This window comes from Paenibacillus cymbidii (assembly GCF_004764705.1).
Taxonomy (GTDB): Bacteria; Bacillota; Bacilli; order Paenibacillales; family NBRC-103111; genus Paenibacillus_AN; species Paenibacillus_AN cymbidii.
The window spans coordinates 115343-163986 of sequence record NZ_SHLX01000020.1 but is presented as its reverse complement, the minus strand read 5'-3'; the positions used below and the strand labels follow the sequence as shown (position 1 = coordinate 163986).

At 51.3% G+C, this 48644-nt stretch carries 40 protein-coding genes and 1 pseudogene (1 of these 41 cut by a window edge); 32 read left to right on the top strand and 9 right to left on the bottom strand.

Features of this window, described 5'->3' with window-relative positions; genetic code table 11:
- The first annotated feature begins 86 nt into the window (after positions 1-86).
- From EXY20_RS25095 to EXY20_RS25080, 4 genes are all read left to right on the top strand, one after another.
- On the top strand, positions 87-1265 hold the full coding sequence (locus tag EXY20_RS25095; RefSeq protein ID WP_135554871.1) for an IS256 family transposase: 1179 nt from the start codon (positions 87-89) through the stop codon (positions 1263-1265).
- Between the two features lie 343 nt (positions 1266-1608).
- Positions 1609-2616 carry a phosphotransferase enzyme family protein gene (locus EXY20_RS25090; RefSeq protein ID WP_167859508.1) on the top strand — a complete coding sequence of 336 codons (1008 nt, stop codon included), beginning with the start codon at positions 1609-1611 and terminating at the stop codon, positions 2614-2616.
- A 135-nt stretch (positions 2617-2751) separates the two neighbouring features.
- The gene (locus EXY20_RS25085; RefSeq protein WP_135554869.1) at positions 2752-4209 is read left to right on the top strand and encodes an aminotransferase-like domain-containing protein; all 1458 of its coding nucleotides are present in this window, start codon (positions 2752-2754) and stop codon (positions 4207-4209) included.
- Between the two features lie 46 nt (positions 4210-4255).
- The gene (locus EXY20_RS25080) at positions 4256-5443 is read left to right on the top strand and encodes a pyridoxal phosphate-dependent aminotransferase (RefSeq protein ID WP_135554868.1); all 1188 of its coding nucleotides are present in this window, start codon (positions 4256-4258) and stop codon (positions 5441-5443) included.
- Between the two features lie 164 nt (positions 5444-5607).
- On the opposite strand, the gene EXY20_RS25075 is transcribed toward EXY20_RS25080, so the two are convergent.
- A complete protein-coding gene (locus EXY20_RS25075; RefSeq protein ID WP_135554867.1) occupies positions 5608-6084 on the bottom strand; it encodes an SRPBCC family protein in 477 nt (158 codons plus the stop codon).
- Positions 6085-6186: 102 nt separating this feature from the next.
- On the opposite strand from EXY20_RS25075, the gene EXY20_RS25070 reads away from it, so the two are divergent.
- From EXY20_RS25070 to EXY20_RS25035, 8 genes and pseudogenes are all read left to right on the top strand, one after another.
- A complete protein-coding gene (locus EXY20_RS25070) occupies positions 6187-6609 on the top strand; it encodes a winged helix-turn-helix transcriptional regulator (protein ID WP_167859507.1) in 423 nt (140 codons plus the stop codon).
- Positions 6610-7120: 511 nt separating this feature from the next.
- The gene (locus tag EXY20_RS25065) at positions 7121-9076 is read left to right on the top strand and encodes an endonuclease MutS2 (protein WP_207671335.1); all 1956 of its coding nucleotides are present in this window, start codon (positions 7121-7123) and stop codon (positions 9074-9076) included.
- A gap of 87 nt (positions 9077-9163) precedes the next feature.
- Positions 9164-10081, top strand: a complete 918-nt coding sequence (locus EXY20_RS25060; RefSeq protein WP_235886186.1) for an HAD family hydrolase — start codon at positions 9164-9166, stop codon at positions 10079-10081.
- A gap of 139 nt (positions 10082-10220) precedes the next feature.
- Positions 10221-10424 (top strand): annotated as a pseudogene (locus EXY20_RS25055) (DUF1801 domain-containing protein); the annotation flags it as partial.
- Positions 10423-10947, top strand: coding sequence for an SRPBCC family protein (locus EXY20_RS25050; protein WP_135554863.1), 525 nt, complete (start codon positions 10423-10425; stop codon positions 10945-10947). The pseudogene EXY20_RS25055 and the gene EXY20_RS25050, both read left to right, overlap by 2 nt.
- 267 nt (positions 10948-11214) lie before the next feature.
- The gene (locus EXY20_RS25045; protein WP_135554862.1) at positions 11215-12096 is read left to right on the top strand and encodes a helix-turn-helix transcriptional regulator; all 882 of its coding nucleotides are present in this window, start codon (positions 11215-11217) and stop codon (positions 12094-12096) included.
- Between the two features lie 153 nt (positions 12097-12249).
- Complete coding sequence (locus tag EXY20_RS25040) at positions 12250-13500, top strand: hypothetical protein (RefSeq protein WP_135554861.1); 1251 nt, start codon at positions 12250-12252, stop codon at positions 13498-13500.
- 239 nt (positions 13501-13739) lie between these two features.
- A complete protein-coding gene (locus EXY20_RS25035) occupies positions 13740-15431 on the top strand; it encodes a dockerin type I domain-containing protein (RefSeq protein WP_135554860.1) in 1692 nt (563 codons plus the stop codon).
- Positions 15432-15529: 98 nt separating this feature from the next.
- On the opposite strand, the gene EXY20_RS25030 is transcribed toward EXY20_RS25035, so the two are convergent.
- Both EXY20_RS25030 and EXY20_RS25025 read right to left on the bottom strand, forming a co-directional pair.
- Positions 15530-18574 (bottom strand): peptidase domain-containing ABC transporter, encoded by a 3045-nt coding sequence (locus EXY20_RS25030; RefSeq protein WP_167859506.1) that lies wholly within the window; start codon positions 18572-18574, stop codon positions 15530-15532.
- 5 nt (positions 18575-18579) lie between these two features.
- Positions 18580-19353, bottom strand: a complete 774-nt coding sequence (locus tag EXY20_RS25025) for a peptidylprolyl isomerase (protein ID WP_135554858.1) — start codon at positions 19351-19353, stop codon at positions 18580-18582.
- 149 nt (positions 19354-19502) lie between these two features.
- On the opposite strand from EXY20_RS25025, the gene EXY20_RS39165 reads away from it, so the two are divergent.
- Positions 19503-19661: a hypothetical protein gene (locus tag EXY20_RS39165; RefSeq protein WP_167859505.1), complete on the top strand. Its 159-nt coding sequence runs from the start codon at positions 19503-19505 to the stop codon at positions 19659-19661.
- Positions 19662-19713: 52 nt separating this feature from the next.
- Here the strand turns inward: EXY20_RS39165 and EXY20_RS25020 are convergent, their stop codons facing one another.
- Genes EXY20_RS25020 through epsC form a run of 3 tightly spaced genes read right to left on the bottom strand, consistent with a single transcriptional unit; the run spans position 19714 to position 23487 of the window.
- The gene (locus tag EXY20_RS25020; protein WP_167859504.1) at positions 19714-20418 is read right to left on the bottom strand and encodes a response regulator transcription factor; all 705 of its coding nucleotides are present in this window, start codon (positions 20416-20418) and stop codon (positions 19714-19716) included.
- Positions 20393-22534: a sensor histidine kinase gene (locus EXY20_RS25015; protein WP_167859503.1), complete on the bottom strand. Its 2142-nt coding sequence runs from the start codon at positions 22532-22534 to the stop codon at positions 20393-20395. Before EXY20_RS25015 ends, EXY20_RS25020 begins: the two co-directional genes overlap by 26 nt.
- An 8-nt stretch (positions 22535-22542) precedes the next feature.
- Complete coding sequence (gene epsC / locus EXY20_RS25010) at positions 22543-23487, bottom strand: serine O-acetyltransferase EpsC (RefSeq protein WP_135554855.1); 945 nt, start codon at positions 23485-23487, stop codon at positions 22543-22545.
- Between the two features lie 355 nt (positions 23488-23842).
- Between epsC and EXY20_RS25005 the strand changes: the two genes are divergently transcribed.
- On the top strand, positions 23843-24091 hold the full coding sequence (locus EXY20_RS25005; RefSeq protein WP_135554854.1) for a hypothetical protein: 249 nt from the start codon (positions 23843-23845) through the stop codon (positions 24089-24091).
- Positions 24092-24136: 45 nt separating this feature from the next.
- Here the strand turns inward: EXY20_RS25005 and EXY20_RS25000 are convergent, their stop codons facing one another.
- Entirely contained in the window at positions 24137-24892 is a 756-nt protein-coding gene (locus EXY20_RS25000) for an RnfABCDGE type electron transport complex subunit D (RefSeq protein WP_167859502.1), read from the bottom strand.
- A 265-nt stretch (positions 24893-25157) separates the two neighbouring features.
- Here EXY20_RS25000 and EXY20_RS24995 point away from each other — a divergent pair, with 265 nt between their 5' ends.
- From EXY20_RS24995 to EXY20_RS24985, 3 genes are read left to right on the top strand one after another with little or no spacing between them, the layout of a single operon-like run.
- Positions 25158-25850, top strand: coding sequence for a response regulator transcription factor (locus tag EXY20_RS24995; protein ID WP_135554852.1), 693 nt, complete (start codon positions 25158-25160; stop codon positions 25848-25850).
- Entirely contained in the window at positions 25843-27150 is a 1308-nt protein-coding gene (locus EXY20_RS24990) for a sensor histidine kinase (protein ID WP_167859501.1), read from the top strand. The genes EXY20_RS24995 and EXY20_RS24990 overlap by 8 nt, the downstream gene beginning before the upstream one ends.
- A 37-nt stretch (positions 27151-27187) precedes the next feature.
- Positions 27188-27664, top strand: coding sequence for a DUF2231 domain-containing protein (locus EXY20_RS24985; protein WP_135554850.1), 477 nt, complete (start codon positions 27188-27190; stop codon positions 27662-27664).
- 91 nt (positions 27665-27755) lie between these two features.
- On the opposite strand, the gene EXY20_RS24980 is transcribed toward EXY20_RS24985, so the two are convergent.
- Positions 27756-28241 (bottom strand): ferritin-like domain-containing protein, encoded by a 486-nt coding sequence (locus tag EXY20_RS24980; RefSeq protein ID WP_135554849.1) that lies wholly within the window; start codon positions 28239-28241, stop codon positions 27756-27758.
- Between the two features lie 122 nt (positions 28242-28363).
- Positions 28364-29470 (bottom strand): glycosyltransferase family 4 protein, encoded by a 1107-nt coding sequence (locus EXY20_RS24975; RefSeq protein ID WP_135554848.1) that lies wholly within the window; start codon positions 29468-29470, stop codon positions 28364-28366.
- A gap of 301 nt (positions 29471-29771) precedes the next feature.
- Between EXY20_RS24975 and EXY20_RS24970 the strand changes: the two genes are divergently transcribed.
- The 15 genes from EXY20_RS24970 to EXY20_RS24900 all read left to right on the top strand — a co-directional run.
- Positions 29772-30113 carry a hypothetical protein gene (locus tag EXY20_RS24970; RefSeq protein WP_135554847.1) on the top strand — a complete coding sequence of 114 codons (342 nt, stop codon included), beginning with the start codon at positions 29772-29774 and terminating at the stop codon, positions 30111-30113.
- Positions 30114-30609: 496 nt separating this feature from the next.
- Positions 30610-32226, top strand: a complete 1617-nt coding sequence (locus EXY20_RS24965) for a P-loop domain-containing protein (RefSeq protein ID WP_135554846.1) — start codon at positions 30610-30612, stop codon at positions 32224-32226.
- A gap of 251 nt (positions 32227-32477) precedes the next feature.
- The gene (locus EXY20_RS24960; RefSeq protein WP_167859500.1) at positions 32478-33146 is read left to right on the top strand and encodes a 3'-5' exonuclease; all 669 of its coding nucleotides are present in this window, start codon (positions 32478-32480) and stop codon (positions 33144-33146) included.
- Positions 33147-33484: 338 nt separating this feature from the next.
- Complete coding sequence (locus EXY20_RS24955; RefSeq protein WP_167859499.1) at positions 33485-34024, top strand: phosphotransferase; 540 nt, start codon at positions 33485-33487, stop codon at positions 34022-34024.
- A gap of 217 nt (positions 34025-34241) precedes the next feature.
- Positions 34242-34850 carry a DUF2239 family protein gene (locus EXY20_RS24950; protein ID WP_135554843.1) on the top strand — a complete coding sequence of 203 codons (609 nt, stop codon included), beginning with the start codon at positions 34242-34244 and terminating at the stop codon, positions 34848-34850.
- Between the two features lie 154 nt (positions 34851-35004).
- Positions 35005-35895 (top strand): alpha/beta fold hydrolase, encoded by an 891-nt coding sequence (locus EXY20_RS24945; protein ID WP_135554842.1) that lies wholly within the window; start codon positions 35005-35007, stop codon positions 35893-35895.
- 328 nt (positions 35896-36223) lie between these two features.
- On the top strand, positions 36224-37993 hold the full coding sequence (locus tag EXY20_RS24940; protein WP_135554841.1) for an ABC transporter ATP-binding protein: 1770 nt from the start codon (positions 36224-36226) through the stop codon (positions 37991-37993).
- A 61-nt stretch (positions 37994-38054) separates the two neighbouring features.
- Entirely contained in the window at positions 38055-39728 is a 1674-nt protein-coding gene (locus tag EXY20_RS24935; RefSeq protein ID WP_167859497.1) for an ABC transporter ATP-binding protein, read from the top strand.
- 151 nt (positions 39729-39879) lie between these two features.
- A complete protein-coding gene (locus tag EXY20_RS24930; RefSeq protein ID WP_135554839.1) occupies positions 39880-40422 on the top strand; it encodes an AAA family ATPase in 543 nt (180 codons plus the stop codon).
- A gap of 155 nt (positions 40423-40577) precedes the next feature.
- On the top strand, positions 40578-41132 hold the full coding sequence (locus tag EXY20_RS24925) for a YdcF family protein (RefSeq protein WP_135554838.1): 555 nt from the start codon (positions 40578-40580) through the stop codon (positions 41130-41132).
- A 157-nt stretch (positions 41133-41289) separates the two neighbouring features.
- On the top strand, positions 41290-41664 hold the full coding sequence (locus EXY20_RS24920) for a VOC family protein (RefSeq protein WP_135554837.1): 375 nt from the start codon (positions 41290-41292) through the stop codon (positions 41662-41664).
- A gap of 791 nt (positions 41665-42455) precedes the next feature.
- Entirely contained in the window at positions 42456-43025 is a 570-nt protein-coding gene (locus tag EXY20_RS24915) for a L,D-transpeptidase family protein (protein ID WP_235886185.1), read from the top strand.
- Positions 43026-43249: 224 nt separating this feature from the next.
- A complete protein-coding gene (locus EXY20_RS24910) occupies positions 43250-44488 on the top strand; it encodes a DUF455 family protein (protein ID WP_135554835.1) in 1239 nt (412 codons plus the stop codon).
- 102 nt (positions 44489-44590) lie between these two features.
- Positions 44591-46879: a helix-turn-helix domain-containing protein gene (locus EXY20_RS24905; protein ID WP_235886188.1), complete on the top strand. Its 2289-nt coding sequence runs from the start codon at positions 44591-44593 to the stop codon at positions 46877-46879.
- 182 nt (positions 46880-47061) lie between these two features.
- A protein-coding gene (locus tag EXY20_RS24900) for an extracellular solute-binding protein (RefSeq protein ID WP_135554833.1) crosses the window boundary here: on the top strand, positions 47062-48644 show its 5' portion. 58 nt of this gene lie beyond the right edge of the window; only the first 1583 of its 1641 coding nucleotides appear in the window; its start codon is at positions 47062-47064; the stop codon falls past the right edge of the window.

Below are 48644 nucleotides of genomic sequence, written 5' to 3'. Positions count from 1 at the left end.
TAACCAAGATTTGGAGCCTAGCCAGGCAACAAAAAAGTAGGGTATTCTCGGGATGGTCAAAGTCACCAAGAAAGGAACCCTACTCGATGACTACTATAGCGGAAAAAGCATTCCATGATCTACTTGAAAATTCTGTTACCCAGTTGCTTCAAGAAAAGCTGGAACTCTTGTTACGGGAAGAGATCAAAAATCACCTTACCGTGGAACAGCCCACCCAGCGCAACAGCCGAAATGGGCACTATACGCGTACGTTCCAAACTCGATACGGCACGATCAACGCGCTTCGAGTGCCGCGGGATCGGAAAGGCACCTTCCAGACCCGTCTATTTGAGCCGTATCAGCGTCGCGAAGGTTGGCTGGAAGAAGCCATCATCCACATGTATAAAGGCGGCATGAGCACGCGTGAGGTAGCCAAATTCATCGAGAGCCTGTATGGTGCCCAATACTCGCCAACCACGATCAGTAATATTACGCAAACCGTGATGGAAGACATTAAGCAGTGGCAGCAACGCCCGCTTGAGAAGCGCTATTCGGTCATCTACCTGGACGGCCTTTACGTCAAGCTCAAACGCAACACGGTCGACAGTGAAGCGGTTTACCTGGCCATGGGCATCGATGAACAGGGGACGCGCCAAATCCTCGGGTTCTACGTTGGCGGTCAAGAGAGCGCGAACGTCTGGCGAGACGTGCTGATCGACCTCAAGAACCGCGGGGCCACCGAGGTATTGCTCGGCGTATTCGATGGCCTGTCGGGGTTAGAGGAAGCCTTTCGCGAAGTCTATCCCAAGGCGGACGTGCAGCATTGTGTCGTCCATAAAATCCGTTCGACCTTCCCCAAGATTCGGGTGGCAGACAAGACCGAATTTCTGGCGGACTTAAAGCTCGTCTACACGGCGATGGACGCTGACGTGGCACGTGCGGTATTCGACGGGTTTAAAGACAGATGGCGCAAGCAGTATCCGAAGGAGGTCCTATCCTGGGAAGAGCAGCTCCCGACACTCCTGACCTTCTACAAGTATCCGCCGCTCATTCGGGCGGCCATCTACACCAATAATCCGATTGAGCGAATGAACAAGGAAATCCGCAAGCGACTAAAGCCCATGAACAGCCTCACGAACATCGAAGCTGCGGAGAAGATCATTTACCTGCAAGCCATTGACTACAACGAGGCATGGTGTGGTCGAGCGATTCGCGGCTTCGCAGATGTGGACACGAAAGCCGCGCTCGAACAAATGTTCACCGCGCGCTACGGAGCAAAAAAATAACCTCCCGCGCCTTCGCTTGGGCTACGGCCGCCCACAACCTTTTACACCAAACAAATGACCTCCATCGTCCCGATGGAAGAACCTACTACACAAACTACTTGACGGCACCGCAATAGCCAGTGAAAACACTGGTTATTTGCCCGTGATCGCCTTCAAATAGGCATTTCCAGCGAAATAGCCAGTGATTTCGCTGGTTATTTTAAAGAGGGTGCTCGTTTTGGCGAAATAGGCAAGAAAATAGGGCCTATTTTGCAGGGAGTTAGTTGGCGGATGGTGGAATGGAGGCTAGCCTGCAGTTCATCATCAGGAGATATCACATTGAATAGTAAAGAGGTTTTTTATGATGAATAGCGGCTTTCGGATGGATAACGAGGTAAATCGACGCCAATCATTGAAGCAAGTGAAACAAGCAGCTCTTATGGCTTTGCAGGAGTACGAAACTGACTGGAACGCGATTCAATTCATTCAAATATCCGAACACGCCACCTTCCGTGTAGCGACCAACGAGGGAAAACAATACTTGCTGCGCATTCATCCGGAAAACAAACCGCGTGAGGAAACTATCTCGGCATTTGAGTGGATGGTTTTCCTCAAGAGCAAGGGTGTTATTATTCCGGAAGTCGTATCGAATCGGGAAGGTACTTTCATTACTGATACGCCGGTGAGCGGCGGACAACGGCACTATTCGACAATGTTGAATTGGATCGAGGGAGAACGATTGGAAAAAGGGGCACTAACGGAAGCGTCAATCCATAAAATGGGGGGGATGATGGCGAACCTCCATGAGGCGAGCTTTTCTTTTAGCCCATCAACCAGTTTTACTCGCCCCTCTTGGGGCTTGGAGAGCTTTAAACGGGATTGGACGCATTTGGGGCTGCATTACAGTAATTTTATTTCCGATGAAGGTTTTGAGCTGTACTCGGCGGCCGCCACTAAAGTGGCAGCCTTTCTGCACAAACTCGCAAGTCATAAGGGTAATTATGGGATGATTCATGCAGATTTACACATTGGCAATGTCGTTTTTCGTGATAACGAACCGTATCCTATCGATTTTGGGAGGTGTGGCTTTGGCTACTATCTCTATGATATTGCTCAGTCGATCATGGGACTTTATCCTTCCCAAAGGACATCATTCATCGAAGGGTATCAGGGGAATAGGCAAATGGATGACGATTTTATTCCCATGCTGGAGTGTTTCTTCATCATGGCTATCATAGAAGCATATAGTTTCCATTCGGAGGATCATCTTGAAACAGAGGGCTTGATTGAAGAACAACCATATGCGCAAGCGATAATGAAAGCCTATGTTGAGGGCAGATCATTCTTGTTTCAGCCACTTGAGGTCTCTTAAACGGGATCTTCTTCAACTGATGGAGTGGCTGGAGCGATGTTCCAAGCTGAACCACGCAGGGATGAAACATCCCGGGCAGTGGTTCTTTTGTTGTTCGTTCGTCTGTGCCAGAATGGGTATGGGGGGTGAGAAGAGATGTTTCGCGATTTCAAGCTTGCGTATGACCGTCCGGTAGCGATTCAAGTGAGAGACTACGTGAAGCGGCTGATTATTAAAGGCGCGCTGCAGGCGAACCAGAAGCTTCCGTCCACACGTGAGCTCAGCCTGCTGCTTAACGTAAGCCGCAACATCGTTATTGCTGCCTACGAAGGGCTGGAAGACGATGGGTTTACTTATATGGTACGGGGAAAGGGCAGCTATGTCGCTACGATTTCCGGTGGCGCCAGTAAGATGGTTCAATTCTGGCAACCGGACTGGTGCGCGCGCATGAACGGTCACGCGAAGTTGGCTGTCGAGCTTGACCATATGAAAAACGGCTTCCGCGCGGAACGGACGACAATTTCGTTCACCAGCATTGCACCCGATGAGAAACTGTTCGATATCGACAACGTCCGGCGGGCGTTCCTGGACCGGATGGCGTTGGAAGGCAACGTGCTGCTTAATTACGGTTACGCGAAAGGCTATAGGCCGTTGATCGATTATTTGCTGCGTTATATGGAACATAAAGGCGTCAATACGAAAGGCAAAGATATGCTAATTACGAACGGTTTTACCGAAGGGCTCGATATTGTGCTATCGTCGCTCCGCCGTCCGAACGGCTCGGTGCTGTGCGAGAATCCGACGCATAACACGGCTCTCAAATTACTGAAGTTGCACGGGTTCGAGATCAAAGGCATTCCGATGGAAGGCGATGGCATCGACCTGCATGAACTGGAAAGCGCATTATCGGAGCGGACTTACGATTGTGCCTATTTCGTGCCGTCTTACCACAATCCAACTGGCATCGTAACGTCTCCGGAGAAGCGGCTCACGCTGATGAAATGGATGGCCGAACGTCAAATTCCGATCATCGAGGACGGCTTCAACGAGGAGTTGCGCTATTCAGGCTCTCATGTCGCGCCGCTCATAGCTACGGCCGGGGACGGAAACGGCGTTGTCTACCTGGGCAGTTTTTCCAAAGTTTTATTTCCCGGTTTGCGGGTCGGTTGGGTGTTGGCGGATCGGGTGTTGATCGACTACTTGGAAAGTATCAAACGGGCGCGTACGATCCACACATCGACGTTGGATCAGTCGCTTTTGTATCAATATTTGCATAACGGCAATTTCGAGAAATATATGAAGAAAGCCCGAGCGGAATATAAGCGGAAGTATGAATGGACGAAACAATGTTGTGAGGCGCATGTGCCGTATGTGCGGATGACGGGAGACGGAGGCTTGCATTTGTTCGTCGCTTTTGAAGAGGGCTTCGATACACGCGAATTGCTGACCGCTTGTTCTCGTCAAGGCGTTTTCTTTACCCCAGGGGATATGTTCTTCACCGGAGAAGGCGAGGGTCGGCATACGATGCGAATCGGCTTCTCGAGGGTTACCGGCGAGGAGATTGAAAAAGGCATCCGGATTATCGGCGAAACTGCCAGACAGTTGATGCATTGAGAGGGACACAAAGATCTATTTTGCAGAAGAAAGAGAGAGTGCAGGTATGGAATCGGATTATTTATGTAAACGGGTGAGGGAAATTCCGCCCTCGGGCATTCGTGCCTTTTTCGACATTGCTGCAAGCAATCGCGACGTTATTTCGCTTGGGGTGGGAGAGCCGGATTTTGTCACGCCGAAGCTTGTACGGGAGGCATGCATTCAGGCACTTCGCGAGGGTCAAACTCGCTATACATCCAATGCCGGTCTGACCGAACTGCGGGAGGAAATCGCGCGTTATCAATCGGAGCGTTTCGGACTGAGCTATGAGCCGTCCCAGGACATTCTGGTGACCATCGGCAGCAGTGAAGCGGTCGATCTGGCTCTGCGCGCCTTCGTAGACCCGGGAGACGAAGTTCTCCTTACAGCTCCGAGCTATACCGCATATGCACCCATCGTGCATCTTCACGGCGGATACGTATCGGAAGTGGAAACGACGGCAGAGAATGATTTCAAGTTAATGGCAGAAACGCTGAGGAATAAACTGTCTCCCCGCTCCAAAGTGTTGTTAGTCAACTACCCATGCAACCCGACCGGGGCGATCATGTCCGAGAAAGACTGGCAGCCGATTGTTGATCTGGTCGTTGCCCACGATCTGATTGTCATTTCTGACGAAGTCTACGCCGAACTTACCTACGGCCCTCGGCATGTGAGCCCGGCTTCTCTGCCGGGAATGAAGGAACGGACGATTGTCATCAATAGCTTCTCCAAAGCTTTTGCCATGACAGGTTGGCGCATCGGCTATGCCTGCGGCAGTCGGGAAATGATTTCCGGAATGTTAAAAATTCATCAATATACGGCGATGTGTGCACCTGTTCTTGGCCAAATTGCCGCCATCGAGTCGCTCCGTCACGGCATAGAGGCGATGGAGGAGATGAAGGCGATGTACCGTCGGCGCAGAAATCTCGTTGTGCAAGGATTGCGGGAAATCGGACTGTCGTGCCGTGATCCGGAAGGGGCTTTCTACGCTTTCCCTTCCATAGCGGATACAGGGCTGAGTGCCGAACAATTCACGCATCAGCTGCTGCAGGAGGGCGGCGTCGCCGTCGTACCCGGTCATATATTCGGCTCCGGAGGCGAAGGGCATGTCCGCTGTTCTTACGCGGTATCGGAGAGCCTTCTGACAGAGGCGTTAGAGAGAATGGGCCGGTTTGTAGCCACACTGCGGAGAACCGGCTGCTTACTGCCGGAATAGCGGCCGGCGTGACTGTGGGTTTAGCGTGATGATGAACCAACAATTTTTCGAAAATGAAACCGCCTAAGGGATGATTGGCGGTTTCGTTACGTTAAGGGGACACCGCATTCAAAAAGAGCCGTAGCGCCGCGGCGGGTGCTCTTTATTCTCATTAGCCCGGGTTTCTAAGAGTGGTTGCTTATGCCGTGTTTATTGGCAATTTGCTCGCTTTGGTTGGGCTGGCCTTTGCCCTTGGTGATCAAGTCGCGAAGACTGCCGCTTATGTAGATGCCCCAGGAGTCCGTACAGACGGCGTAGCACTCATACGCGGGAACGAGGCCTACGTGCGTAAATCGAACTTCTGTTTTGCCGTCTTTCTTGTCGATTTCAAAAACAATGTCGGTATCTGTCCACTCCCTCTTGTCCTCTACGAAGTTAAAGTAGTTGTCTGTAACGTGCCAAACAACCTTCTTATCGGGAACAAGCTCGGTGATTTGGATCGTGCAGCGGTGAATATCTTGGTAGTGGTACTTAAATTCACCGAGTTCGTCGGTAGCGCCATCAATTTCCTCCGACCACCATCCGCGGACGTTATTGATGGCGGCAAAAACTTCTTCGGGGCTTTGGTCTACTTGAAAAAAAGTGCTGTAACTTTGATTCATTCAAGTTATCTCCCTCGTTAATTGTTAATTACACACCGAGTATAAATTATGTACTTGCAAAACGCAAGTACAAACTTGCAAAATGCAAGCACGAAATGTATAATGATTCCCATGAAAAAGCGATCTTCCACCGTTTGTCCCATCGTTTATGCGCTCGACTTATGGGGTGATCCCTGGAGTCTGGTCATCCTTCGTGACGTCCTTATCCATAACAAGCGGTATTACCGCGAGTTTCTTGCTGCGCGCGAGCGCATCGCAACTAACATTTTGAGCGCACGGCTCCAATCGCTTGTTGAAGCAGGCTTGCTCGTCAAGACAGAAGGAGATTCAAACCGCGCACAAACCATGTACCGGCCCACTCAAAAGGCGCTTGACCTGTTTCCGGTCGTTTTTGCCATTATGCACTGGGGCTTGAAGTACAACCCCAATACCGATATGACGATTCCGATCATGCAAGAACTGAAAACAAACGAAAAAGGGCTGGAGCTGCGCCTTTTGCAGAATTTTGGCGATATTACATCCTAAAAAATCGTGTCGCAATTCCTGCGTTCCAAGCCATGAAAATAGACGCACAAACCAAACTGTTTGTTATAGGGGAAACCGACCCTTGACAACGGGCCCGGGACCGGGTAATATGACAACTATCCTCGATTAGGGAGAGATTTTAATGTCTGCAGGGGTTCTTAACTGAGCAATTTCATAGAGGCGTGACGGGAAGGAAGCGGTACGAAGACTCTGTCGATCCGGCGGGGCCTTGTTTTCGTACGTACCCTCGAACCGAACCCTCAATCAGTTAAGAACACGCGGAAACGATCATTACGCCGCCGGCGTACTCCTTCGGCCCAGCCCGCGCTGTTGTTGCAGCGCGGTTTTTTATTGCGGTCCGGATCCGACAGGAGTGCCCTCGCCGACTGGCAAAGCTGCGTCGTGTTTTTGACGTTGGCTTTGCCTTTTTTACGTTTTCGGCGAGGCGTCCGGATGTCCTGAGAGAGAAAAATCATTTTCCTAAACGAAGAGGAGTGAACTCGAAATGAACCTGAACGAAAATATGATGATTCGATTGGAATACACGCAAGTGATCGAACGATTGACGCAATACGCCGTCACCTATCTTGGCCGAACGATGGCGATGAAGCTAACGCCGTTGACGGAACTCGGGGCGGTGAAGTCGCTGCTCGCGGAGACGCTGGAGGCGGCCGAGCTGCTGAGGCGCGGTTCGAGCGTCCCGCTGCCTTCTCTGGACGGCATGGAGCCCGTGTTCCAACTGATCGGCACGGGTTACGTTTTTACGGAGGCGGATTTCGGCGCGATCCTGACATTCCTGACCGGCTGCGGCCATCTGCGTCGGTATATGGACGGTAAGCGCCCCCAGGCTCCCCGGGTGGCAACCTATGCGAACTCCCTCTACGACCTCGCGGAGGTGCGCCGGGAGATCGACCGCTGCATTCGGCACGGCCGGGTGGACGACGCCGCGAGCGGGGAGCTTGCGAAAATTCGCAGGCACATTCTGATCGTCGAAGACCGGATGAAGAAAAAGCTGGATGCGTTGATGACGAAGCACAAAAGCCATCTGCAGGAGGCGATCGTTACGAAGCGCGGCAACCGCTATGTGCTGCCGGTCAAGAAGGAGCATCGCCGGCTCTTGCAGGGCGCAGTGCTCGACGAGTCTGCGAGCGGGCAGACGGTGTATATCGAGCCGGCGGAGCTGGCCGCGCTGCATTACGAGCTCGGCGACCTGCGGACGGAGGAGGTGCGTGAGGAGACGAAGGTGCTCGCGCTTTTGACGGGGCTCGTCGAGGAGCACGAAGCGGAGTTGCGGCTGAACGCGGAAGCCGTCGGCGCGTACGATTTCCTGTTCGCGAAGGCGAAGTACGCACTTGCGATCGACGGCGCCCCCGTTGACGTGAACGACACGGGCGTCATCGACGTCCGTGGCGCGAAACATCCGCTGCTCGGCGGCGGCATGGTGCCGCTCGATTTCGCGATCGGGCGGACGTACCGTTCACTGATCATCACAGGACCGAATACCGGCGGCAAGACGGTCGCGCTCAAGACGGTCGGGCTGCTAACGCTGATGGTCCAATCGGGTTTGCTCGTCCCCGTCGAGCCGGGCAGCGTCTTTGCGGTGTTCAGGCGATTCGCGGCCGACATCGGGGACGGCCAGTCGCTGGAGCAGTCGCTGAGCACGTTTTCGTCGCATGTGAAGCTGCTTGTCGAGACGCTGCGAACGGCGAACGGCGCGACGCTCGTCCTGATCGACGAGATGGCGTCCGGCACCGATCCCGGGGAAGGGGTCGGCCTGTCGATCGCGGTGCTTGAGGAGCTGTATCGCAAGGGGGCGACGGTCGTGGCGACGACGCATTTCAACGAAATCAAGCGGTTTGCGGCGGCCGCGCCGGGCTTCGAAAACGCGCGCATGGAATTCGACGCCGAGACGCTTGAGCCGCTGTACCGGCTGCGCATCGGAGAAGCCGGGCACAGCTACGCGTTCGCGATCGCGAGCAAGCTTGGCATGCCGGCGCATGTGCTCGTGCGCTCGCGGGAGCTGACCGAAGGCGTGCGGCGCCGGGGCGAGGGCGGCGAGGACGCCTTCGCAGAGGCGGTCGACCTGCCGGCGTTCGTGCCCGGGCAAGCGCAGCCGCTAAAACAAGCGCAAGGGCAGGCTGCATCGGCCGAAGCGGCCGGAGCGGCGCCCGTCGAAGCCGAACTCGAGGTCGGCGACTGCGTGTATATTCCGTCGCTCGACAAATTCGGCATCGTGTACGCCGCGGCGGACAAGGTCGGAGAGGTCGGCGTCATGGTGCAGAAGGAGAAGCTGAAGTTCAACCGCAAGCGGCTCAAGCTGCACATCTCGAAAAGCGAGCTTTACCCCGACGATTACGATTTCGATATCGTGTTCGACACGAAGGAGAACCGCAAGAAGAAGAAGCTGATGAGCAAGCGGCATGTCGAAGGGCTGACGATCGTCCGCTCCGAGGAGGATCTCTCGTAATGCGGAACGGAGAGACGGGGGTTCGGCCCATATGTGGTCACGTTAAGCGACAGCTGTTGAATATATGCCAATGCCGAGCTGTTATTTGTGTCTCGGGAGCGTCTCCGTTGCTTCATCGTGCGGTTGGGGGAGAAACTGGCTTATTTCGCCATTCTCTTGTTGTTCCCGCGTTACCCTGACAACATGTTTGGGGTGCGGCCCAACAGTTTGGCTGAAAAAAGCAAAACGTCTGGAACCATATTGCCGCGGCAACTGTTTTTTGATTATCATTGGATCAGGGAGCAGAACGTCGAGAATCGAAAAGCAGCCTATTTAGTAGAAGCAATTTGGCGGAATCCATCGCTGACAAGGGAGAACGAAGCAATGAAAAAGTACATACTCTTCGATCATGATGGTGTTCTGGTTGATACGGAATTTTGGTATTACAAAGCGGGAGAACGCGCTCTGGCTGACATAGGATTCACCTTGGATAAGGATCAATACCTTCGCGACATGACCCAGTCATTAGGCACTTGGTCCCAAGCCAGGGCGGCAGGTATTGACGAACAGACCCTCAGTAAGCAGCGCGAGGTCCGCAACGTCTATTACCAGGAATATTTAAGGACGGAAGCCATAGAGATTGAAGGCGTAGTTGAAACGCTGGCCGAACTGTCAAAGTACGTCCGCATGGCCATCGTGACGACTGCCAAACGTGCGGATTTTCAACTCATTCACGAAAAGCGCCGGATTAGACAATTCATGGAATTCGTCCTTGTTCGCGAAGACTACGAGCGCGCCAAGCCGCACCCGGAACCCTACTTGACCGGCCTAAAGCGCTTTGGATCCACCAAAGAAGAGACCTTGGTCGTAGAGGATTCAAACAGAGGGCTGAACTCGGCCGTGGCGGCGGGTATCGGCTGTGTCATTGTCCATAACGACTTCACACAATCACACGACTTCTCACAAGCCAGCTATCGAATCAATACTCTGATTGAATTAAAAGACATTATCCTGAATGCAACCTGAGAGAGCATTCGCACCGTTCAATTGCGTGAAGTCCGGCAACGTAATCTTCGCTTCCGCAACTTTTAAATATTCCTTGACTGGAATATTCTCTAAATGGTATATTTTAAATGAAAACTAATCATTAGGAGGAAAAGACAAAGTGAATCAGGAAGTTGCGGCTTACATCGATAATTTGCCGAAATGGCAGGGGGATATAAGTTCAACCCTGCGGGACATGATTCATGAGACGATTCCGGAAGCCGAAGAACGCATTCAGTACAAAAAACCGCATTTTCTTAAAAATGGACACTATGCTGCGGTTATTTCGCCTTCAAAAGACGCCATTGCGTTTATGATTTTGAATGCAATTACGAGGAGGAAATCTAGTGAGCAATGCCAAAGGACTTCTATTGAAGCGCGAATTTAACGCTTCACGGGAATTGGTATTTCAGGTATGGACCGATCCCAAGCATTTCGGCAATTGGTGGGGACCGAAGGGTTTCGCGCTTGAAGTGGCCAGAATGGACGTTCGCCCGGGCGGTATGTTCCTCGGCTGCCAGAAGTCTCCGGACGGGCAGCATGTCATGTGGGGCAAGTTCGTCTACCAGGAAGTGCAAGAGCCGGAGAAGTTGGTTTGGGTCCAGTCATTTTCCGATGAAGAGGGGAACACGGTTCGTGCCCCGTTCAATTCGAACTGGCCGCTGGAAATTTTGAATATATTAACGCTCGAAGAAAAGGAGGGAAGAACAATATTGACATTGCAGGGCGGGCCGATCAATGCAGCTGCCGAGGAGCAAGAAGCGTTTGACGGAATGGCGCCAATGGTTGCACAAGGATTCGAAGGCACGTTCGAGACACTGGCCAATTATTTGGCGAATCAACAATAAGCGGATACAAATCCTTGAAACAGAAATTCTCCAAAGGACTACTCGACGAAACCAGAGACAGTGTAGGACTTTATTTCCGGTCCAACTGCTTCTGGTTTTATTTTTGGGCAGCGCGCTGGATGACGGCAGCTGGAGGAGAATGACTTCAATAATTTGCCTGTATGCCCAGCTCGCCTGCCTGCTTGAAGGCCGCTTCAAGCGGATCGAGACGAACCGCTGTCCAGGCAGCATGTCTGCCATGATCCGGTTGCATAGGAGGGGAAGTCGGTGGAACAAGAAAACATGCCGACGGAAGAGGAACGGCTTATGCCGTCGATTTGCGGGGATTTTATCATACGGGGCGGATGGCAGCTCGGGCCGCGGCGACTGTCCGATTATGAGATCGTTTACTTTCCCGTGGGGTCGGAGACGATTTATTCCGTGGCGGAACGCATCTATCCGCTCGACAGGCCTTGCTTTGTACTGACGAGGCCCGGGGAAACGCACCGCTACTTATTCGACAGCAAAAAGCCGATTCGTCATATGTTCAGCCACTTCCGTTTGTCGAATCGGGCCGCGGAAGCATATGCGAGTATAGCGGATTTTCTTCCGGCCGACGGCCTGGCTCATGTTCCGAATTGGCTGCAGCATGCAATCTGGGTAGCGAGCACCAAACGGCCCCGATATCGCGAACTGATGATCGCCATGCTGCTGGCTGTCCTGGAGGAGCTTGTCGCCGCATCAAACCGTCACAGTCTTGCGACAGACCGGCGGATGCCGCCGCAGATCTCCCAGGCGCTGACCTATATCGAGGCGCATTATCGGCAGCCGATTTCGATTATGGACCTGGCGGAAAATGTCGGCTGGTCGCATGAGTATTTAACACGGATGTTCGTGCAGCACCAGTATTTGACGCCGAAGCAGTATATTTTGCAGCGCAGAATCGACCATGCTTGCGAACTGCTTAGGGCGGGACATGCAGCAGTGAAGGAAATTGCCTACGAATCGGGCTTTCAGAGCGAATCTTATTTCAGCAGGGTATTCACCCGGCTGGCCGGGATGAGTGCAACCGCGTACCGGGAGCGCCATTTCGAAGAACGTTACTTGGCGCTTCACCTGATGCCAACCGGGGGTGTGCAAGCGCCGTATACGCTCAACCGGTTATACTGATCCTTCGCACGAGCGGATCGGGGCGACGGAGGAGTAATGTCAAATTCGTGCAAGGATTTTTGGATTTCACCCATCGACACCCGGTTCCGTCTCTGTCACACTTGAGGAGATATGACATTTCATGAAGCGGCATAAAGGAAAGGGGATATCAAAATGCTCACATATACGGGGATCGAAAATCCGCTTGCGGTGGGAGCGTATTCGATTGAGCGCAATTCCGTTGTTTTGCAGCGGTATCGTTACTTGCATGAGTCGCTGTTCCGCATGGCGGCCGGGCAGCTGCCGAATCGGGAAAACTGGGATTTGCGGCTGGGTATTTGCCGCCATATTTATGAGGATGCGGAAGCGGCCCAGGCATTGCGGAAACGCATTCCGGAGCTGCGCACCTCCTCCAATCTGCTGGGACGCGAGCCGGATCCGCGGCTGACGTTGATGATGGAGGAGCTGGTTCACGCCGAAAGCGATTTGGAATGGGCCGTTGCCGTTTATGAGGTGATCAGACCGGCGATGCTGGAAGCTTATCGCGAGCATCAGCGCTTCACGCAGCAAATTGTCGACCAGCCGACGATCCGCTTGTTGAAGCATGCCATTGCGGATTTGGAAGAGCAGGTGGCTTGGGGAGCCGAGCTTATAGCGGATCTTCGCTCGTACCAGGACACGGGTGCGGAGGCAGCGTTTGCCCATCATATTCGCGGGCTGCTTGAAAGCGCGGGCGGCGTGTCGGGCGGCGGCGAACGATCGCCGGAAATGCCGCGCCGTCTCCGCTCGCACGTTGCTTACGCGATTCCGCTGCGCTCCAGGCGCGATTCGCGGAGAATGGGCGGGACGACATGGGCACGCACCGGCATGGACAATCTGGCCGACGATGCGGTGCTGCGCCGGCTGGTCATGATGATGCGCGTGCGTCAGGAGGAAATGACGGCATGCGACCTGATCGCAGGCGTAATCTATTCGCAGCAGCATATGCCTTGGGATTTCTATTACGACTTGGCTCGACATATATGGGATGAGGCGCGCCACGCCATGTTCGGCCAGGCGGCGCTTGAAGCGGATGGCTACGACTGGATCGGGCGGCCGCAATATACCTCGGATTACGATGTCAACGCGGAGAAAATTCCGGCAGCCCAATATGCCTGGCTCAGCATCGGCATAGAAGAAGGCGCGATGATCACGCAAGCCAAAAAGAAGGAGTACGAGTTTTGCCGCAATGAGGCGAAGCATCCGCTGATGGAGCAGTTCCAGGACTACGACTGGGCGGACGAAATCGTTCATGCCAATCTGGGACGGAAATGGTCGCCGGAGCTAATGGGAGAAGAGCTGGTCTTCGTTCGCGAAGTCGCCAAAAAGGAGTTGGAGCACTTCTGGGCGGAAGTAAGCAAAGCGCAGCGTGAGCGAACGCAATAACACCGAAAAAATCAGTCCGGATTGACGACAGCCGCAAGCTCAGTCCGGCGATCGTTAAGACGGTCGAGATCAGCCACGCCGAATATACGCGGCTTGAGACTCCCCGAGCCGGCAAAGAAGGTTAATTTTTTTGCAAAATCGATGACCAAAGGTCACTGGGCATACGGACCAGCATCTTTTATAGTTTAAGAGATATGGAATGTTGCAGATTTTCAGTTGACAAGGAGTTGGCGAATATTTTGTTGAAGAAAATCAAGTGGACCAAATGGGCGGCGATCGTTTTATCAGGCGTGTTAATGGTATCCGGTCTGGTTGGATTGCCGGGGAGAGGGGCGGCAAATTCCGCTTCGTCCCATTCGGGCAAGTGGGAGAGTTTGGGAGATCCCTTTAACGGCTATGACCCCTATACCCCCTCTGTCGTCTTCGATAGCTCAGGTACTCCTTATGTCGGTTTCCTCAACCCGGAGGCGACAGTCAAAAAATTTAATGGCATCAGTTGGGTAACCGTTGGAAATGCCAATTTTCCGGGGAAAACAATTTCGGTAATCAAACTGGCCATGGGCACGGACGATTCGTTGTACGCCCTTACCGGCGACCCCGACAGCGTGAATAAACTGACGCTCTGGAAGTATGCGGGAACCGGCTGGAGCGTGCTCGGGCCGGCCGATTTCACGCCTTCCATCCAGAACTCGAGCTCATTCGGTTATTTGAAGGATCACGTTGCGTTTGCGCTGGCGAGCGACAATACGCCTTACGTGGCATTTCCCAATTCCGGGCAAAGATACAAGCTGACCGTAATGCGATTCAATTCGAGCGACACCCTGTGGGAAACGGTTGGCGGCGATGCCATATTGGAAGACAACAAGCAAACGGTAACGAATACTTCCATGGCCATTGGTGCCAACGACAACGTGTACGTAACGATAAAATACGGGAATGATATGAGCCGTTTGCGCTCCATTTTCCGTTTCGACGGGAAGAGCTGGTCCAACCTGGGGGACGACGTGCTGAACGGCATGCAATTCAATACCCGGTCCGCGGCGCCGATTGCGATTTCCGCCGGTGATCAGCTTCCCTATATTTTCGTCTCGCCTCTCACAACCGAATCTCCGTACAGCATGTATGAGTCCAAAATGCTCGTCTACCGCGATTCGCAATGGGAACAAGTCGGCTCTGCGATCGACGGTACGGATTCGACGCTGTTCAATTTCGCCCTTGCCCCGGACACGACGGCGTATGCGACAACGATGGATTCGGAAACGAACGTGACATCGGTTGTAAAATTGGCACCGGCGGAAGGTTCCGAATGGGAGACGATTCTGACGGAAACCGATTCTTTTTTGCGAATTGTAGCGTTAGCCGTATCGCCCGAAGGCAACCCGTATATCGTCGTGACGAGTTCAAGAGGTGTCGAGGTAAAATATTATGCCATCGTTGACGCCGCGCCATCCGCCGATAATGTGAGCATTTCGGGCAAAATGATGGCCGGTCAAACGTTGAAGGGCACCTATTCCTATTCCGATGCCGAGGGCGCCAAGGAAGGCGCGTCCCTGTTCAGTTGGGAAGTGGCTGATGACGCCAACGGCACGAACGGAACGGCGATTGTAGGTGCAAATTTGGATCAGTATGAGTTGCAATCGTCGCAGAAGGGCAAATACGTTCGATTCGTCGTAACGCCTGTGGCGATGGCAGGCACAGCAACCGGAGCGCCTGCAGCCAGCGATTGGAAGGCAGTATCCAGCTTGAACCTGGGCGACGCCAACGGCGACGGGATCATTACGCCAGCGGATGCTCTTCTTGCGATTAAATATACGCAAAGCAAAATCCAATTGACCCCCGAGCAAATCTATGCGCTGGACGTGGATAATAGCGGCACGGTAGACGAACAAGATGCGCAGCTCATTTTGCGTTTATTCGTGGGCGTCAACTAACTGCCGCCTGTCGACGAGACTCCGGAGACGGATTTCGCAAGGAAAATTAGCGGTAAACTTGTTGACAGCAGCGTCTCCGATCTTCTGAAATTGTGCCGCTAAACCGTCTGCTGCTGCAGCAGATAATGGTAAACTCCCTGCCGCAATACGAGCTGCTCGTGCGTGCCGCGCTCGATTACCGCTCCTTGATCGAGCACGACGATCAAGTCGGCGTGGCGGATCGTGCTGAGCCGGTGGGCGATGATCAGCGTCGTCCTGCCTTGCAGCATTTCGCCCATGTTTGTCTGAATAATTCGCTCGGACTCCGAATCGAGAGCGCTCGTCGCTTCGTCGAACAGTAGAATACGCGGGTTGCCCACAAGCGCGCGGGCGATGACGATGCGCTGGCGTTGGCCCCCGGACAGCCGGATGCCGCCTTCGCCGATCATCGTATCGTAGCCGAGCGGCAGCGCCTCGATAAATTCGTGGGCGCCAGCCAGACGGGCTGCCCGTTTCACGTCATCCATGCCGACATGGTCGCCGGTCAATGCGATATTGTCGCGCACGGTTCCGCGGAACAGCATCGTTTCCTGCTGGACAACGCCGATCTGCGTACGAATGGAAGCGGCATGCACGTCGCGAAGCGCGTATCCGTCGACGTAAATGGCGCCGCTTGTCGGCTCAAGAAGCTTGAGCAGCAAGCCCGCGATGGTCGATTTGCCCGAGCCGCTGCGTCCGACTAGCGCTACCGTTTGTCCCGGCATAAGCTCCAGATCAAGATGCTGCAAAATCATGTTCCCGCCGCGATAATATTGAAACGATACGTTGTTGAAGCGTATATGCCCTTGTATGGCGGGGAGCAACCGCATCTTGTCCGGCTGCGGATGCTCCGGCGTCGATTCGTACACATCGTTCAGCCGTTCCATCGAAATGCGCGCCTCCGACAGCTCGCCGAAGCGAAGCGAAATCATTTCCAGCGCAAACATGAATGAAGTGAACAGCACGGTGAACGCAACAAGTTCGCCCATACTGAGCTGATGTTCCAATACCAGTCGCGAACCCCAAAAGAGCAGCGCAACCTGGCAGACGGATCGCAAGCCTGAAGAGGCGGCTTTGGCGACGGCCTCCAGCCGGTTGCCCGCGAGACGCAGCGCGAGCAATCGGCTCAGCTTGCTCATCAGCTTGCCGCGGACACTGCTTTCCATTGCTATTCCTTTAACCGTGGCGATGGCTTGCACCGCTTCCACGATTTGCGTCTGGGAATCGCTCTCGGCAATCAGCTGCTGGCGGAGATTGCGCCGCATTCGCGGCAACAAGTACGCGTATAGACCGATGTATAGAGGCAAAGGAGCAAAGGCAACTGTCGCCAACCCGGTGTGGTAATACGCCATTAATGCCCCGTAAACGAGCATCGTTAACAGATCGAGCATCATTTCGATCGCATGATCGGTCAATAACCGGCGCAGTTTCTCGTTCTCGTAAACGCGCGTCAAAATGTCGCCGGACGTTCGCTTCATAAAATACGAGTAGGGAAGGCGAAGCAGGTGGCGATAAAAGCTGTCCAGCATCGTGCGGTCGACCGCATGGGCAAGCCGGCCGATCAACGTTTGACGCAAAGCGATGCTTGCGGTATTGAAGCAGATCAGCGCAAGCATGGCCGCGACGATCGTGTGGAGCAAAGGCCAATTGGCCGCTTGCAGGACACGGTCGAAAATTTGCTGCGTCATGACCGGAAACAGCAAATAGATCATTTCCGTTAACACGGATAAGCCGAATACGGAGAGGAGCAGTTTTTTGGATGTGCGCAAATAACCGATATACCGTTTCCACAGCACTTCTTCGTCATCGAGCGGCTGCAGCTCTCCGGATGGATGAAGGGAGATTACGTAACCCGTCCAATGCTTGGCAAAAGAGTCCAGCGGTATCGTGTCTACGTACCCGAAGGCAGGGTCGGCGACAACAAGCCCGGTTTTACCCACTTCATACACGACAATGTAGTGATTGCCGTTCCAATGCGCAATGAAAGGCGCGGTCAGTTCATGCAGCAGGCTGCTCGATGTCTGCAAGCCTTGGGCTGCGAATCCAAGCGATTCGAGCGTTTCGATCAATCCGAGCAGCGAAGTTCCTTCCGCGCCGACGTTGCAGCGTTCGCGCATCCGGTTCACGCTGGCATTCATGCCGTAATAGCGGGCGATCATTGTCAAGCAGGTCGGACCACAATCCATCTCGCTCTGCTGGAGCAGCGCCGGAAATCGGCGCCGCCTTTTCCACAAATTTGTCTTCGGCCCGGACCATTCCCTTGTACCATCTGTTGCGAGGGCAGCTGCCGGTTCCGACTCCTCCGGAGCCGATATCATCGCCATCGGCTCGTTCGAGTAATAGTTGGCAATGCTGCGGATAGAGTCGAGAATGACCGGATAGCGCCGGATCAGCTCGTCGAAATCCGACTTCGCGAGCCGATACGCCGTCACCGTATCGGCGGCGCGAATCGTTGCACGACGCGGTTCCCCCGTCAGCAGCGCCAGTTCGCCGAAAAAATCGCCCGCATACAGCCGGTTGACGATTTCGGACGCGGACCCTTTCTCCACTAGCGCCGAGCCGGATTTGACGATATAAAAGGCGTCGCCGGCTTCGTTCTCGCGAACGAGCTCGGAGCCCGGTTCGTAGGTGCGAATTTCCAGCCGGTCGAGCAGCGATCGAAGCGCCGCATGATCGAGATGGGCGAGCACCGTGTTGCTCTTGAGAAACGTGCGGATAATATCCGATGCGATGAATTGGTTGAAATAGGTGGCGATATCCGGATTGCCTGCCACCATCTCCTGAAATTGGCGGCGTCCGAGACGGAGCACCTCGAGTGTAGTGGAGGCACGGATCGTAACGGGCGGCGCTTCTTCTGCGTCCAGCAAGCTGCTTTCGCCGAAATGGTCCCCGGGCTGCAGCAGTCCCAGATTCGTTTCTTTGCCGGCGGCGTTCAATCCGATTTTCCTCGCTTTGCCGGCTACGATAATGTAGAAGGCATCCGACAACCGGTCGCGCTGGACAACGGTTTGACCCATCGCGAACGTCTCCGGTTGAAATTGAGCGGCCAATAACTGTTTTTCTTCCGCACTGAATACCTGGAACAGCGGAAATTGCTGGAACAACGACAGGCGGTCTGCGTTCACAAGCTTCATCCTCCGCTAAGTAAGCTCCAAAACTTATCGTGAATATCCAACGAACGCCGGTAGGCTTCCAATTCCTGTTGAAAAAGCTGCTTGCGAATGGCGTCTCGCACTTCATCTTCCAGCTTCGCCGGATAAAGTCCTTCGACCCTTATCAGACTGAACGCGCGCTTACGATCGAACGGACCCAACAACGTCCCGACGGGTGCGTTGAATACGGCCGCAGCTGTTTCCGGTTCAAGATCGGCCCGGCCGAACAAACCGGCGTAACCTCCGGAACGGGCCGTCGCCGCCTCCTTGGAAAACTCGCGGGCAAGCGCATGAAAATCGGCGCCTTCTTCCACCCGGAATAGCAGCTCCTGGGCCGCGCCATGATCGTCCACGACGATGATCGATATTTCGGCGCGATCGAACTCGTAGGCAACATCCAGAAAATGCCGGTTAACCTGATCGTCGGTTATGATGTACCGGCCCACAATATCCCTTAGCACTTGCGGCTTTATGACATCAACAAGGTCATCTACGTTCATGCCGCGATCGGCCAGCCACCCGTTCGTTTGTGATGCCGACAACAATCCGTTCGCGCGACGGAACCGGGTGACAGCGGCCTGCAAGAGGGAAGCGTCGGCGGCAAGACCAAGCGATTCGGCCCAGCAGACCAGAGTCAAATCTTCCTTGCACCGTTCGATAGCCGCCCATGCCGGGTCGATGCTCAGCCGCTGCAGCAGTTGTTTGAGCGTTAATGTTCGCTCCTTTATTCGCAGCACAATGGTGGGAGTCACGGTTCCATTCCTCGCGTTTTTAATTTGCTCACGGTAAATATTGTAGCAGCGGCGCGGGTTTTGCGCGATGGATTTATTTTTGCGTACTTAAACGAAACTTAATCTTCTTGTGCTAAGCTGTTCGCATTCCAAGCAGGGAGGGTTCCGAGATGGCCGATAAGGAAGAGAAGAAGCAACAAGCGGACAAGTCAGTCGAAATTGCCGACTTGTCGCAGGAAGTGAGCGCGGAGCAATTGAAGGAAGTCAAGGGCGGAGACTTGCATGTGGGCACCAAGCCGATTATCAAAAAAGTGACGATTCGGCCGTAATATCGCCGCGTTAACGAAGAAGCCCCGAGCGGTTAAGCTCGGGGCTTCTTCGTTATCGGTTTCCGCCGAACTTGTACCCGAAGCCGCGAACCGTCACGATATAACGGGGCTTCGTTGGCTCGATCTCGATTTTCTTGCGTAGCTGATGGATATGGACCATTACGGTTCGTTCGTCGCTGTCGCCGTTCAAGCTCCATATGCGTTCGTACAGTTGGGAAACGCTGAATACTTGCTTCGGATGATCGAGCAGGAGAAGCAGCAGCTGCAGCTCTTTGGCCGGCAAGGCGACCGGCTTTCGGTCCACCAGCACCTCAAGCCGCTTCTTCCGAACCGTCAGCCACCCGTCCTCCCAGCTGTCAGCGCTGCCATCGCCGTGTTCCAGTCCGCCCGATGCGCGATGGCGGCGAAGCGCCGCTTGAACTCGCGCGACCAGCACTTCCGGCTCGAACGGCTTCGTTATGTAATCGTCTCCGCCGATTTGCAGACCGGCTACGATGTCCTGCGGCGTCTTTTTGCTGGTGAGGAAGAGGATCGGGATCGTCGTACGGCTGCGGAGGTGCCTTACAAGCTCCATGCCGTCCATGCCGGGCAGCATAATGTCGGAAATTAGCAGGTCGTAAGCTCCTTTCTGAAACAAGGCAATTCCTTGCTCCGCATGCCAGGCAATATCGACGCGATACCCTTCTTTCCGCAAGTAAATGGCTACCAGTTCGCCGATGTCGGCATCGTCTTCAATGAGCAGTATGGACGTGTTCATGTTCATCTCCTTTGGCAAGCTCTCCGACAGCGGCGGGGAGCAAGACGGTAAATTCGCTTCCTTCTCCCAATCGGCTGCTTACGCTTAGCTCGCCATGATGGCGCGCCACGATTTCGCTGCAGATCGCGAGCCCCAACCCGCTGCCCGACCGGGACTGATCGGTACCTTGTATACGGTAGCGGCGTTTAAAAATGTGAGGCAGTTCGGCTTCCGGAATTCCGATGCCGGAGTCGGCTACATAAATCGCCGCTTGCCCGCGATTCGCCTGCGGTTCGGGCCGGAATTGCATTCCGATGCGTATGCTGCCGCCAACCGGAGAATATTTGACCGCATTGGCAACCAGGTTGTCCATGACGCGCTCGAACCGAAGCCTGTCGATGACAACGAGCAGCTCCTTCCCGGGAGGAAGCGGGATCGCAGGTTCCACCCAGTGAAGCGCAATTCCGGATGCCGCTGCTTCAGTTGCATACCGAAAGCTCAATTGGCGAACGAACGGGACAAGCGGCGTTGCGACGAACTGAAATTGTACCTCGCCTGTCTTCAATTGGCTAAGCTCGACGACGTTGTCGATCAGCTTCTCCAGCATCAGACTGCGTTCGTAGATGCGGCTGGCATAGAGCGGCGCCTCCTCTTCCGCAATGACCGCCGTATGGATTGCTTTGGAGAAGCCTTTGATCGCTGTAATCGGGGTTGACAAGTCGTGGTACACTTCCGCCAACAGCGCACTGCGGACGTTTTCGATCCGGATGAGCTCGCGATTGCCCTGTTCCAGCCGGTCGTTTAGTTGCTGCAGGGAGGAGGTGCGTTCTTTAATCGTCTCTTCTTGCGAAGCGATCACCTGTTGCAATTGCGACGTCAACGATTCCGACTCGGTCATTGCCTTGGTGAACGCCGACGATAAATTCATCAGCTGTGTCAGCAGAAAAAACAACAGTCCGAACGAAACAAGCCCGCCGAAAGGCAGGAAGCCGGTATAATACAGGACTTCGTGAATAACGGCGAGGAAGAAGCCGCTAAAGCCGATCATATTGATTCGCGACCCCATTCTTCGACGCAGCGCCGCGCGGACATATATGTACATGACATATACAAAAACAGGAAGCAGCAGCACGATAATGTACGGCACCATCAGCTTCGTATATACGATGGCGGGCGTTGCCAGCACAAGAATGGCAAATGCGGACAGAGCAACGGCGAAGATCGGAAACAATCGTCTTATCGCATCCCGCGGATACTGTTTATTCACGAAGGCGGCCAAGCTGATAATCGTGACGATTTCCGATAAGTACTCCAGCTTCACCCCCCATTCCCAGGACAGCTCCGGAAAGAGGACGTATACGTACGATTCGCCCAATAACGAGGATCGGATGCAGATGGCCAAACAAATCAGCCCGAACCACAGGGCCGCGCGTTCTTGTTTACGGAACAAATAGAGGAAAACGGAGAACACCGTCATAAGCAGCAAGCAGCCGGTGATGAACGTCCACACCATGACGCGGTTTCGATGCTGCGCGGAGATGTCCCCGGCATCCCCGAGCTCGATCTGCTCCCATATTCCTCCGGTACGCTGGACATCGTTCGACACCTGGATCACGATTTCGTTATCGCCGGAACTCGGCAGGAAGAAGACCACCTGCGGGTAGCTTCTTGGCACCATCCGGGTCCGATCGTTGCCTACGGTTCCGTTGCCTTTCATCGGTTCGCCATTAATCCAGATCTTATAGGCGGAAGCGATGTTGTTGATATACAAGCCTAGCGGCCCAGCGGCCGCTGCGCCGGATAACGGAAACGCCAGGCGATAGGTGGCAAAGCCTTCATTGGATAAAGGTTGACCGTTTATTCGGTATGACTTCCATTGCGCCGGGAGGGTAACGATTACTGCCTTTTCGGATATGTGGCTATCCGCGAAGTCGGCAGGTTCGAGCAATTGCTTCCAATAAAATTCCCAAGGCCCGTCCAACGTTATGATGCCGTCTTCCAGCGGATGCCACTGCGACAAGTCCATTCGTTCGTCAGGCGCGCTAATGACATGCGTCGCCCCCCAAGATGACGGTGCAGCAAAACACCAGATGAATAACCCGATCAGTATTATTGCGGCGTACCTGATTGTGCCCACTCTCCACATCAAATCATCCAGTCTGCATGGAATTCCTGCTTGAATTCTCGAGGAGAATGACCTTTGAACACCAATTCCGGGTTCTTTACACTCACTTTCGTGCCATCCGGAACCGAGGTTGTAATAAAGGCATTGCTTCCAATAACGACGCCTTTGCCAATAACCGTCTCGCCGCCTAATATCGAAGCGCCGGAATAGACCGTTACTTCATCTTCCAGTGTAGGGTGGCGCTTTGAGCCGCGAAGTGCTTGTCCGCCCCGGGTGGATAAAGCGCCAAGGGTGACGCCTTGATAAATTTTCACATGATTGCCGATAACGGTAGTTTCACCGATCACGACGCCTGTGCCATGATCGATAAAGAAATAGCTGCCGATCGTCGCGCCGGGATGGATATCGATTCCCGTCTCATTGTGCGCGTATTCCGTCATGATTCTCGGGATGAGCGGCACGGACAGCTTGTACAATTCGTGTGCCAGCCGATAAATCGTAACGGTAAATATACCGGGAAAGCAGAAAATGATTTCGTTCGTATCTTGAGCGGAAGGATCGCCTTCGAAGGCGGCCTGCACATCGGTTGCCAACATCCGCTGAAGCTCCGGCAGTTTGCTTAAAAATGCGTAAATGATCTCCTCAGACGTTTTCTCTACAGCGACGTCTGCGGACTTTTCGTTAGCGGCTTGATACTTTAGGACGAAAATGATCTGTTCGAGGAGTTTATCGTGAACTTGAATAAGCAGATCGCCAATGTGGTAGTCGAGCGTAGCGGTTGTAAGGTTCTGTTTTCCGAAATAGCCCGGGAACAGAAGTTCTCTCAATAATTGGATGACTTCAATAATCGTATTTCTGCTCGGAAGAGCGGCTGCATCCAATGGAATTACATGAGACTGCTGTTGATAGCTGGAGCCGATCGCTGTGACAAGGCTGCCAAGCTGTTCATGAAAATATTTGCTCATTGTTTCATCTCCGATTCCCATGCTCGTACAAACAGGGAAGGCGAACACCGTACCTGCAATCCTCCCTGCAACGTCACTTCATTTTAACTCCAGTTGAAGTTGTTTTCAATTTCTAAAGGGCACCTGGGCCAGACCGGTAGCGAATCCTTATTTTTTCAGCGTTACGACCTGCTTCGACATTGAATGGACAACATTTAATCTATCGTCTCGTTTCTCATCGTTTGATCGCACGATCGTCGGATTGCATCATTGCCTTCAATTAAACGAAGGTTGTATGATAGATGGATATTAAGTTGCGTATCGTTGTTTCAGTTGAAATGTAACGCTTCAATTTTGGGTGAGAGAGGGAGAAGATGTGAAGCCGTTTAAGACACAGAAAGGATTTTATAAAATCTTGCTGATGTTCGTCGTCGCCATCAGTATCCCTGCCGTTTCGATCGGTTATTTGACGATCCGCAGCAGTACGACGCATATTATAAAACAAGTCGACTTGTCCAGCAATGTTCTTCTTGTGGAAAAGAAGCAGTATATCGAGCAGATGATGTCCGACGCTAGGGAGGCGGATTCTGGAATCGGAAAATGTTCTTGTCAATCGGTGTTGTAAGTAGTGCCCCTCGTTTTTCATTCTATTTTCGATGATGTACGACTGTCAGACGCCTCGTTTCCAACGCCGCTTTGTTGCAGAAACAAAAGCGTGTGTTAGATTGGCAGCCAGCAGTCCCGCGAGCAGGAACGATAAGCCGCCTACGACCAGATTGAACCAGACGGAAACTCCTGCCGCAACGATGGCGTTCAGTACCTGCTCGGCAGGCTTAGCAGGAGACGTCGGGGGATCGGTTAGCATGAAAAAAGCAAGAAACAATGCGGTGTTCAGGAAAGGGACACGGAACACGTCGCTCACCTCGGCCGTTCCGAACAAGGCAGCGGAAAGGAAGGTCGCAAAATAAACGGCCAAAAAGGTGAATATGTGTGGAAATTTATGCACTTTGTGAGCGATCCAATACCCTGCCATCAGAAGCAGAGACAGCCACCATACCGGCAAATCGGGCAGGCCGCCCCACCAATCCTGACCAGTCGAGAAAATCGTGAGAACAGCAAGCAGTCCGACCGCGGCCGGGTTGAAGATCGGTCGTTGCGCAAGAGCAAGCAGATGCTTGGAGGCAATCGCCAGCGCAACCGCGAGCACGACCACCGGCCAGGATGTAGTCGGGCTTAATACCATGCCGATTATCATACCGGTAAGCATGGCACCATCGGGTAAACTTATTTTGCGCTGCTGCAAGTGCATAACGGCGTAATCGAGAAGTGCCGCCGTCGCAGACGCGACGGCCATATTAAGTAACCCGCGGACGGGCCCCGCCGCGGCGGAAACGATAACCGCAAGTCCGGCCAACACGATCAGCATCGTTCCTTTCGGCGTGCCCCAATATCCCCGTTTTCGCTTGGCATGAGCCTCCGTTTTCCCTTGAATCCTTATCATAGAAACAAACGTATGAAAAAATCATGTAATTTCCGATAATAGAACTATTCCATCCTCGATTCTTTTCGCCTCACGCACCACCGCGGGATTTATTTATTTTCGTACTTCCGTTGTTTCCACGACGGTTTTCATTACTTTTTCATAATCGATTCTTTATAATGATCGACATCGAGCAGGAAAGGGGGCATCTATGCGAATTCTGTTGGTCGAGGACGATGCCAAACTCGGGTTTATGATTCAATACAAGCTGGATTCCTCCGGGCATCGGACAGATTGGGCGCAGCGTGCGGAGGAAGCTGAAGCTTACCTGGACGCGAACAGCTACGACTTGTACATCCTGGATTGGATGCTTCCCGGTACCAGCGGTTTTGAGCTGTGCAAGATATGGCGGGATCGTCAAGATACAACAGCGATCCTGATGCTTACCGCGCGCGATGCACTGGAGGATCGAGTGAATGGCTTGTTACAGGGGGCGGACGATTATTTGGTCAAACCGTTTGCATTCGAGGAACTGTTCGCCCGCATCGTGGCGCTTGGTCGCCGCAAGCAATCGAGCGGTTATACGGAAATGTATTCGCTCAACGGCCTCAACCTGAATCCGCTCACCCAGGAAGCGGCAAGAGACGGCGTGCCGATTCAACTAACAAAGCGAGAGTTGCAGTTGCTCTCCTACTTGATGCGGCATCCGGGCGAAGTGCTGTCGCGGGAGCGCCTCCTGAATTACGTGTGGGGCAGCGGCGCCGAGGTTACATTAAATGCGGTAGATGCCACAGTCAAGCTGCTGCGGAGGAAAATAGACGAACCTTTTGCATTTAAAATGCTGCAGAGCGTGCATGGCAGGGGCTACCGACTTGCCGTCAAAGGGGAGGACGGGCATGATTAAGCGGACTCGCCGCAGCCTGTTGCTTGTTTTCAGCAGCATTCTGGCCCTGATTCTCATCATTCTCGCGGCTTCCTTCTACTTCATGCTCGCAGGCGTTGTGAACCGGGATGAACATAACCGCATGGAGAAAACGGGGAAGAAGACGGCGGATGAGTGGGTAAGACATACGACCGGCAAAGGATATGGTGTCAAAGAGGAGTTTGATCGTTTACGGATCGGCGTCATGGAATGGGAGTTTCTGCAATACGATCAATTCGCCGTCGTGTTTGACACCGCGGGGAGTATGATTTCTTCCTCGTCGGATGATCGGAACCCGCTAATAGATGCGGAAATCCAAGAGCGGCTTGTCGGAAGAATGAGTGGCTCCGATTTTTTTCGTCTGGAAAAGACGGCGCCCGAGGGACGAAGTGTATACGCATTGTTCCGGATATCTCCGGGAGACGGCAAAGGAAGCGTTATCTTCATCGGCGAGGACATCAGCAACCAAATCCATTTGCTTCGTGAAATGAAATGGCTGATCGCCGGTCTTTCAGGAGTGCTTCTCCTTGTCGCATCCGGGATCGGTTACGTTTTCGCCGGAAGTGCGATGGTTCCGATCATGCGTTCCTTGAAGAGGCAGCAGGAATTTACTGCCGATGCCTCACATGAGCTGCGGACACCGCTAAGCGTGTTGCAATCGTCCGTAGAAATACTGGAGGAAGAGCAGAGCCGGCTGCCGGCCGTCCATCGTACCGTGCTTCACCACATGAAGGATGAGATTATTCGGATGATCCGTCTAACGGAACAACTGCTTACATTGGCACGCAGCGATTCCGGCGGCACACCACTTCTGCGAAGCGAGACGTTTGACTTGCGCGATACGCTGCAGGCGGTGACAACGAGAATGCAAACGACGATCGCCAAGGAGAAAGGAATCGATATCTCGCTCGACGATATGCTTCCGGAAGAAGACGTATCGTACGCGGGAGATCGTGATCAAATCAGCCAGGTGCTTTACATCCTGCTCGATAACGCGGTCAAATATTCGTTTCCGAACGGAACGGTCATGATCCAAGCGCGCAGAAACAATGGAGACGGGGTGGAGCTGATCGTGGCGGACCAGGGATGCGGCATCCCGGAAGAAAACTTGCCTTATCTATTCGAACGGTTCTTCCGGGTGGACAAGGCAAGGTCCAGAGAGTGGGGAGGAACGGGACTCGGCTTGTCGATCGCTGCCCAAATCATCCGCCTCCACGGCGGGCGTATCGAAGTAAAAAGCACCGTAAATCGAGGCTCGACATTTACCGTCCGGCTGCCATAGCGGCGACACCCGATTCGCCAACAAGGAGGAAACTACTATGTGGTCCGAAATCATCAACCATGTTCATCCGATTATCGTTCACTTTCCGATCGCCATCATCGTCATCGCGTTGTTCTACGATCTTGTGCTTGCATGGCGGAACCGCGTGCTGTCGCCTAAACAAGGTTTGTGGCTTTGGCTTGTCGCAGTCTTAGGCGCATGGCTTGCGGTCGCCACGGGACCGGAAGACGATGCAAGGGGCAATACGTCCTATCTGGAGCTTCATTCCAATTTGGCTAACTTGACTGCATGGGGCGTGTCGCTGCTCGCTGCATGGCGGTTGTGGCTGATACTGAGGGGCAACCGTCCATTGGCCAAGATTATGTTGATCGGCTACCTGTTCCTGTCCATCATTTCGTGCGGGCTCGTTCTTGGGACCGGTTACTACGGAGGCAAAATGGTCTATACAGACGGCGTCGGCGTTCAGATGAATGGAACAGATGTTAATCCCCCGAAAACGCGGCTTCATCGGTGAATGCAATTTCCCAATAGGAAAGAAAACGTTTCTTCAGACCTGAAGAAACGTTTTCATATATCGTATCAGGTATCGATCAGCGATATTGTCTTCAACGATTTGCAACCGTTTGCCCAATGAGGAAATCATATTTGTCTGCATGTTTGAGTTCATCAAGAATAATGCCGAAAACCGTGTCTTTGTAGACCCCTGGAGGCAATCCGAACCACATCTTGCGATAGCGTTCAACGGCGGAAAGTTCGCCGAATAATGCGGTCTTCAATCCGTTCAGGTAAGAATCGGGTCTCGGCTCATTTTCCTCGCCACTACCTGTTCCCATTTGTTGACCTGTAAGTACTAGCAGCATTTCGCGGAACATCTTGTTGTGGCTTCGCTCGTCGTCCCGGATGGAAGTGATGATGTCGACCTGCTCCTTGCCCGGAGCGAGTCGGATGAGTTGGTCATAGAACAACTCATCTGATTTCTCCCCTTTAACCGCCTGTCTCATTAGTTCCAGCGCTTCTATGTAACTCGTGGCCCAGATGGGCTGGAAGGCCACGCGATACCAACCGTACCCCTGATAATTGTTCCAGTACATTGAATTGGCTTACCTCCCTACATAGTCAATGACTTATTACTTATTCTATGCGAGATGGTCTTAAACTTTCCGAAAGCTTAACAGCTGCAAGCTCGAAATCAACTTGGTAATTCGAACTGTACTCACTTCATTTCGATAACTCTCTTCAATACTGCTGCCGCAAATGTCCATGACATCTTTTTCATGTTCGTGCGACCACGCCGGCCTTTTTTCTTGCAAAGTTCGGGATGGCGATATGCCGAGTACATCAAGCTTTTTAGGCTGGAAAGGGAAGGTTCGGCCCACTTTTGACCCTTACCCGAAAATAAGGATCGAAATCGTCGCGCTATCGCGTACTTGCTATTCATGCTAATCTGCGGATAACGCAATCTGTATTTGACGAGAAAGGAGTTGCCGTCGTTTAAAAAATCCATATGACCGCCCCAACCCGTAGCAATAACGGGAACCCCGCTGGACAACGACTCCAAAAAAGGAAGTCCAACTCCCTCTCCTCTGGTCGGAAGAACGAATACATTGCCGAGGGTAAAAACGCCCTTTATCTGATTCTGATGCATATGTTTGGTTATGATAACAATCGGGGCTGTTTTTTTGCGTATCCCGAGCTTTTTCTTATAGGCCCCGATACGGCTTCGAATCCATTTTCCGGTTTCCTGCCGCGTATATCCATTTGTCTTAATGACGAGCAACACCCGGTCATCTGCTGAAAATTGCTCCCAGTAAGCCCTCAACAACGTTTCAGGATTTTTCCGATGTTGAAATCCAAAAATGGAGACGAAAACAAAGCGTCCCTTGGCAATTGGCAAGGGATATTTCTTATTACTGGGTTTAAACGTTTTGGTGTGGACTCCATGGGGGACGATGTAAATTGGGATCTTAACACCGCTTCGACGCAAAGCGGTTTTATTGTGTGTTGTTGGCACACAAACCGCATCAAATTTGTTGATCTTCTTGGGCCAATGGGAGGGAATCCGAGTCGTTTCCCAAATTGTATTAAGTATGATCCGGTCAAACTGTTTTCGTTCCTGTGCCATATTCCATCTTTGTGGTAATTGATGATAGATTAGCACCTTACGTCTATTCTTGCCGATTTTTCCTCTGGCCCTCGATTCGCCGCCTATTCTGACTTTTATGCCTTGTCTCTTTAGGGCAGATACGTATTCTCTACTCGCTTTCCCTAGTCCCGAGGCACGTTTTGCAGGCCCCCTCCAAATGACCAGAACGTCCGACATCGTTTCACACCTTCTCGAGTGGTATTTTCCTCATGGATGCGATTATTCTTCTTTCGCAGCTGCTGAATCTCAATATTGTATGTGGCAAACCAAAAGCCGCGAGGGCACTTTGATTATTGAGTTCGATCAAGTTATCTCCCCAGACGATCGAGTTGTAAGGTTTGGCCTCGGTGGGGGGAGGCCGTTTGATGTAAGGGTGATTGTGCAGCGGAAAAGAACGTCTAATGGGGTCATAACAGGGAAGTTAGCAAAACACTCAGGTCCGCGGCGGTGCTTGGCGAGTATTATGGGATTCGGAAGGTTGGAAAAATGGCACAGCCTAGGGAATGCGACCATCCTCGGAACGATCAACGATTTGGTTATTCTTTTTAATGGAAACCTGGAATTAAAAGCATCTGCAAAAATCAACGGTTTTGTTTTAGTGGTTGGAGGAACGTTAACGCAGGAGCCTGGGGCAGTTATAGCAGATAGTCAGTATTGTCGCTGGGCTGTGACAAAGGAAATACCGGTGCCGGTGACGAAATGTCTCCAAGGTACGAGTGGGAATCGGAAGAAAGAAAATATATGCCAGTGTGGCAATACCCGAAGGAAATGTGGTCGGATGCGCAACATCATTATTCCGATGAAAAGCACGGGGAACTAAGGGGGAAGATCCGATCGCACCTTCTTGAATTGGTTAAAAAGGCGTACACCGAGGCATGAGGTCGGTGATTACCTATTTTCAGGGTTTGAGTCAATTATAATTAATTTTTCCCTATATCGTGGACGATCTTAATGTTATGATTGTGTTGCAGTAAAAGTAAATCGTAATGAGGTGAGGACAATGAACACAAAAACAACATATAACTCTTATCCTCATATTGCTTTTTAGATATTTTTTACAAGTACATTTGGCTCTGAGGGTAGGATTCACTCTCCGGGCTTTTATATTTAGGCAGCTTTCTTGCCGGTCTATGACAGCCACTTGCGGAGTGGCTGTCATTTTTTTAGTTCAACAGGGGCCTCCTTCTTGAGATATCGTTTCCATTTCGGCACCGTTCCCATTATCTACTGTTTTCCCAAATATGAAAGGATGATGCTTTATCAAAAGACTCGCTCAATATTTTCGCGCATTACAATCCGGACAGTCATCTTACAGTATGATTTATGAACCTGACCCAATCTATTGGAATCATGATGTTGCCTATTACATTGATCGGACACATAAACTCACATTGGATAAACCATGCATCACCATAAAAATACCTTTTGACCGTCTTGGCTTGGATGAAAATAGAGATCCAATTGTTCTTTCCGATTTTGCATTAAGAGAATGGGCTGATCACATGGAGGCATTAAATGAATTGGTTTATAACCGGTCACGACCCGATAAGGAAAATGGCGCTTTTTATTGCTTTCGTCCAACCAATGTGGTGTTGCAACGTAATGCATCCTTTGTTGAAGCCATGCCGGAGCAACGGTATCTATGCATAATGATTACCGTTCAACTTCCTTTCCGGAATAATGATAAAGCGATGCGCATGCTCTGCAAAATGCTGCCAAAAGAAGTTGAGAAGTTTATTGCCAACTTTGATCTCATCAAATTAAATGCTGCCTTTGAGTTGGTAAAAAAACAAAATATGATTCGCGAATGGCTGAAATCCAGTGAAAATTGTGCGTTTATTGCGAATGGCAGCATTTTGCCAAGAAATAAAGATAACAGCGGCCCACTGGAGGGGGCATTGCCTTTTATATCCCCGGAGGATGTTGAAGTTGAAATTTGCGGTTTGCGAGGATTGGGAATAAAACATGGTGTGACGGTCATCACCGGCGGTGGTTATTCGGGTAAAAGCACATTGCTGGATGCACTAAATTCGGCGATTCACAATCACGTCATAGGCGACGGACGAGAATTTGTGATTACCGATCAAAGTGCAATGGAAATATCTGCAGAGGAAGGTCGTTCCATAAGAAATATCAATATTACGCCTTTCATAAAATGGATACCCAATCGTTCGGCTGAACAGTTTTCGACTGACTACGCCTCAGGTTCCACATCTCAAGCCGCAAATATTATGGAGGCCATCAACTTCGGGTGTAAGCTTCTTCTTATTGATGAAGACAGAAGTGCGACGAATTTTATGATTCAAGACATCAAAATGCGTTCATTAATCAAGCATGAACCCATTACGCCTTTTACGGAACGGGTCAGGGAGCTTTATGAGGCTGTCGGCGTGTCTTCCGTTCTTGTAATTGGAGGTAGCGGTGAATTTTTATCCGTTGCCGATCAAATTATCCTGATGGACAATTTTGTGCCAAAAAACGTAACGCAGGAAGCAAAAAAATTATGTGAACACGACAAACCACGCGAACGTATCCCCCATACAAAATGGGAGATAGAAAGAAAAATAACCACCGATCACTTTTCGAGCTATCCACAGGGCAGTGGTACGGAAAAGCTGATGGTTTCAACCATGGGATACTTAATGATAGGTGATGAACAAATTGATATCAGAGGGCTATACAATATCACATCACACGCCCAGCTTGCAGCTATTGCCTTTTTACTTCGAAAAATTGCTATAAGTAATCAGGATCGCCTCATCTTTCTTCATGAAAAAATTAAAAAAGGTCTCGAAGATATGGAGAGAGAAGGAGTGGATATTGTATTTTCTTCCTTTTTTCCTGGTTTCGAGAGATGGCTTGAATTACCAAGAATTAATGAAGTATTATCAGTCATAAACCGAATGAAACATTTGAATGGAGGTATTACATGAAACCTATGGTTTATGAATTTCAAGAGAAGAAAGTAATTGGAGTTGGAAACATAGGGAATCCCATAAACCCTGGGGATGTTGGGCCCATTTTATTTTCCAGAATTCAAGCCTGAAACTCTTGGAGTTATTAAGAGAAATGAACATGGGTATATAGCTGGGATAGAATGTCAGTATATTAGATCGACGTGGGCGTTAAGCTATCGGACAGAAATCCTCAGTACGCGAGAAATATTTAGAAGGACGTGAATTACTTGAATATTCATTATGTATCGGAAACTGAGTATCTAGTTAAAGATGTCTATGTAGATCAAATACATGAGCGTCCATATTGCATATTTGATTTAGAAGGAACGGGCATTCTTGTTGAGAAAGAGTACATTACCCAATTTGGCGCCATTATTTATCAGAACGGAAAAGTATTGAGAAAGTTCAGTTCCCTGGTAAAATCGCCGAAGTTAATTCCGGAAAGTGTTGAGCAATTAACGGGAATTTCGAACGAAAGATTAACCAATGCCCCTGCATTTGCGGATGCATACCGGAAGTTTCTAGATTTTTGCGGAACGGCAGTATTGGCTACGCAAGCCGGGTATGAATATGATCTTCCAATGCTTCAAAAACATTGTCAATGGAGTAATTTATCACTGTTTGAGAACCCTGTCATCGATACCAAGGCATTATTCGCCCAAATACATCCCGAACTTAATGATGTGTTTAGTACTGATTATCTTGTAAAGCATTACCAAATCGAAACAAATGATATTAAACGTCATGATGCATTAGGGGATTGCGTTTTAATAAGCAGGATTCTAGATCGAATATTGAAGGAATACAAACAAAGAAATATACCCGACTTTAATATCAAAGAAGGTATAACGGTTAAACGATTTGTTATTCCTGCTATGTACCTTAAGGAAGAATAACTTCTGAGTCGCAGATGGTTTAATAGCGATTACTGATCACAATGTGCTAGAAACGAATCATAAAAATAAAGATTATAAACCCGACCTTAAACACGCTTAAGGCGGGGGAATAGTAAAAAAGTTACTCTTTGGAGTCACTTGTGCTTTAATGAAGATAGATGATTTTGAAGGGCAGGTTGTTCCCCAATATGTCACATCCTTCAACAGAAAATTTGGCTGCCGAGATCGCGGCGCATCTCAAAGATCGGTTCGGCTTGCATGTCAGCTAAGCCTTGCCCATCGAGATGGGCTGGCTTAACGTAAAGTGGAAAATGGCAACGAATCAGGGGCCCGTGTTTGTGAAGTACTATCACCCGGAACGGTATAAGCTCCATTCTAGACCGGATCGAAGAACCGCGATTGAGAAGACGCTCCATCTGCAGCACGGATTGAACAAAGCGAGAATTCCTTGCCCGGGCGCGATGGATTTTCAACAATTCGAGTCTAGTAAAATCGGGTGGCTGCATTGGGATTTATGGGTGGACAATCTGCTAGTTCATGAGCGGGGCTTGGCCGGCATTGTCGACTTCGACCGGATGATGACGGCTTATCCGGAAATCGACGTGGCTCGTGCGATATTGTCAGGGGCATTGCAGGATGGCCAGTTGAGGATGGAGACTGTTCAAGCTTTTATGAGTGGTTACCGCGAGCACTCGGAAGCTCCGGAGGGCGTTCTCTCGCGGGCGATGTCAATGCTGTATTTGATTGAGTCCATCTGGTGGTATCGTACGGAGGTTCGTGCCGAGAGTGCGCTGAGGCCGTTGCTTGGGCGGTTTATAGAGGAGATGCACTGGCTTGAAGATCATTTCCCAACGGAACAATTGAAGGGGATTTCATGAGGCTTCAATTGGTGGAGCTTACGAAGATTTAATCATTCGAAAAAACGTTAGTTCAAACACCCGGCAAACACTAGCTCTCAACAACACGGTTCCTCTTAGCCGTGTTTTTTGCATTTATTCCTCTATAGCGAATAAGGAATAACATTTTACCCGGGTAATATTGTTTTTTTATTTTCATCCGGGTAAAATAGGTGAGACAAGCAGAGAGGAGGTCAACATGAGTAAAGCCTTAACGTGCTTTAACTGCACGGCATTTTTGGGTGTGAGAGTCGTTTCCAGTGGTTCGTTACAGCAAGTTGTCACTGCAGTGAAGGATAATCTGGATGACAAAGACCTTACACGGTTGCTTATATTTGACGATTCCACGGGGAAGCCGATAGATGTTGATTTTCGTGGGAAGACAGATGATGTGCTCAAACGATTGGGAGAACAGTTTGGTGTCTTATCCGGTTCGGAAGTGAATCACCAGCCTACTCAAAAGGTCGGTCGACCCAAGCTGGGGGTGGTTTCCGGTGAAGTTACGTTAATGCCACGGCATTGGGAATGGCTCAAGAGTCAACCTGGAGGGGCGTCGGTAACATTAAGAAAACTCATTGATGAGGCTCGCCATGCTGGAGAAAAACAGAGCAATATCCGAGATTCACAAGAAGCAACACATAACTTTATGACAGCTATGGCAGGAAACTTCCATCACTACGAGGAAGCTCTGCGGGCACTGTATGCTTGTGATTTGGATCGCTTTTACCACTTCATCGATGACTGGGCACCTGATATCAGAAATCATATCAAAAGATTAGCCGTTAGTGCATTCTCTGAAGAGAACTAATGAATGAAAGCATTTGCAGGAGTAAAGAATTAAAAAAGGAACTACGAAAGGAGCCGCTATGGCAGAGTTTGAATCTATTCCAGCGATCGAAGATTCACGCCTTCTGCCTATGGCAGAACTTGCGATACTGAATTAATTGAAGGAGAACATGATCATGAATATTCTGAAAGTCAACGGTGTTGATTTGGCCTATGACAGTTTCGGTAACGAAAATGACGAGTCTATTATCCTAATCGCGGGGCTTGGAACCCAGATGATTCGTTGGACGGTTCCGTTTTGTCGGATATTAGCAGCACGGGGCTATCGCGTAATCCGCTTTGACAATCGCGACGCAGGTTGTTCAACACACTTTAACCATTATCGGGCATTGGATTTTGACGCACTGGCGACTGCTCTCATGTCAGGACGGCGACCGGACATCCCTTACACTCTCGATGACATGTCCAATGACGCAATCGGACTGCTCGAAGCCCTTTCCATTGACCGAGCACATTTCGTTGGAAGGTCAATGGGCGGAATGATCGCCCAGATTGCAGCCAGTGAGCACCCTGAACGGGTTTTATCACTCACCTCCATTATGTCCAGTTCCGGTAATCCTACACTTCCGCAAGCTGCCCCGGACGTCATGGAGATGATGACTAAACCGGCACCGAACCCCTTTGAGGATGAAGCAGGATTTTTGGCGCACAGCCTCTCTTTTGCAAGACGCATCGCCAGTACTGGCTATCCGTTTGAAGAAGACGATTATCGGGCACTCATTCTGGAGGAAGTCCAGCGAGCCTATGATCCAGGCAGTGTCGGACGACAAATTGCTGCGATTGCTGTCTCCGGTGACCGTCGTCCGCGGCTGGCGACCATAAAAGCACCAGCACTTGTCATTCATGGGGTGGACGATCCCCTGTTCGTCCCGGCGTGTGGCGAGGACACGGCTTCTGTAATCCCGGGCGCAGAGCTAATGTTGGTCGAAGGCATGGGGCACGACCTGCCGCACCAACTATACAAAGTAACCGCTGATGGCATAGAGCGAACGGCTCGTCGCAATTGACACGCGCTTCCTGGAATAGACCCAGCGGCGCAGCGCTGATCAATTTGCCCCCTTGACGCATACAACCCGAGTGGAAGCGGACACATTCCCGATTGGAACTGTTAGGTGTCTATGTCGTTAGGAGTGCCGATACGCGGCTGCGGTATTTGTAAACAGGCAAATATGCCAATTCCACTGGTAATGTGACTTCTGCCAGAAGGGGGCGCGCGCAATAAAATAATATTGCGAGAAGAGCCAATTCTATGATATATACCGTGATACATGGTTTTATTTACAAGGATACCCGCTCGATTGCGATACGGCAGATTCATCCGGAAAGGTTGACGTCATGGGAGAGACAACGGCAAGAAGTTCGATATGGAGCCCCGCATGGCGACTGCATACTTATACGAGCCGCTCCTTCTGGAGATGGGGCATATGGCGTTGGTTCGGTGGGCTGGCTTCGGCTTCCTTGAACATCATGATCGCCCGCACCCTCGGCAAGATGCTGGACATCGCGATCAGCGGCATCTGGTCCGAAGCGGTCACGTTTATGATCTGGATGGCGATTTTTGTTCTGGCGCGTACCGGAATTCATTATATTAACATCTTGACCAACTACCGCTACCGGTCGGAAGCCGCCTACCTGATGCAACATGCCATCATCGACAAGATCAATGCGCTGCCCATCGGCTATTTTGAATCCAGACATACCGGTACGGTCACTTCGCGCTTACTCAATGACATAGAGAAAATACAACAATTTCTTACAAATTCTGTTGCAGGAATCTGGAGTCACACGCCGGTCAACATTCTGTTCGGATTGTCCTTGCTCTTCTTCATCAACTGGAAGTTGACGCTGATCGTCATCACCGTCGTCATGGTCACGACCTTCCTGCTCAGCAAGGTGTCGATTCCTCTTTCGTCACACGCCAAGGCCGAGCAAGCAAGCATGACCAAGTATAACGCATATTTACGCGACTTTCTGGAAGGCAACGAGATCTATAAAATTTTCGGGATGGAGAAAACCCACGGCAAACGATACAACGCCGCCGTCGCGGAACAATACGGTCACAACAAGGCGATCCGGAAACGCCGCAGCTTCATGGGCGCTATCTCCGGGCTTAATTTCTTTCTGCCCTTTGTGCTTTCCTATGTGGTCGGCAGTTTCTTTGTCGCAAGCGGCGAGATCACCATCGGCAGTCTGTATGCGTTCTCGATGATTTTGCCCAATGTGACGCTGGTTGCCTATCAGGTGGAAGAGTCAGTCGCGTTAATCGTCGAGAGCAGCGGGATATCGCGGCACTTCTTTGGATTGATCGACACGCCGGAGGAACGCAGAGACGGCGCCGACTACAGTCTGGCGGATGCCCGCTGCGTCATCGCCTTTGACAAGGTCGGATACTCCTACCCTAACGGTCTTCACGTTTTGGATAATTGTTCCTTCTCCGTGCCCAAGGCTGCGATGGTGGCACTGGTCGGAGCAAGCGGCGGCGGAAAATCCACCTTGTTCAAGCTGCTCAGCGGGTATTACGAAGCATACAGCGGGGAGATCCGCATCAACGGTCACTCCTTGCGCGAGTGGAACCTCCGCGCCTTGCGCAGCAACATCGCTTATGTCGGCCAGGAGAGTTACTTGTTTGACAATACCATCATGGAAAATATCCGTCACGGCAGGCCCGGAGCGACCGACGACGAGGTGATCGCCGCAGCCAAGGCCGCTTATGCCGACGAATTCATCCAGGAGATCGAACACGGCTATCAAGCGACACTGGGCGAGCGGGGAATCAATCTCTCCGGCGGGCAGCGGCAACGGATCACCATCGCGCGAGCCATCTTGCGCAACGCGCCGATCATTTTACTGGACGAGCCTACCGCAGCGCTGGACACCCGTTCGGAATTCCATGTGCAGCAGGCGCTGAACAATCTCTCGGCTAACAAAACATTGTTCGTGATCGCCCACCGCATCTCCACCATTCAACACGCCGACCTGATCCTTGTCCTGGACAACGGCACCATCGTCGAACAAGGCACCCATCAAGAACTGGTTGCCCGCAGCGGACGCTATGTCGCCTTGTATTCCACACAAATTGTGGAGGAAAAAGCATATGAAGCGTAGTTTCATGACCGACTTCACCCGATTCACCAAACTGTGCGGCAAATACGGCGGCAAACTGTGGATGATCAGCATCATCAGCAGCCTGGTCAGCGGCACGCTCGGCGCCATTTTTCAGGCGCAGGCATTAAAATATATCATCGCCTATTTTATTGAGAAACAGGACAATGCGCTGCGCCTGGCTTTCCTGATGATCGCGCTGACGCTGATTGTCGGCTGTGTGCTCCGTCCGCTCCTGAATTACTGGAGCCAGATCATCACCAGCAAAATAACAGCCGCGATGCGGGTCAAACTGTTCGACCATCTCAACACGTTGCCTTCCTCGTATTTCTCCGGCACACACAGTGGAGATGTTGCCGCGCGAATCAACGGGGACGTGGACGCTTTCTCCAAAGCGTGTGATACGGTGATCAGCTTTCTTGGTGCGCTGCTCCCCGCCTTCACCGTCATTCCTTATATGATGACGCTGGATATGCGGATGGCGGGCATTATTGTCGGCATCGGCATTCTGTTCCTGTTGCTCACCGTCAAGGTGATCACGCCACTGCGCAACCGGCAGCAGAAAGTCCGCGCCGAGATTGCCAAACTGTCCGTCGCCGCCACCGAAAGCATCACCGGGTTCAACGTCATCCGCACCAACAACCTGGAGGAACAGTTCGGACAAAATTTTAAACAAAGCGCGAAGCAACTGCTTCACACGCAAGTCAAATACAGCAATCTGGAAGCTGTCGTCGGCATGTTGGGAATCTTGATCTGGACCAGCGGGCAGGCACTGACAGCCATCTTCGGTCTCCTGTTTGTCTTTGCAGGAACGCTTGCGGTCGCCAACTTGTCCGCGTTGGTTTCAGTCAGCAGTAACGTAATCCGCATTTTTACCGATTTCTCTTCGCTGCCGGTCCAATTGCAACAAGCTTTTGCGGGCGTCGATCGCATCTACGAGCAACTCGCTATCACCCCTGAATCGGAACGTTACCCGACAAGCGGGGTTACCGGTCCCGCCGGGACCGGAATCAGCGTAAAGCATCTCTGCTTCTCTTACAACGGCACGACGAATGTGCTGGAAGACATCCATCTCGACGTGCAGAAGGGACAAACCATCGCGCTGGTCGGAGACAGCGGAAGCGGCAAAACCACATTGGTCAAAATTTTGGCCAGCCTGTACCGCGCAACCAGTGGCGAGGTGACCGTATTGGGCCGTCCCCTGAACGATTATACGCTGGAGGAGTATCGGGAACAGATCGCTTATGTGCCGCAGAACGCCTATGTCTTCGATGGGAGCATACGAGAAAACATTGCATATGGCAAAGAAATTGGCCGTTTCGAGGAAGTCGTCACGGCGGCGCGCAGCGCCAACGCGGAATCATTCATTCTGCAGAAGCCCGATCAATACGAAACACTTGTCGGCGAGCGCGGGATCCAGCTCTCGGGCGGCGAGCGCCAGCGGCTGGCGATCGCAAGAGCGATCTACAAGAACGCGGACATCTTGCTGCTGGACGAGGCGACCTCCAGCCTGGACGGCGAGTCCGAACTGGCTATCCAACAAACGCTGGATCAATTGATGAAAAAGCATACCTGTGTAGTAGTCGCCCACCGTCTGTCCACCATAACGGGTGCTGACTGCATCTACTTTATGCGCGGAGGCAAGATCATCAGCAGCGGCCGTCACGAGCAAATTTTGGCGACATGCCCCGAATATGAGGAACTGTATTACAAGAAATTTCAATCGCAAGCAACTTAAAACAGTCGTCCCCCCCTATGGAAACTAGGGAACCGGCTGGTTGATCGCTTGCCGATTTTGGGTAGCGTTAAAATAGTGATAGTTTAAACAATTCGACAATACTCTCAACAAAGGTATTCCGACGATTACCAATTTTCCGCGGAGGTTTATTATGATAAATCAGATACATATCCTCGGTGCCTCAGGTGTTGGAGCATCGACTCTGGGGAATGAACTATCTTTACTTATACCATATGTTAATTTTGATGGGGATGATTATTTTTGGATTGAGAAGTTTACAAAGCAAAGGGAACCGAAGGACAGGCTACGGTTATTAAAAGGCAGTCTTGAGAGACAAAAGCAATGGATACTTTCGGGAGCTGTCTGTGGTTGGGGGGATGAATTAATGTCGGAATTTGATTTGGTTATCTTTCTTTATATTCCGAAAGATATAAGGCTCCAAAGATTAAAAGAGAGGGAATTAAGAAGATATGGCGAGGAAATACTGCCAGGCGGAAAAAGGGCCGAACAATTCAAAACATTTGTAGATTGGGCTGCTCAATATGATGAGGGTGGATTAGAAGTTAGAAGCAAAACCTTGCATGAGCATTGGATGTCAGGTTTATCTTGTCCGATATTGCGTATTGAGGGAGATTATTCACTAAAGGAAAGAGTCGATATTGTATTGGATTATCTAAAATCAAAAGACGCATGAATCAAATAACCGTTGAATTGTGTGCACGTAAAGACAAGTTTATCATCAACAATCTATACGCCTATTGTTCCCATACCTAGTAAAAGTCGATGGAGTACCATCAGGAAAAAATATGGTATATTAGTTTGATGGTCTTACACTTAGGGGGTGTATTGTTGTCTTCTCCTTTTGACTGTATTACTGATTTTATGTTTTATGAAACAGAGATTGGTCCATCAGATGTTGTTTTAATTCCAGGAGGAAGTCATCCTCAATTGATGGAAAGAGCCGAGATGCTATACCATAAGGGTATTGCTTCATTAATCCTTCCTTCAGGTGGAGCCACTTCACATGTAGAAACAACTGAATGGGAATATTTACGAAATGTTGGAGTATCTTTAGGAGTTCCTTCCGAAGCAATACTTAAAGAAGATAGAGCAACTAATACCTTTGAAAATTCGCGGTTCTCATTTGAGGTTTTACAACAACAAGGGTTAACCCCCAAAAAGGTCGTTTTAGTTTGTAAAAACTATCACGCACGAAGAGCGCTTTTAACGTACCAGATTGACTTTCCAAGAGAAACAGTATTTTATGTAAGTCCGGTTATTGATAAAACAGGAACTTCAAAAGATAACTGGTATTTAGAGGAGAATAAAATAGGGTGCGTTATGAATGAACTTGAGAAGGTAGGGAAATATTTTAAGCATCATATACACAATTGGGTTAAATAACTCGTTAACGGTTACGTTTGCTTCATAACTACATCACGAGGCCGCCGCGGAAGTTTGATCGGTGGTCTCGTTAAGTTATCGGGCAGGATAATTAAATAAACTCGTGGTATTTATTGGATATGACATTGGATAAACAAATGATGAGAGGCGGCATTCTATGCAACTAAAAACCAGTTACCAGTACATTCCTGTAACTAATCTTCAACAGGCTATGGAATGGTACTCAGAACATCTTGGTTTTAAATTAGCAGTTGAAGACGCGATTTGTTTAGAATTGAGAACAGAATCAGGAGTTCGAGTAATCTTAATACCTAATGAAGAAGGTAAAGTTACGTCTCATATGAATTACACTAATGGTGTGCAAGCAACTTACGGCTTTACTGTAGGTGAGGATATCCATTCGCTTTACCAGCAATTCAAAGACAAGGGAATAAAGGTAGGAAAGTTGACAGACTACCAAGGCTTATCCTTTAAGTTTTTTGACCCAGATGGAAATGCAATAGAACTTTGGGGTGACTATCCAACATTATAGTTCATTACGGATTCTTAAGCTCAGCGATGGAACCGATCCATCTCTTGTTGTCGTTCCAGGGTACAACCTTCGCTCAACAAACGGGCAGCTTATTACGAATTGTAACCATTGAATCTAGGAGAGTACGTTGCTATAATTCAGCACAAGCAAGTTTACAGTTTAGATGAGGCTGCCGCTAAATAAACGTTATGATGTCGGCTTTGGTTATCAATGTATTAATATTGGGATCTGCCTATTGGTTTCTGTACAACATGGACGAGGAATCAAGATTGTTTGGAATTGATTTCCACGATCTGATCCAATCTTTGATGTTGCTGCCATAATTTTAGCCATTAGCATAAAAATACTCCTCTAACACGAACCGTTTGATTTCAATTTTCTCCAAACATTCCGACCACGAAAGGCATTTGCAGTTTAACCCCCTGTCGAGGATCTGTATCATTAAATTCAACTGCTTCTTTCGATCCTGCTGATTTATTTCGTTTTGATGTTTTTGGTTTCCTTCTTAATGTTGCTACCGCGGCAGCAGTTCCTTATTTATCATTCGGCAGGCGATCAGTATGCCGGCGACAGAGTCACGTTCGCCATAAACGCAGAACTGGAGTAAAACTTGCAGCTGTCGGGAACACTTCATTTGTTTGCGTCCGGATAGGATACATTACTTGATTGGAGTCTGAACGAACATGCGGAGAGTGTGGCTAGGAGTTGCCGTTCTTGCGATTCTTCTCGTGGGTACGGGGATAAGTACGTGCGCCAAAGCTGCGACACAAGAGAATCGAAAAGAACCAGAAGTGTCGATCCAAATTGACGTTGTGCGCAACAGATTGACCTTGTTCATCGACGGCGTGCCGTTCAAAAAATATCCGATCGCCCTGGGCAAACCGGGAACGCCAACGCCCGTTGGGGAGTGGAAAGTCGTCAACAAATCGAAAAATTGGGGGAAAGGCTTCGGTTCCCGTTGGATCGGTTTGAATGTTCCGTGGGGTACATTCGGCATTCACGGCACCAACCGCCCGCATTCGATAGGTTCGGATGCGAGCCACGGCTGTGTGCGCATGCTGAATCGTCACGTCGAGGAACTATACAATCTGGTGCCGATCGGCACGCTCGTCAACATCATGGGGCACCCGCTTGGCGAATCGTTTGCGGACCCGAGGCCGCTCGCCCTGGGCGATAGCGGCGCCGATGTGATGCTCATTCAGTTCCAGCTCAAATTCGCCGGTTTCTATAAAGGAGCATGCAACGGTCGTTTCGACGGCGCGACCGATCAAGCGCTGCGCAAATTTGAACAGTCGCAAGGTTTGCAGGTTGACGGGGTTGTCAGTTTGAGCGATTATCTGGCACTCGGGTTGCTGGAGTAGAAGGTATTCAAATCTAATGGTTGCCGCGGGTACACCATTCGGATCAAAGCACCGCATAAGGATCGTCTCTACACACGCCGGACCGGCGGAGCGGGGCGGTTTTTTTTCATGTTTCCCTTAAACATACGATATTGTCCCCGTGGATCGCATTCTGTCCCTTCAGGTTTATGAGGTACGATTCTATACTTTACATGTCATGCAGATAAACGAGGGAGGAAACGACAATGGCACAACCGGAAAAGGCGGGGTATATTTCTCATTCGGAGAGTACGTATTATTTGAAAATAGGCTTTCATCTCGAGAAGATGATGATGGAGCATTTGGCGGCGATTATTCCGGCGATGCCCGACTGGGCGATGAAGCAGGCGCTTGGGTTGCATCAATGGCAAGATTCGATACATGCCAATGAATTGCGGGTTCGCACGAAGGAGCTTCGCGGCCGCCCGGATAAACAGGTTCATCCGGCTTTGTCATATATACCTGTCTATTTGGCGACTGCCCCTAACGTCCGGGCGATGCTTGCCGCGATTTATGAAAGCATGAAGCCGCGGTTGGTGGATTTGCTGCAGGAGCAGGAAAAAAGCGTGTTCCCCGTTCACGATGCGCCGACGCAGCACATCATGAAGCAAATTTGCACAGAAGAGAAGGAGCAAATCGCAAGTATTAAGCTCCTCGAGCGGCTGTCTGCCGAACTGTATAACACACCGGCATGGCAACCGTGGTATGCCGCATGCGATCAAATCATCGGCGAGTTGCTGGTTGACGTGTTCAGGCAGTCCAAGACATGGACGGAACAGCGACATCAAGAGGCGCTGAGGGAATTAGTCCGGCTTGCGCCTGAGCAGTTGGAGCTTCCCGCTTCTCAGGCGATTCGTCCGGAGAATTTTCAGGTGCAGGATCGCGTGAGTGCACCGGTCAATCCTTCTCGCAGAGAGGAATTGATTTGGCAATTCGGCTATGGTTATTTGCAGGAGATGCAGGCAGCTGAAACGCTCGGCAGCATTATGTACGAAATCAAGGGGATGCCGTGGGAATTTTATCTTGATTTGTCCCGCCATTTATGGGATGAGGTGCGGCACTCCACGATCGGGGAAGTAAGGCTGAAGGAGATCGGCGTCGCTCTCGAAGAAATGAAATACATGACGGGAAACTACAGCTGGCGCCAGGAAATAGATGCAGCCCGCCGATATATCACCCTTACGCTCGTTATCGAAGCCGGCTCGTTTCCGCTTCGCCATATGCGGCTGAAGGGTCATATGGAGTTGAACGATTATTTATCCGCTCAGGCATTCTTGTATGACGCGGCGGATGAAACGATGCATGTCCAGTATGGCAGGAAGTGGGCTCCCGAGCTCATGTCCCGCTATCGGCTTGGAGCCGACCTCGAGGCATTGGTGCAGGAATGTCGGGAGGCTAACGACAAGCGCACATTCGACAATAATAGAGAACCCGGGCCGGCATGAACAAGCGGATTAGCACTTTTCTGCAATCGGGCGTATTTTGTATAATAGGGGCATAAGTTGGCGAAGGGCGGTAGCCGAGGGGGAGACATAATTTTGCTTCATGTGATGTTCAAGCGGCACAGCATCGCCATCCCGTGGTTGTTGTCTTATGCCGCCATACTGCTCGTTCCGCTATTGGTCAGCATCGTCACGTACACCCAAACGAACCGGACGGTTGCAGAGGCAATCAACCGCTCGAACAATCTCATCCTGTCTAAAGTGCGACAGGACATGGACAACTGGCTCTCCGATATCGATCGGCTGAGTATTGAAATCGCTTTCAACCCTCAAGTGCAAGAGCTGCTGACAATCCAAGGGCCGCTCATGCCCGAACAGTATTTTACGTTGTACAAAGCGTTCGAAAGCTTGAAAGTGTACCAGTCTTCGCAGCGGTCGGCGCATTACTTCGTCTATTTTCCGTCCATAGATGCGATTGTAACGCCCGAGATCAGCAATTCTTCCGAAGTCGTTTATAACCATCTTTATACACGCAATCCGATCCCCTATGAGGAATGGAAAATGCGGCTGCAGCAGCGTTACAACGGCGGTTACGTCCAACTCGGAAACAGCGCGGCGAACGAAAACGGGGGCATCGGCGATCTTGCTTATGTCCGCTCCGTCCCGATCGGGAACCCCAGTTCGACGATCAGGGGGAATGTGGTGATCCTCGTGGACGACTCGAAATTTTGGATAGCCGGCAGCGTTGACTATATTCACAATGGCGTAGCGGCGATCCTTGACAAGCAGGACCGGGTGCTGGCTTCCACTTCGCCGCTTGTCGAGCCCATGCCCGTCGGGTATAAAGAGCTGGCGGGCAAGAGCGGCGTCCTGAAGGCGTCCTACTCGGGGCAGCCTGTGGTCGTTTCCTATATAAGCTCGGAGGCGACCGATTGGAAATATATGATCCTCATGCCGGAGCGTGTTTATTGGGACAAGTCGGAATATATCAAAAAAGCGACTGCGATCGGCTTGCTCGTATGCTTGTTAATCGGCGGAGGGCTTGCGTACTTGTTCGTCCGCAAAAATTATTCGCTTGTCCGGGCATTGATGGAGCTGTTTCAAGGACGAAAGAACGTGGTTATCGTCCCGGGCGCGCAGGCCAACGAGTACAATTTCCTCCGGCAGGCGATTCACTCGACGATTACGGAGAACGAGGACATGAGCAGCAGATTGACTACGTTCATGCGCGGCCGGTTTATCGAGAAGCTGCTGAAAGGGAAAGAAAGCGCCATTCCGCTGGAGCAATCGCTGGACGCCTACGGGATGCATTTCGTTTCCGATGCGTTCACCGTCATGATCGTACGGGCGAATGAGGATGCGGATATGCCGCTTTCGGCGTTTCGTTCGGCAGTTGCGATCGCAATCGATCAGGCGGCCGGACCGATGGTGACCGGATATTTGGCGGAGATGGACGATTGGCTCGTCTATTTGCTCAATTGCGACAAACGAGAGGAATCGGATGACCGGATACGGGACGCCTCCGCGTCCGCAATCGCGAATCGCATCGCCGGTCATATGGAGACCCTGCACGGTATTTCACCTGCTATTACCGTCAGCGGTGTCCACTATTCGGCGATCGGCATTGCCAAAGCGTACGACGAAGCGCTCGAGGCGATGGAATACCAGAGTGTCTACGGCGTGACGGGCGTATTCCTTTACAGCGACATGAACAACACCGGGATGAGGGGCGAATACTATTACCCGCTGGAGAAAGAGCAGTCATTGATGAACAGCATCAAGGCGGGAGAGTACGGGTACGCGGAGGCAATCATAGATGATATATTCAAGGATCATTTGGAGCAGCGAAAGCTGCCGCTCAAACTGGCAAAATGTTTATTCGTCGATCTCGTCAGCACGATGCTGAAGACGATCAACGATATGAGCAGCATAAGCGACAATCCGTTTCTGGAATCGCTCGATCCGATCGAACGACTGCTTGAATGCCGTACAGTAAACGAGTTGAAAGGGCAATTGAAGCAAATTTTACGCAACATATGCGGGTATGTCCGACAGGAGCAGGCGGGCAATCGTCATACGTCCGTCGTTCAAACCATAGTGAGCATCGTGCAGGAGCAATACCGCAGCATCGATTTCAGCATCGTTTCGATCGCCGATCAGATGGGGCTGCACCCCGCTTCCGTCTCCCGCATCTTCAAAGAAGGAACCGGTACTCCGCTGCTGGAGTACATCGCCAAAGTGAGAATCGCCGAGGCGAAAAATGTTATGCAGGAGCCCGGGATGACGATGGACATCGTCGCACAAGCAGTCGGTTATTCCAACGTACGCACGTTCCGGCGCGTATTTGCCAAACATGAGGGGGTAACGCCCGGTAAATATATGGATTTGTTATGATGCGAGCCACTTGTAGAGCCATGGATGACATGGCTTTTGTTTTTTGTCCTGGCGCGATCGAGTTTGTCCTTGCAAATATGCGCTATTGTCCCCCCATATCATGATTTGTCTCTGTTCGGCGGCAAGTTGCCGATTCTATACTTGGCTTGTATCGCAAAATACATGGCGTTCAGGAGGGTACGATGAGCAAAAGATCAAGGTGGGTTGCGTCGTCGCTTGCAGCAGTCATGCTGGCCGGCGCTGCGGCAGGTTGTACGAAGGGCGGCGGGGACGAGGCGAAGGTCGGCGCGACGGCGGCGCCGACGGCGTCTCCGACCGCGACGGCGGCGGCCGGGAACGAACCGGTATATCCGATGAAAGGCAATGTCAAATTAAAGTTCTGGTTTCCGCTCGCCGCCAATACGTCGGCCACGGCGAAAAATCTCGCCGAAACGGAGTTCGCCCAAGAGCTGAAGAAGCGTACCGGCGTCGAAGTCGAATACATTCATCCGGCGCCGGGCAAGGAAGGCGAACAATTGAACCTGATGATCGCCTCCGGCGACTTGCCGGATATTATTTGGAACGACTGGACCAAATATCCCGGCGGACCGGAGAAAGCGATAGCGGACAACGTCATTGCCAAGCTGAACGATGTGCAAAGCAAGTATGCGCCGAACTATACCGCCTACTTGAAGCAGCATCCGGACATCGACAAAATGGTGAAGACGGACGCAGGCAGCTATTACTCGTTCCCGATCATCAAGGGTGATACGAGCATTCTAGTGTCGGCCGGGCCCTCGATGCGCAAAGACTGGCTCGACGAGCTGGGGCTGCCGATCCCGACCACGATGGACGAATGGTACACCGTTTTGAAAGCGTTTAAAGAAAAGGAAGGAGCGGTCGCGCCCTTCAGTCCGTATTGGTCGTTCCAGGGCAATGTGCTGCCTTGGGGTACTTTTGTCGGGGCATACGGCATCACCAAAGGGTTTTTCGTCGACAACGGCAAGGTCAAGTACGGATCAATTGAGCCGGCTTACAAAGATTTTCTCGCGACGATGAACGTCTGGTTCAAGGAGAAGCTGCTGGACAACAATTTTGCCACCCTGGATACGAAGACGGTGGACGCCAACATCCTTGACGGACGATCGGGCGCGACAGTGTCCAGCCACGCCAGCGGCGTTGCGAAGTGGATGACGGCGATGAAGGACAAGGATCCGAAGTTCCAAATCGTCGGCGTGCCGTATCCGGTATTGAAGAAAGGCGATACGCCGCAATTCGGACAATACTCGCTCCCCTACATCGGCTTCGGAGCGGCGATTTCCGCGAAAAGCAAAAACAAAGAGGCAGCCGCCATGTTCCTCGATTATCTGTACAGCGAAGCGGGCTCGATGCTGGCCAACTTCGGCATCGAAGGAGTCAGCTTCGCGTTGGTGAACGGCAAGCCGAAGTATACTGAGCAAATCACGAACAATCCGAACAAGCTTCCGGTCAGCCAAGCGATGGCACGCTACATGCTGTCGCACGACATGGGGCCATTCGTGCAAAATCCGGACGTGCTGCAGACGATGACGGACGCGCAAACAAACGCGGTGAAGGCATGGGCCGCCACCGATGCAGCCAAACACTTTATGCCGCCGGTATTCGTTGCGGCCGATGAACAGGAGAAAATGGCAACCATCATGAACGAAGTGAACACCTATGAAAACGAGATGCTGTTGAAATTCGTGATGGGCTCGGAATCGCTCGACGGCTTCGACAAATATGTGGCGCAAATGAAGAAGCTCGG

Bases quoted from the DNA above. Each gene is read 5' to 3' on its own strand.
- EXY20_RS24995 (WP_135554852.1), top strand. From the start codon at position 25,158: ATGCGAATTCTGTTGGTCGAGGACGATGCCAAACTCGGGTTTATGATT.
- EXY20_RS25050 (WP_135554863.1), top strand. From the start codon at position 10,423: ATGCAATTACGAGGAGGAAATCTAGTGAGCAATGCCAAAGGACTTCTA.
- EXY20_RS25080 (WP_135554868.1), top strand. From the start codon at position 4,256: ATGGAATCGGATTATTTATGTAAACGGGTGAGGGAAATTCCGCCCTCG.
- EXY20_RS24975 (WP_135554848.1), bottom strand. From the start codon at position 29,470: ATGTCGGACGTTCTGGTCATTTGGAGGGGGCCTGCAAAACGTGCCTCG.
- EXY20_RS24950 (WP_135554843.1), top strand. From the start codon at position 34,242: ATGAGTAAAGCCTTAACGTGCTTTAACTGCACGGCATTTTTGGGTGTG.
- EXY20_RS24935 (WP_167859497.1), top strand. From the start codon at position 38,055: ATGATCAGCATCATCAGCAGCCTGGTCAGCGGCACGCTCGGCGCCATT.
- EXY20_RS24985 (WP_135554850.1), top strand. From the start codon at position 27,188: ATGTGGTCCGAAATCATCAACCATGTTCATCCGATTATCGTTCACTTT.
- EXY20_RS39165 (WP_167859505.1), top strand. From the start codon at position 19,503: ATGGCCGATAAGGAAGAGAAGAAGCAACAAGCGGACAAGTCAGTCGAA.
- EXY20_RS25040 (WP_135554861.1), top strand. From the start codon at position 12,250: ATGCTCACATATACGGGGATCGAAAATCCGCTTGCGGTGGGAGCGTAT.
- EXY20_RS24945 (WP_135554842.1), top strand. From the start codon at position 35,005: ATGAATATTCTGAAAGTCAACGGTGTTGATTTGGCCTATGACAGTTTC.
- EXY20_RS25020 (WP_167859504.1), bottom strand. From the start codon at position 20,418: ATGAACACGTCCATACTGCTCATTGAAGACGATGCCGACATCGGCGAA.
- EXY20_RS24920 (WP_135554837.1), top strand. From the start codon at position 41,290: ATGCAACTAAAAACCAGTTACCAGTACATTCCTGTAACTAATCTTCAA.
- EXY20_RS25075 (WP_135554867.1), bottom strand. From the start codon at position 6,084: ATGAATCAAAGTTACAGCACTTTTTTTCAAGTAGACCAAAGCCCCGAA.
- epsC (WP_135554855.1), bottom strand. From the start codon at position 23,487: ATGAGCAAATATTTTCATGAACAGCTTGGCAGCCTTGTCACAGCGATC.
- EXY20_RS25090 (WP_167859508.1), top strand. From the start codon at position 1,609: ATGAATAGCGGCTTTCGGATGGATAACGAGGTAAATCGACGCCAATCA.
- EXY20_RS24980 (WP_135554849.1), bottom strand. From the start codon at position 28,241: ATGTACTGGAACAATTATCAGGGGTACGGTTGGTATCGCGTGGCCTTC.
- EXY20_RS24930 (WP_135554839.1), top strand. From the start codon at position 39,880: ATGATAAATCAGATACATATCCTCGGTGCCTCAGGTGTTGGAGCATCG.
- EXY20_RS24990 (WP_167859501.1), top strand. From the start codon at position 25,843: ATGATTAAGCGGACTCGCCGCAGCCTGTTGCTTGTTTTCAGCAGCATT.
- EXY20_RS25085 (WP_135554869.1), top strand. From the start codon at position 2,752: ATGTTTCGCGATTTCAAGCTTGCGTATGACCGTCCGGTAGCGATTCAA.
- EXY20_RS24940 (WP_135554841.1), top strand. From the start codon at position 36,224: ATGGGAGAGACAACGGCAAGAAGTTCGATATGGAGCCCCGCATGGCGA.
- EXY20_RS25000 (WP_167859502.1), bottom strand. From the start codon at position 24,892: ATGCTGATCGTGTTGGCCGGACTTGCGGTTATCGTTTCCGCCGCGGCG.
- EXY20_RS25095 (WP_135554871.1), top strand. From the start codon at position 87: ATGACTACTATAGCGGAAAAAGCATTCCATGATCTACTTGAAAATTCT.
- EXY20_RS24910 (WP_135554835.1), top strand. From the start codon at position 43,250: ATGGCACAACCGGAAAAGGCGGGGTATATTTCTCATTCGGAGAGTACG.
- EXY20_RS25070 (WP_167859507.1), top strand. From the start codon at position 6,187: ATGATTCCCATGAAAAAGCGATCTTCCACCGTTTGTCCCATCGTTTAT.
- EXY20_RS24965 (WP_135554846.1), top strand. From the start codon at position 30,610: ATGATTTATGAACCTGACCCAATCTATTGGAATCATGATGTTGCCTAT.